The organism is Myxococcales bacterium (assembly GCA_016706225.1).
Taxonomy (GTDB): Bacteria; Myxococcota_A; Polyangia; order Polyangiales; family Polyangiaceae; genus JADJKB01.
The window spans coordinates 1,368,039-1,408,703 of the sequence record JADJKB010000021.1 but is presented as its reverse complement, the minus strand read 5'-3'; the positions used below and the strand labels follow the sequence as shown (position 1 = coordinate 1,408,703).

The 40,665-nt window shown below is 67.6% G+C and carries 39 protein-coding genes and 2 pseudogenes (1 of these 41 cut by a window edge); 14 read left to right on the top strand and 27 right to left on the bottom strand.

Annotation, left to right across the window (positions count from 1 at the left end):
* From IPI67_31130 to IPI67_31120, 3 genes are all read right to left on the bottom strand, one after another.
* Nucleotides 1-838 (bottom strand): GAF domain-containing protein (locus IPI67_31130; protein ID MBK7584627.1); only part of this gene is annotated, 838 nt, incomplete at its 3' end.
* A complete protein-coding gene (locus tag IPI67_31125) occupies nucleotides 792-1,586 on the bottom strand; it encodes an LON peptidase substrate-binding domain-containing protein (GenBank protein ID MBK7584626.1) in 795 nt (264 codons plus the stop codon). The genes IPI67_31125 and IPI67_31130, both read right to left, overlap by 47 nt.
* A 126-nt stretch (nucleotides 1,587-1,712) precedes the next feature.
* Nucleotides 1,713-2,024: a hypothetical protein gene (locus tag IPI67_31120; GenBank protein MBK7584625.1), complete on the bottom strand. Its 312-nt coding sequence runs from the start codon at nucleotides 2,022-2,024 to the stop codon at nucleotides 1,713-1,715.
* A 168-nt stretch (nucleotides 2,025-2,192) separates the two neighbouring features.
* Between IPI67_31120 and IPI67_31115 the strand changes: the two genes are divergently transcribed.
* From IPI67_31115 to IPI67_31105, 3 genes are all read left to right on the top strand, one after another.
* Nucleotides 2,193-3,038: a hypothetical protein gene (locus tag IPI67_31115; GenBank protein MBK7584624.1), complete on the top strand. Its 846-nt coding sequence runs from the start codon at nucleotides 2,193-2,195 to the stop codon at nucleotides 3,036-3,038.
* Nucleotides 3,016-3,174, top strand: coding sequence for a hypothetical protein (locus IPI67_31110; protein ID MBK7584623.1), 159 nt, complete (start codon nucleotides 3,016-3,018; stop codon nucleotides 3,172-3,174). Before IPI67_31115 ends, IPI67_31110 begins: the two co-directional genes overlap by 23 nt.
* A gap of 88 nt (nucleotides 3,175-3,262) precedes the next feature.
* A complete protein-coding gene (locus IPI67_31105; protein ID MBK7584622.1) occupies nucleotides 3,263-4,111 on the top strand; it encodes a hypothetical protein in 849 nt (282 codons plus the stop codon).
* Nucleotides 4,112-4,217: 106 nt separating this feature from the next.
* Here the strand turns inward: IPI67_31105 and IPI67_31100 are convergent, their stop codons facing one another.
* The 7 genes and pseudogenes from IPI67_31100 to IPI67_31070 form a co-directional block, all read right to left on the bottom strand.
* The gene (locus IPI67_31100; protein ID MBK7584621.1) at nucleotides 4,218-4,517 is read right to left on the bottom strand and encodes a transposase; all 300 of its coding nucleotides are present in this window, start codon (nucleotides 4,515-4,517) and stop codon (nucleotides 4,218-4,220) included.
* 142 nt (nucleotides 4,518-4,659) lie between these two features.
* A pseudogene (locus IPI67_31095) lies at nucleotides 4,660-5,304 on the bottom strand (helix-turn-helix domain-containing protein).
* A gap of 163 nt (nucleotides 5,305-5,467) precedes the next feature.
* Nucleotides 5,468-6,676 carry a hypothetical protein gene (locus IPI67_31090; protein ID MBK7584620.1) on the bottom strand — a complete coding sequence of 403 codons (1,209 nt, stop codon included), beginning with the start codon at nucleotides 6,674-6,676 and terminating at the stop codon, nucleotides 5,468-5,470.
* A gap of 398 nt (nucleotides 6,677-7,074) precedes the next feature.
* A pseudogene (locus tag IPI67_31085) lies at nucleotides 7,075-8,058 on the bottom strand (MoxR family ATPase).
* Between the two features lie 119 nt (nucleotides 8,059-8,177).
* The gene (locus tag IPI67_31080) at nucleotides 8,178-8,720 is read right to left on the bottom strand and encodes a hypothetical protein (GenBank protein ID MBK7584619.1); all 543 of its coding nucleotides are present in this window, start codon (nucleotides 8,718-8,720) and stop codon (nucleotides 8,178-8,180) included.
* Nucleotides 8,687-9,124, bottom strand: coding sequence for a hypothetical protein (locus tag IPI67_31075; protein MBK7584618.1), 438 nt, complete (start codon nucleotides 9,122-9,124; stop codon nucleotides 8,687-8,689). The genes IPI67_31080 and IPI67_31075 overlap by 34 nt, the downstream gene beginning before the upstream one ends.
* A 34-nt stretch (nucleotides 9,125-9,158) precedes the next feature.
* Entirely contained in the window at nucleotides 9,159-9,674 is a 516-nt protein-coding gene (locus tag IPI67_31070; protein ID MBK7584617.1) for a hypothetical protein, read from the bottom strand.
* A gap of 204 nt (nucleotides 9,675-9,878) precedes the next feature.
* Here IPI67_31070 and IPI67_31065 point away from each other — a divergent pair, with 204 nt between their 5' ends.
* The gene (locus tag IPI67_31065; protein MBK7584616.1) at nucleotides 9,879-11,060 is read left to right on the top strand and encodes a hypothetical protein; all 1,182 of its coding nucleotides are present in this window, start codon (nucleotides 9,879-9,881) and stop codon (nucleotides 11,058-11,060) included.
* Between the two features lie 29 nt (nucleotides 11,061-11,089).
* Here IPI67_31065 and IPI67_31060 read toward each other — a convergent pair whose 3' ends face one another.
* Entirely contained in the window at nucleotides 11,090-12,154 is a 1,065-nt protein-coding gene (locus IPI67_31060; protein MBK7584615.1) for a diguanylate cyclase, read from the bottom strand.
* A 4-nt stretch (nucleotides 12,155-12,158) separates the two neighbouring features.
* A complete protein-coding gene (locus IPI67_31055; GenBank protein ID MBK7584614.1) occupies nucleotides 12,159-13,379 on the bottom strand; it encodes an EAL domain-containing protein in 1,221 nt (406 codons plus the stop codon).
* Between the two features lie 148 nt (nucleotides 13,380-13,527).
* On the opposite strand from IPI67_31055, the gene IPI67_31050 reads away from it, so the two are divergent.
* Nucleotides 13,528-14,937 (top strand): sigma-54-dependent Fis family transcriptional regulator, encoded by a 1,410-nt coding sequence (locus IPI67_31050; GenBank protein ID MBK7584613.1) that lies wholly within the window; start codon nucleotides 13,528-13,530, stop codon nucleotides 14,935-14,937.
* Between the two features lies 1 nt (nucleotide 14,938).
* Here the strand turns inward: IPI67_31050 and IPI67_31045 are convergent, their stop codons facing one another.
* The 4 genes from IPI67_31045 to IPI67_31030 all read right to left on the bottom strand — a co-directional run bounded on the left by IPI67_31045 (nucleotide 14,939) and on the right by IPI67_31030 (nucleotide 18,579).
* On the bottom strand, nucleotides 14,939-15,667 hold the full coding sequence (locus IPI67_31045; protein MBK7584612.1) for a sigma-70 family RNA polymerase sigma factor: 729 nt from the start codon (nucleotides 15,665-15,667) through the stop codon (nucleotides 14,939-14,941).
* Between the two features lie 95 nt (nucleotides 15,668-15,762).
* A complete protein-coding gene (locus tag IPI67_31040) occupies nucleotides 15,763-16,542 on the bottom strand; it encodes a HAMP domain-containing histidine kinase (GenBank protein ID MBK7584611.1) in 780 nt (259 codons plus the stop codon).
* Nucleotides 16,543-16,676: 134 nt separating this feature from the next.
* Complete coding sequence (locus IPI67_31035; GenBank protein MBK7584610.1) at nucleotides 16,677-16,967, bottom strand: hypothetical protein; 291 nt, start codon at nucleotides 16,965-16,967, stop codon at nucleotides 16,677-16,679.
* A gap of 19 nt (nucleotides 16,968-16,986) precedes the next feature.
* The gene (locus tag IPI67_31030; GenBank protein MBK7584609.1) at nucleotides 16,987-18,579 is read right to left on the bottom strand and encodes a hypothetical protein; all 1,593 of its coding nucleotides are present in this window, start codon (nucleotides 18,577-18,579) and stop codon (nucleotides 16,987-16,989) included.
* Between the two features lie 110 nt (nucleotides 18,580-18,689).
* Here IPI67_31030 and IPI67_31025 point away from each other — a divergent pair, with 110 nt between their 5' ends.
* Nucleotides 18,690-20,327, top strand: coding sequence for a glycoside hydrolase family 1 protein (locus IPI67_31025; protein ID MBK7584608.1), 1,638 nt, complete (start codon nucleotides 18,690-18,692; stop codon nucleotides 20,325-20,327).
* Between the two features lie 36 nt (nucleotides 20,328-20,363).
* Here the strand turns inward: IPI67_31025 and IPI67_31020 are convergent, their stop codons facing one another.
* The 5 genes from IPI67_31020 to IPI67_31000 all read right to left on the bottom strand — a co-directional run bounded on the left by IPI67_31020 (nucleotide 20,364) and on the right by IPI67_31000 (nucleotide 26,412).
* Nucleotides 20,364-20,633: a hypothetical protein gene (locus tag IPI67_31020; GenBank protein ID MBK7584607.1), complete on the bottom strand. Its 270-nt coding sequence runs from the start codon at nucleotides 20,631-20,633 to the stop codon at nucleotides 20,364-20,366.
* A gap of 23 nt (nucleotides 20,634-20,656) precedes the next feature.
* Nucleotides 20,657-21,088, bottom strand: coding sequence for a TIGR02266 family protein (locus IPI67_31015; protein MBK7584606.1), 432 nt, complete (start codon nucleotides 21,086-21,088; stop codon nucleotides 20,657-20,659).
* A 32-nt stretch (nucleotides 21,089-21,120) separates the two neighbouring features.
* Nucleotides 21,121-22,557, bottom strand: coding sequence for a hypothetical protein (locus IPI67_31010; protein MBK7584605.1), 1,437 nt, complete (start codon nucleotides 22,555-22,557; stop codon nucleotides 21,121-21,123).
* Between the two features lie 12 nt (nucleotides 22,558-22,569).
* On the bottom strand, nucleotides 22,570-23,904 hold the full coding sequence (locus tag IPI67_31005) for a protein kinase (GenBank protein ID MBK7584604.1): 1,335 nt from the start codon (nucleotides 23,902-23,904) through the stop codon (nucleotides 22,570-22,572).
* Between the two features lie 150 nt (nucleotides 23,905-24,054).
* Nucleotides 24,055-26,412 (bottom strand): response regulator, encoded by a 2,358-nt coding sequence (locus IPI67_31000; protein MBK7584603.1) that lies wholly within the window; start codon nucleotides 26,410-26,412, stop codon nucleotides 24,055-24,057.
* Nucleotides 26,413-26,911: 499 nt separating this feature from the next.
* Here IPI67_31000 and IPI67_30995 point away from each other — a divergent pair, with 499 nt between their 5' ends.
* A complete protein-coding gene (locus IPI67_30995) occupies nucleotides 26,912-28,189 on the top strand; it encodes a hypothetical protein (protein MBK7584602.1) in 1,278 nt (425 codons plus the stop codon).
* Between the two features lie 11 nt (nucleotides 28,190-28,200).
* Nucleotides 28,201-29,037 carry a DUF72 domain-containing protein gene (locus IPI67_30990; GenBank protein MBK7584601.1) on the top strand — a complete coding sequence of 279 codons (837 nt, stop codon included), beginning with the start codon at nucleotides 28,201-28,203 and terminating at the stop codon, nucleotides 29,035-29,037.
* Between the two features lie 185 nt (nucleotides 29,038-29,222).
* Here the strand turns inward: IPI67_30990 and IPI67_30985 are convergent, their stop codons facing one another.
* Both IPI67_30985 and IPI67_30980 read right to left on the bottom strand, forming a co-directional pair.
* Nucleotides 29,223-30,503, bottom strand: a complete 1,281-nt coding sequence (locus tag IPI67_30985) for a histidine phosphatase family protein (GenBank protein ID MBK7584600.1) — start codon at nucleotides 30,501-30,503, stop codon at nucleotides 29,223-29,225.
* Nucleotides 30,504-30,525: 22 nt separating this feature from the next.
* Nucleotides 30,526-30,804 carry a hypothetical protein gene (locus IPI67_30980; protein MBK7584599.1) on the bottom strand — a complete coding sequence of 93 codons (279 nt, stop codon included), beginning with the start codon at nucleotides 30,802-30,804 and terminating at the stop codon, nucleotides 30,526-30,528.
* A gap of 105 nt (nucleotides 30,805-30,909) precedes the next feature.
* Between IPI67_30980 and IPI67_30975 the strand changes: the two genes are divergently transcribed.
* From IPI67_30975 to IPI67_30965, 3 genes are all read left to right on the top strand, one after another.
* On the top strand, nucleotides 30,910-32,130 hold the full coding sequence (locus IPI67_30975) for a hypothetical protein (GenBank protein ID MBK7584598.1): 1,221 nt from the start codon (nucleotides 30,910-30,912) through the stop codon (nucleotides 32,128-32,130).
* An 82-nt stretch (nucleotides 32,131-32,212) separates the two neighbouring features.
* Nucleotides 32,213-33,118 carry a glycine--tRNA ligase subunit alpha gene (locus IPI67_30970; protein ID MBK7584597.1) on the top strand — a complete coding sequence of 302 codons (906 nt, stop codon included), beginning with the start codon at nucleotides 32,213-32,215 and terminating at the stop codon, nucleotides 33,116-33,118.
* Between the two features lie 77 nt (nucleotides 33,119-33,195).
* Nucleotides 33,196-33,843 carry a hypothetical protein gene (locus IPI67_30965; protein ID MBK7584596.1) on the top strand — a complete coding sequence of 216 codons (648 nt, stop codon included), beginning with the start codon at nucleotides 33,196-33,198 and terminating at the stop codon, nucleotides 33,841-33,843.
* A gap of 47 nt (nucleotides 33,844-33,890) precedes the next feature.
* On the opposite strand, the gene IPI67_30960 is transcribed toward IPI67_30965, so the two are convergent.
* Together IPI67_30960 and IPI67_30955 are read right to left on the bottom strand one after the other, a co-directional pair.
* Nucleotides 33,891-34,817 carry a redoxin domain-containing protein gene (locus tag IPI67_30960; GenBank protein MBK7584595.1) on the bottom strand — a complete coding sequence of 309 codons (927 nt, stop codon included), beginning with the start codon at nucleotides 34,815-34,817 and terminating at the stop codon, nucleotides 33,891-33,893.
* A gap of 43 nt (nucleotides 34,818-34,860) precedes the next feature.
* Nucleotides 34,861-37,314: a Smr/MutS family protein gene (locus tag IPI67_30955; GenBank protein ID MBK7584594.1), complete on the bottom strand. Its 2,454-nt coding sequence runs from the start codon at nucleotides 37,312-37,314 to the stop codon at nucleotides 34,861-34,863.
* Nucleotides 37,315-37,730: 416 nt separating this feature from the next.
* Here IPI67_30955 and IPI67_30950 point away from each other — a divergent pair, with 416 nt between their 5' ends.
* Together IPI67_30950 and IPI67_30945 are read left to right on the top strand one after the other, a co-directional pair.
* Complete coding sequence (locus tag IPI67_30950) at nucleotides 37,731-38,657, top strand: PhnD/SsuA/transferrin family substrate-binding protein (GenBank protein MBK7584593.1); 927 nt, start codon at nucleotides 37,731-37,733, stop codon at nucleotides 38,655-38,657.
* Between the two features lie 21 nt (nucleotides 38,658-38,678).
* On the top strand, nucleotides 38,679-39,200 hold the full coding sequence (locus IPI67_30945) for a hypothetical protein (GenBank protein ID MBK7584592.1): 522 nt from the start codon (nucleotides 38,679-38,681) through the stop codon (nucleotides 39,198-39,200).
* 28 nt (nucleotides 39,201-39,228) lie between these two features.
* Here the strand turns inward: IPI67_30945 and IPI67_30940 are convergent, their stop codons facing one another.
* Nucleotides 39,229-39,810: a DUF4230 domain-containing protein gene (locus tag IPI67_30940; protein ID MBK7584591.1), complete on the bottom strand. Its 582-nt coding sequence runs from the start codon at nucleotides 39,808-39,810 to the stop codon at nucleotides 39,229-39,231.
* A gap of 162 nt (nucleotides 39,811-39,972) precedes the next feature.
* Nucleotides 39,973-40,443, bottom strand: coding sequence for a hypothetical protein (locus tag IPI67_30935; GenBank protein MBK7584590.1), 471 nt, complete (start codon nucleotides 40,441-40,443; stop codon nucleotides 39,973-39,975).
* A 110-nt stretch (nucleotides 40,444-40,553) separates the two neighbouring features.
* On the opposite strand from IPI67_30935, the gene IPI67_30930 reads away from it, so the two are divergent.
* A protein-coding gene (locus IPI67_30930; GenBank protein MBK7584589.1) for an Ig-like domain-containing protein crosses the window boundary here: on the top strand, nucleotides 40,554-40,665 show its start. The gene runs 1,262 nt beyond the window's last position; the window shows 112 of its 1,374 coding nt (coding positions 1-112); it begins with the start codon at nucleotides 40,554-40,556; its stop codon lies beyond the right edge, outside the window.

Here is a 40,665-nt window from a genome sequence, read left to right as displayed (position 1 = left end):
GATCCCAGACGCCGTCCAGAAACAGCTGCAGCTGCCGGACGTCGTCGTCCTGATAGGGTGTGGGTTTGTTGCCCACGCCCGCGACGACGGTCACCTTGTCGCGTTCCACCACGCAGGTGCTCAGGTGCCGGACCAGCGGGAAGTGGCCCTCCGGCAGGCCTTTTTTTCCCTCGGCTGTCGCGTAGTCGTTGTGAATGACGGGGCGCCTCAGCCGCACGCAGTCGGCCCAGATGCCGGCGAGGGAGAGCGGGTAGTGGCGCTCGGTACCGACGCTGCAGTTCTGTAGGGTGCGCTCGGACCAGGTGTACAGGGTGAGGTTCTGCTGATCGTCGTCGACGAAATGCAGATACCCGACCTCGCTGCCGGTGAGCGCGACCGCCGACTCCAGCGCGAAATCGATGAGCTCTTTTTCGTCCGCGGTGCGCAGCCGTGCCAGAGTCGTGCAGCGCTTGCAGCCGGGCCTCGTTGAGCCGGGCGCTTGCCTCCCGAGCCTTGGTCGCGACACCGTGCCAAAGGCGTCGGGTCCGGTCTGGAACGCCGAAATGCGAAAGTGGCGGCGGAGCGGCTCGAAGTACGCCTCGAAGGTCTCGGGTACGCCGGTCTCCGCCACACGCTGGTAGGTGGACAAGAACGGCGGCTCCGAGCTTCCGAAGGCCGCACTCGCGAGGCGACCGACGACCGCGGAGGCGCTCAGCCCGGTGTGGCGAGTGAACGCCGGATTGACCGCGAGCACTCGGTAGTCGTGGACACGCCCGGACGCATCGCGGACCAGCTCGTGGCCAGCGACCCCCTCATTCATCGCGTCGAACAGCGCGCGGAGCTCGTCCTGCCTGGGCACGCGCGGGCAGGGTACCCCTTCTGGGGAGTAGCCGCATGAAAAGCATACGGGTTGCTGCGGTTCCGTTCAGTTGAGCGTATGCGCGGGGGGCGCTCGAGAGCGCGGCGCGCTGCGAGGCCAGCTCGCCTGTCACCAGGCGCACTCGCTCGCGCACATCCAGTGTCTCGAGGGCGCGCTGGCGTAGCTCGGAGTCGATCACGAGATGCTGCGCGCAAGCGTCGGCCAGCTCTCCAGGAGTCGCGTCGGGCGGCAGGTGGAACGAGAAGCCCGCTTCCCGCCTCCTCACCTCGAACGCGAAGGTGGTGGCGGTGTGCACCAGGGCCGAGAGATCCGCCGCGGCGACCGCCGTTGCCACGTCGTGTAGCAGCGTCGCGCGCGCGCGACGGTAGGGGGCCTCGAACGGTAACTCCTCGAGGGACACCTGAGCCTGACCTACCAACAGCAGGTTGGAGCGGCCATCCGGCAGCGACTGGTGCTCCGTGATGAAACCCACGCTCGCGATGCGGGCGATGCCCGGATGGCCGTGGTGATCGACGGGGTGTGGGCTCGGCACCAGAACCACCGCCAGCATCCGGTGGGTCTCCAGGCAGGTGGCGAGCATCTTGCGATAACGCTGCTCGAAGACGTGCAAGGGGGAGCGTGGCCTTGGGGAAGAGCACCACCCGTGGCAGGGGAAGAGCGGCAGCTCGAGCAGCGCGGCGGCGCAGGTCTCTCGCTCGGGCCCGATCACGATGACAGAGCGTGTCATGTTGTTCGCGGCCCCGCCAGGCTTGCCAGCAGGTCGGCCTTGGGTCTGCTCAGGCGCAGGTGCTCGACGTTCGCCGGCCAACCGCTGGGGCGCCCCGACACAAGGGCAGGGCGGGTGCCAGTCCGACTACTTCTTCTTTCGTCGAGGTGTCTGCGCCAGCGCACTCGCAGCGGCACGCCGCCCGCGCGGAGTCGTTTTTTCGCCGGTGAGAGCCCGGCCGGCGGCGCTGGCGGCCTTCGGCCCCGTTCGCGCGGCGCGGCCCGTCTGGGAGAGGGCACTTGCTGCTGCGGTCTTGCCGGCCTTGGTGGCCTTCGGATCCCGAAGGGTCTTCGCCGCCGCTGTGGCCGCGGTCGTTCCGTTCGTCTCGTCTTCCTCTTCGTCTTCTTCGCGCTCACTGCCATGAGATCCTCCGATGAACGGTTCCGCGTCTCTTCCCAATCGTGCTGGCGCGTGAGTCCCTGCACCCGAGCCTAGTCCTCGCTGACGACGCCACCTCTGTGAAAATGAAGCAGCGTCAACCTGCGGTGGCCACCCAGACTCCGTGCGCGCTGCTCGAGCGCCAATGCGCTTCACTCTCGACCCGACGCGGTCCACAATCGGCCGACCATGCTGTCTGCCCAGTGTCCGAGCTGCGGCGCGCCCGCGCCCGTCTCGCTCGTGACACCGGAGCTCGCGGCCTGCAGTAGCTGCCACTACCAGGGTCCACCGAGCCCCGAAATCAGCGCGCAGCTTCGGCTTGCGGTCGCAGCTCTGTGGCAGATGGACGCGGCGGATCGCCAGCTCACAGGCGCGCAACGCTTCAACGTGAAGAGCGCGCGTTCCTACTTCGTGTTCATTGCCGTCGGGCTCGGAGCGGTGCTCTTGCCGCTCGTGTTGCTCGCTGGCGGCGGGGTCCTTTTCGTCGTCTCGGCCGGGTCTTTCGAGCCTGCCCCCGTGCTCCTGGCGGTGACGGGGATGCTGCCGTTGGTGCTCGGGGTCGGCGCCTCGGCCCTGGCGCTGCGCCATGTCTACCGTCGTGGCGTTGCGCTTGCGGAGCGCTGCGCCGCGGCTCCGCCGATCGCCGAGGGGCACCCGGCGAGGTGTCACGTCTGCGGTGGACCGCTCCAGGTCCAGGGCGGGCAGGGCCTCGCGCGCTGCGGGTTTTGTCAGGCGGACAACCTCGTCTCGGCCAAGCTGTTGTCCGGGTACGGAGCGCGGAGACAGGAGGCAGTCGGGCAACTCGTCGAGCAGGTGCGGGGCGAAGCGCGCGCCCTCGATCGCGGCGCGCTGTCGGCAGGTGCCGCTGCGTTTGGCGTCGTGCTCCTGTCACCCATCGTGGGGCTGGCGGTGTTCGTGGCAGCCGCCGTCATGGGGACGGCGATCGAGACGGGCCCGATATCCGACGCCAGGTATGCCTGGGTCCCGGTCGCCAACACCCGCTGCATCGCGCGTGAAGCACGAGAGCGGCGGTGACGTGCTCGAATTCGGGCTCGATCGCCCGGTCGGCACGCCCGAACGCATGCGCGCGCCCGCGCAGCTGAAGGTCGTACGCGGCGCCGATCTGATCGGCCAAGAACCGGTTTTCGCGCCTCGCGCCGGGGAAAGCTGAAACGACTCTACCGCACGGCATTGGCTCCGAGCTTCGACCGCGCCGAGCCCAGATCGGAACGCAGCTCGAGGTCAATCCGCTGCCCGGCATGTGCGAAGTCTCGACCCGGCGCCGCACGGTTGCCCACGATGAGCGATTGGTGGACGTGTCCGTCGTACGCCCGAGCGGCGACCAGCTGTTGATTGCGGCCGGGAAGCTGCTGCTTGGTGTGCCGAAGGCCGGGGGTGCCGTGAGCCTGGCGCTCGAGTCCAAGCAGGGAGCCATCCTGGATTTTCAGTCCAAGGGAGCCGCCCTCTACGTGCTTCGACTGGCGGACGACCCGGGCCACCCCCGCGTGCTCGAGCGCCACGAAGGCGAAAGGACCGAGCGCCTGGCCGAAGACATGTACTGCTTCGCGCTGGATGGGGACGAGGTCCTGATCGGCAAGACGGACGGTCTCTTCCGCAGCGACGGCGCTGTCTTTCGGCAGATCGACGAGACCCGCGAGGTGGCCCACATCCTGGTGGACGGTGACTTCGTGTACTTCACGGCGAGATCGGGCCCGGTGCACGAGCGAGTGCGTGCGACGGGCCAGACGCGTCTCATCAGCAACGTGATGGCGCCCTACGATCTGGCCCGGATCGGTTCATACTTGTACGTGGCCGATGGAAGATTGCGGGCGAGCTTCCTCCCGCTTGCGGGGGGTGACCAGACCAGCATCGAAGGGCGTAACTGGAGCGCGAGGCAGGTGCGAGCCGACGGCAGCGCCGTGTACTTCGAGCTGAGCACCAGCGGCCGCGGCGGGGTGGCGTCGGTGATGCCCGGACGGAAAGACCTGACCGCGGCCAAACACTACGGCATCGACACCAACCAACCGAGTGCGTTCACAGTGGATGGGGGCGAGGTGTTCTGGGTGGACGAGAAGACGATCTCGAGCGAGCCGGTATCGCCGCCCTGAGCTCCCGCGGCGCCGACGGAACGGCGTCATCGGACGGCTCGGCCACCGGCAATGAGCCAGCTAAATGACCGATCGCAATTCGCGTAGCGATTTGCGATCGGCTGCGTCAGGCCGCCCGCCGCAGCGCGAGGCCGCGAGTGTGGCGACGGTTGAAGTCATTGAGGAAGCGTCGGACATGGCGCATCAACTCGGGAAGTGTGACGCAGCGATGGTTCCTGGTGACATTGGCGTGGAGGTCGAGCCAAACGCGCTCGATGCGGTTGGCGTCCGGGCAGTAGGGAGGCAGGAAGTGTAGCTGGATCTTGTCGGCGAAGTGAGCGAGGACCTCGCGTGTGACCTTGCTGCTGTGGATGACGTAGTTGTCGACGATGAGGTGGATGGTGCGGGCTTGCGGGTTCTGCTCCACCAGCGCCAGAGGAGCTTGCAGAAAAGCCAGCTCGCCTTGCTCTCGGCGTCGACCCAGACGAGCTGGCCGGTTCGGGCGTCGAGAGCGCCGGCGATGTAGGCCTTATGGTTCTTGCCCGGCGTGACCACCCGGCGTTGGACCCCGGGAGCATCCAGTCGCGGCCGATTTTCGGGTTGAGGTGGATGTCGACCTCATCGCAGTAGAAGACGGGCTGCCGGGCAGATGCGGTCTCCGCCAGGCGCCGAAGCGCGCGAAGGCGGTGCTCGCGCTTGGCCTTGCGCCAGGGGCAGAGCACGATGGGCTTTGGGGCGCCGAGTCGCGCCCCGATCGCGCGCAGTGCGCGGCCCATGGTGCAAACGGCAATGCGGCCGAAGCCGCGCCGCTCCAACTCGAGACAGAGCAGCTCGCGGGTCCAGCTGGGACGTTCCCAGCCGAAGTCGAGGGGAACGCGCTCGAGCACCCGCCAGAGCTCGTCGCGGAAGTCAGCATCGACCTTGGGCGCCCCGTTTCCTTTGCGCTGGTCGTAGAGGCCGAAGATGCCCTGCTCGGAGAATCGATTCGCGGCCTTGACGACGGTCGAAACGGCAAGGTCGAGCGCACGAGCAACCGCGACGGTGCGCTGACCGCAGAGCAGCTTGTAAACGGCCTGAAATCGCAGGGCTGTGGCGGGGTCGCCACTGCTGCGCCCGATGTGTAGCAATCGTCGTCGTTCGTGTCGCGGCAAACGCGGTAAGATGCCCACGGGAACCTCCGATGTTGGTTGTCTTGCAACTCCGTCATCGTCGATGGTTCCCAACTTTTCCAATCCATCCCACGACGTTTTCCCCCCTGAGGCCGCGCAGCGGCCGATTTGGGGGGGAAGCCCGCGCGCAGGCGCAGCCGAGCACGGGCGTGGGGGGGCAACTTCAACTCCTAACAGCCGTCCGCGATCGACAATCGCGACCGGTCATTTAGAGGCAGCAGATCGTCGTTGCGCCGGCCACGTTGATGCTACCGGTGCTCGTACCCCCGGAGACTCCGCAGGCGCCAGGGTCGATGGAGAGCTTCAGGCTGCGGTTCAACACCGTCGGATCGTAAGCCGAAGTGCAGGTCTCGTAGACAGAGCTGCTCGGGCCGCAAGTCCCGTTCGGGTGATCCTTCACCGTGGGGAAACAGAACGGCGTGCCGCACTTGCACGGCGAGCAGCCCCGGCTGTCGGAGGAGATGCTCTGCCCCGCAAGAGTCTGGTTCGGATAGCTGCTGGGACATCCCAAGTTGCCGGCTCGGCGGATGCACACCTTGGGATGGCTCGTCGTCGGCGTGACGCAGCCCCCTGTAGAACAACCTCCGGCGCCTCCCAGAATCGGGCACAGCGCGAGTCGCTCCGAGAGAGAGGCCGGGGGCACATTTCCCGAGCCCGTGGTCTGCGCCGCGCAGGTTTGCCCGTTGTTGGTCGCGTAAGCGACCGTCACGCCGCCCAACGCGGCCTCAGTCATGGCGTACGGCGTGCAAGACGTGTTCGTGAGGACCATCGTCGAGGCCACTTTCCCCGCGCTGCAGTTTGGGGATCCATAGTGCGTGACCGTGGCGCTCGCGGTGCACGAGCCGGACCCCTTGCAGCTGCACGTCACCGCCGTGCAATCGGCGTTCGGGGCGTCGACCGCGTAGGTCACGACGGGCGTCGTGCCCCCGGGGCATGTGGGGGGGGCGGCCGTGGGGCCTCCCGTCCACATGAGCGCCGGCCCGGTCCAACCAATGGGGACGTTGGGCACGCACTTCGACGTCGCGCACTCCGTGTCCGCGCAGTCGATCTTCTGGTCCCCGTCGTCGTCGATACCGTTGCCACAGATCTCTCCGACGTTGCCCCCGCCCGTCCCGCCAGTGCTTCCGCCGGCGCCGGTTCCGCCCGTCGCACCCGACCCACCCGACGCTCCCGTGCCGCTCACACCGCCCGCGCCGCCGCCCGCGCCGCCGCCAGCGCCGCTCACACCGCCCGCGCCGCCGCCGCTCACACCGCCCGCGCCGGCAGTTCCGCCTTTGCCACCGGTGCCGGCGTTGCCACCGCTGGCAACGCTGCCGGCGTCCGCTCCCGGTGCGTCATCGAACTCGCCGTCGATGCCGAGCACGGTCGAGCACGCGGTGAGCAGCACCGGCAGCGCGAGTCGCAAGCTCCGGCGCATCGCTGAAATCCTTACTCGGGTTCGCGTCGCAGGCAAATCTGGAAGTCTACTCGGCCTTCCGGCTCGGCGACGTCCGCGCCCGCAGCCGACGACCGCCCCGACCGAGCGCCATTGAAGCCGAGGTCGTCGCTCAACACGGGCGTGGGACTTGCCAAATGCCTGCATGGCTCGACACTGCGCAGATGACGGCGCTGAACGCTGCCTTCGTCGCGCTGAACCCCGTACATTGAGCGGGTCCGGGAGCAAGTCCTGTCCAAGAGGGTACGCGGCATTGGGGGAGGGCCTCGTCTCCCGGATGCTTAGCATGACAAGCTTTTCGTGGCTCGAGGATCGGCGCCTTCGGCGTCGTTCGGACAAGGCTCATCGAACACAGCGTTGGTGCGAGCGGCGCTCGCGGGTTAGGGAACCTCGATCACCTCGAACACCCGCTTCACAATCTGCTCCGCGGTCACCTCTTCGGCCTCCGCTTCGTACGACAGCACCATGCGGTGGCGGAGCACGTCGGGGCCGACGGCCTTGACGTCTTCGGGGGTCACGTAGCCGCGGTGGCGCAGGAAGGCGTGGGCGCGGGCCGCGAGGTTCAATGCGATGCTGGCTCGGGGGCTGGCGCCGTATTCGATTAGCGGGGCGAGATCCTTCATGCCCTTCTTCTGCGGCTCGCGGGTCGCGAAGACCACGTCCACGATGTAGTCCTTGACCCGGTCGTCCATGTAGACCTCGCGCACCACTCGGCGCGCGTCCACCAGCTGCTCGGGGCTCGTGCTCTGTTTCACCGTGGCGGGGACGAGTCCGGTCATGCGATCCATGATCGTGCGCTCTTCCTCGCGGGTCGGGTAGCCCACCTTGATCATCAACAGGAAACGATCGATCTGCGCTTCGGGCAGCGGGTACGTGCCCTCTTGCTCGATGGGGTTTTGCGTTGCCATCACCACGAACGGATCGGGCAGCTTGTGGGTCGTGTCGCCGATGGTGACCTGGTGCTCCTGCATCGCCTCGAGCAGCGCGCTCTGCACCTTGGCCGGCGCACGGTTGATCTCGTCGGCCAGCACCAGGTTCGCGAAGATCGGGCCGAGCTTGCTGGAGAACTCACCGCGCTTCTGGTCGTAGATCACCGTGCCGATGAGGTCCGCCGGCAACAAGTCGGGGTGAACTGCACGCGAGAAAAGCTCGCCTGGATTGCGTTGCACACCGTGCGCACGGTCAGCGTCTTGGCCAGGCCGGGCACACCTCGAGCAACACGTGGCCGCCACACGGAGGCCGATCAAGATGCGCTCGATCATGTAGGTCTGGCCGACGATCACCTTGCCGACCTCGGCCATCAAATCGTCGATGAAGGCGCTCTCCTTCGCGACCAGCTCGTTCAGTGCACGGACGTCCTGCATGGGCTCCTCGGGGCTCCGGCTATACCTCGACCAACGAGGCCGAGACAATCTCGGGGCTCAGTCCATTCCGCAGCTCGGCTTTCACTCTGGATCGGCGGCCTTCGGCCCCCCGGAAGCGCTCAGGGACACTCGAGCCCGGAGCCACCGGTCAGGTAGCCGGCCACGACCTTGACCTTCGAGGCCGTGGTCTTGGAGCCGGCCCACGAGGTGCTCAGGCGCTGGCAGGTCTTCGTGAAGTGTCCGAGTGTGACCTCGACGTCGCCCGGGTCGACGTTGGCGAACAGCCCGATGCCCGAGGTGCTGGTCACCGTCAGGCTCTGATCGGGCAGGTTGTTTGCGTTCAGATAAAACGGCCCGCTGCCGGATTTCGGTGTGACGGAGGCGGTCACGTTGTCTTGACCGGAGAAGTTTCCGGGTGTGCCCTGGAACGCCGTTACGAGAATGTGACCCTTCGCGGAGTTGATCGTGATGCCGACCAGACCCGCGAGCGCATCCGCTGCGCTGATGGTCGGCGCCAGGAACTGTCCCACGCTCATCGGGCCCGCAACGGTGTGCACCGTGACGAGGGTCGGCAGGTAGTCCGTCTTGGTGTACTCGAGCAGCACGTCGGTGTTTGCCGGCACGCCGGTCAACAGGTAGTCGCCGGTGCCCGAGGTCTGCACGCAGGGATGGCCGCGTTCTGGTAGACGCACACCTTCAGCCCCGCGACCGGAGTCTTTGCGACCAGGTCGACGATGCTGCCGGCGATGCTCGCTCCGCCTGCGTCGCTCCCGCCACCCGTGCCGCCGCTGCCGCCGGCCGCGTCGTTGCCCGCGTCCATTCCGCCGCTGCCCGACGTGCCGCCGACGCCGCCGGTTCCGCCCGTGGTGCCGCCGGTTCCTCCGCCGCCCGTCGCGCCGGTTCCGCCCGCGCCGCCGCTGGCTCCGGCGCCGCCCGCGCCACCTCCGTCCACGCCACCCGAGGCACCCAGGCCTCCTCCTCCTCCTCCGTCCGATGCAGCACAGGCAATGAACGCCAGGCCAGAGCCGAGGATCGTCAACGGGAGCAGAGTCGAGACGCGCTTCATGATGTTCGTTGTTGGCTTTCTGTGCCGGTCACGTTCAGCGACGGCAGCGCTTTGGGATTTTGACCTCGAGCTTGGTCTGATCGGTCTTCAGGCGACACTCGTCTTTGGTCTTGGTGCAGGCACCGACCTGGGTGTGAAGCTTGACCGCGAACTCGTCCCCTTCGGCGACGAAGAAACGATCCTTCTGGTTGCGAGCGGGCCAGTCGAGCTCCCAGACGCCGACGCCGAGCTCGAGCTTCTCGACCGCGTTCGCGTCTTTGGAGAGCGAGACCTCGCGCGGCTCGCGTTTGTCCTTGGAGGCTACGTCGCCCTGGCTGACGGGGCGCAGCGTGATTGTGGTGGACGAGTCGGTCGTGTCAGCCGTCGGGACACACGTCGTCTTCTGTTGCTCGACCTTGGCGACACACGCGGTGATGCGGAGGGCCTGGTGGCTCAGGTTCACCTTGCCTCGGCGCACCGAGTCGAACGAGTTGGGCGGCGCTTGTCCAGCGGCGGCTGCCAACGGCACGGCGACGATGGCAGCGAGGATCGTGGCTTTCAGAGCACGCATGGTGGACTCCTCGGAGCAGTGGGGCCGGGTCCGGTTCCCGGCCCGAGTGGCGGGACGCCCTTGGAGCTGTCCCAACCCCGTTAGACGCGCCAGACGGGCGGCCTCTTCACGCTGATTTTGCCGGGATGCAAGCCATGGCGGTGATCTCCCCAGAATGACGCTGCTTTCGTGACGCGAGCCAAAGGTGATAGCGGGAAGAGATTGATGCCACGTCGTCGTCTCCGTGCACTTGGCCTGTTGCTCCGCTGGCTCGGTCCCTGGGCGCCCGGTCAAGCGCTGCCGCGGGGTGTTCGGCGCGAGACCTGGCGGCTCCGCTCCGGTGATTTGCCCGGACGACGCGCGCGCGAGCTCGGCACCCGCCCGCGACCCGGAGCGCCGACGCGGCTCGAGGTCCGGGTGTTCGAGCCGCCGGGGGAACCACTCGGTAGTTACCTGGTGGCCCCGGGCCTGCACTTCGACGGCCCCGACGATCCCCGCCTCGAGCGCTTCTGTCGCATCCTCGCGCACGCTGGGTTTCGGGTCGTAGCACCCATCCTGCCCACCTACGCCGAGCTCGTGGCGCATCCGAGCGCCATCGATGATCTGGAGCTCGTGCTCATGGAGCTCGTGCGGCGCTCGCGCCCCGGTGAGAAGGTCACCCTCTTCAGCATCTCGTTTGGCTCGTGGCCGGCGCTCGAGGTCGCGGCGCGCGCTCCAGAGCACGTTGATGCGGTGGTCACCTTCGGGGGCTACGCCGATTTCGCCGCCACGGTGCGGTTCTGTGTCGACGGAGTCATGCGACGTCCGGACGGGGATCGGGTCTTGACCAGGGATCCACTCAACCAGCCGGCGTTGTTCCTCAACCTGCTGCCTTGGCTCGAGGTGCCGGAGGCGGTGCATGGGGTGCTCGCCGAAGCCTGGCGTGAGATGACCTATCGAACCTGGGGCCGCATGGAGCTCAAGGCAGAGGGACGACTCGCGCCGTTCGCGGCGGCCATCGTCGAGCGGGTGCCAGCGGCGCAGCGAGACTTGTTCTTGCTCGGCTGTGGGGTGCGATCCGGCGGTGCGCTGCTCGTGGAGCAAGCCCTCGAGCGGGCCGGGCGCAACATCGACTTCGCCAATCCGAGCACGGCGCTCACGCGCCTGCGCTCGCCTGTCGTCGTGTGCCACGGCCGCGACGACGACGTGATCCCCTGGAACGAAGCCGAGAAACTGCACGCGGCGTTACGCGGGCGCGTCCCGTCTCGGCTGCTGCTCACGGGGCTCTATGGGCACACCGGTGCGGGGCGACCATCACCCGGCGCGCTGGTCGGCGAGGGGCGCACGCTGCTCGAGCTTGCCCGGGTGCTCGCGCACGGTGGAAGCGTGCGTGAGCTGCTGGGGGACGGAGACCTGTCGCGAGGCTGAGACGACCCGGGCACCACGAAGCGTTCGCTTCAGCTCGACTCGGAGCCAACGACGCGATTTCTCCCCCGCTGTTTCGCTTCATAGAGGCGCGTATCGGCGCGGGCCACGAGATCCGCGCCGTCGGCGGCGGCGTTGGGCTCCGAGAGCGCAGCGCAGCCTCCACTGACCGTGACCATCACCGTGGTTCCGTCCACTCGGGCCGGCAGGACCTCGATCGTGGCGCGGATACGCTCTGCAACACGCACCGCGCCTCTCACATCGGTGCCGCGAAGCAGCACGACCAGCTCTTCACCGCCGTAGCGCGCCGCCAGATCTTCTGCGCGCAATTGTCCGCGGGTCAGCGCGGCGACATGGCGAATCACGGCGTCTCCGGTCAAGTGGCCGTGGGTGTCGTTGACACGCTTGAAGTGATCGATGTCGAGCATCACGACCGCGAGATCCGCGTTGTGGCGTCGGGCGTACGACAGCTCCGCCTTCAGCCGGGCGTCGAAGTGGCGCCGGTTGCAGGCGCCCGTGAGCACGTCGATGGTGCTCGACTCGTGCAGCTTGCGCAGCAGCTGCTCGTGCAGGCTGTCGGTCACGGTGTAGCGAAAGCAGGCGTGCGGCCCGAACTGCACGAGGTCGCCGTCCGCGAGCGGTGCCTTGTTGACGCGCCGACCCTTGACGTACGTGCCGTTGCGAGAGGCCAGATCTTCGACCCAGTGGGCGTCGTCTTCCCAGGCAATCCGGGCGTGGTGCCGACTGATTCCGCCCTCGTTGATGCGCAGCGAGTTGTCGAGCTCCCGCCCGATGGTGGCGGTGAAGTGTGTGAGTGCCACCAGCTGTCCTCCATCGACGCCGTCCAGGCGAAGCAGGAGGACCCGGTCGCGTGAGGTGTCCAGCTCCGGCGGGATGCTGATCTGCGTGATACGCCCGCCGTCCAGCTCCTCGTCGGTCTCGCTGGGAAATCGCACCGGCAGCGGCGGACACACCGCCGGCATCTCGGGCCGAGTCTCCGAGTTTGGCGTCACCCGCTCCGGCCGCGGGGGCAGCAGCGGTTTGCGAGCCACCGGGCTCAGGGTGACCGGGTCCAGGGAGTCGGGCCTCGCCACCATGCACCTACCACGCGACCTGGGGGAAGGGGGGCGACGGCTTGGCGAACAAGAACCCTTGCAACAGATCACACCCGAGGTCGATCAGGGTGTCGCGCTCGGCGGGCGTCTCCACACCTTCGGCGACCACCAGCATGCCCATGTCCTTCGACAGCACCGTCATCGAGCGGACGACCTTCTGTTTGGTGGGGTTCTTGTCGACGTCACGAATCAGGGACATGTCGAGCTTGACGACCTCGGGCTCGAGCAGCGCGAAGCTCGTGAGTCCGGCGTAACCGGCACCCAGATCGTCGACGGCGATGCGAAACCCCATGGCGCGCAGGGCCGCGACGCGGGCGCGCACATCACCCACCCGATCGAGCGCTGCGCGCTCGGTGATCTCCAGCACCACCCGGTCGGCGATCTTGGACAGGGCGCTGTCGGGACTCGTGAGCGTCGGGTCCAACAGATCGTTGACGTGGAGGTTCACGAACAAGAGGCCGCTCTCCGGTGCGTCGACCACCGGCAGTGCCGAGCGCTCGCGGACCGTTCGCCCGAGCGAGTCGAGCGCGTCCAGGCGTTCGGCGGCGTCGAGGATCGCGCCGGGGTGCGGTAGCGACGGCTCGCGGCTGCGCATCAGGGCTTCATGTCCGAAGACGACGCGCTTCTTCGGGTCGACGATGGGGTGGAACGCCATCCACAGGGTGTCGAGGGTGCGGGCGAAGCTCGCCTCGAGCCCCGCGCGATCACCAGGCGCGGCCACGTTGCCGAGCAACTCCGCGGCGCGTGCCTTGGCGCGCGCCATGCGGTGGTAGGTCACGCCTTTTTCGACGGCGCCGATCAGCGCGTCCATCTCGACCGGTTTGGAAAGGTAGCGGAACGCGCCGAACTCCATGGCCTCGACGGCCGTCGACACCTTCGGATCGCCGGTGACCAGGATCACCGGAACGACCAGGTCGCGCTCACGCACGCGTCGCAGCAGCTGCACACCGTCCATTCCGGGCATTGCGATGTCACTGACGACGGCGTCGAATCGGGTCTCGGAGATCAGTCGCAGCGCTTCCTCACCATCATAGGCTGGGGTCACGGCGAAACCGTTGGCCCGCAACGCGCGGGAGAAGCTCCGCACGATGGCCTGATCGTCGTCGACCAGGAGAACGGCGCCCCGGACTGACGAGCCGGGAGTCGGGGTGTCACGGCGCTCGCCGGCTTGGCTGATGGGGGGAGGGACGGCGGGCATTGCAGTCATGACTCCCTCAACGGACGCGGCGCGCCGGCCTAAAGCCTGGACCGTCAATTCGCGCTTCCTCCCGGTGACCGCAGCAGAATTCGGGCGAATTCGCGGGCCGCCCGTGGGTGTTGCGCTCCGCGCGGCGGCAGGGTCAAACTGACCCTTCGTGTCAGCCCACTCCCTTGCTCACGGCCGGATCGTGGTCGTGGAAGACGAAGAGCTCCAGCGCAAGGCGGTCGGCCGCGCGCTCGCCGCCGCGGGATTCAGCGTCGAGCTGTGCGCCGACGCCGAGGAGGCCTGGGCCGCCCTGTCTGGCCCCGGGGAGCTTCCGGACGTTTTGCTCACCGACGTCTCGATGCCTGGCAAGACCGGCCTCGAGCTTTTGGCCGAAGCTCATGTGCGCTGGCCCGAGGTCGCCATCGTCCTCCTCACCGGGCAAGCCACGGTGAAAGCGGCCGTCGAGGCCATGCGACTCGGCGCTTACGACTACCTGGTCAAGCCGGCGGATCCCGAGAACACCCTCATCCCGTCGATGCGTCGTGCGGTCGCGCACCGGCGGCTGCTCGAGCGCAACCGCTTCCTCGAGGGACAGCTCCAGGCCAGCGAACGCGTCCAGGGGTTGGTCGGCGAATCGGCCGGCATGCGACAGGTCGCCGGACTCATCTCCGCCGCGGCACCGGTCGACGTCACGGTATTGATCCTGGGGGAGAGCGGCACGGGCAAGGAGCTCGTGGCGCGCGCCATCCATCGCCAGGGGGAGCGCAGCGGTCGCCCCTTCGTGGACGTCAATTGTGCGGCGCTGGCCGAGTCGCTGCTGGACAGCGAGCTGTTCGGGCACGTGAAGGGGGCCTTCACCGGTGCGACGTCGACACGCCGCGGTCTGTTCGAGACCGCCTCGGGTGGAACCCTCTTCCTCGACGAAGTCGGCGAGCTGGCTGCGTCGACTCAGGCGCGCCTGCTGCGCGTGCTTCAGGAAGGAGTGATTCGGCCCATCGGCTCCAGCGAGTCGAAGTCAGTGGACGTTCGCATCATCGCCGCCACCAACCGCGACCTGACTCGAGAGGTCGAGGCCGGCAATTTCCGCCGGGATCTGTTCTATCGGCTCAACGTGCTCAGCGTCGAGCTACCGGCGTTGCGGGAGCGACCCGAGGACATCCCGCCTCTGGTGCAGCATTTCATCCAGAAACACTCGTTGAAGCTCAAGCGCGAGCGCCCCGCGGTGTCCCCGGAGGTGCTCGACCTGTTGATGGGTCACTCCTGGCCCGGCAACGTGCGTGAGCTGGAAAATACCATCGAGCGCGCGCTGGTCCTCTGCACGGGCGAGCTGATCACACCGATCGTGCTGCCGAGAGAGCTGCGGCCGGAGCGGCACTCGAGACCCTCGGCGCCCGGACCCGGCGGTTTACCCAGTCTGAGCGACGCTCGGGATGCGTTCTTTCGCGACTACGTTTCGCGGGCGCTCGACAAGAGCGGTGGCAACGTGGCGGAGGCTGCGCGCCTCGCTGGCGTCGACCCGTCGAATTTCCGACGCATGCTCAAGCGCATCGAAGAGGGCGGCGGCACGAACGGCAGCTGACTCAGGCGGCGCGCGCAGTCTCCATCGGCGGCGGCAGTACGGTGTCCCGGCAGGTCTCGCGGAGCTGAGCCAGCGCCGACTTCCTGAGCTGGCAAATCCGCGCCTCGGTGACCCCCAGGCGACTGCCGATCTCCCGCAGCGTGAGGTCCTCGCCGCAGCTGAGCTTCAGAATGGTCTGCAGGCGCTCCGGCAGCTCGTCGATCGCCGCGAACAACTTCTCCACTCGTTCGGACTCGACGAGCTCTGCCTCCGGGTGCAAGCGCGGGCACTGAACGGGGTAGATCGACTCGGTCTGGGACAGGCTGACCTTGCCGAAGCGAGTCGACCTCACGCGCATGCGCGACAGAGCGTCGTCGCTCACGCCGAGCTCCTGAGCCAGCTCGTCCGGCTCGGGAGGCCGACCGAGCGCCTGGCACAGGGTTGCCTCGGCGCGATTGAGCGCGGCCGCGATCCGGCGCTGCTTGCGCGTCAAGGGATCGGCTGACCGCAGCTCCTCGAGCATCGCGCCGACCGCGCAGCGCATGGCGTACGCCTCGAAGGCCGCCGGCTCTCCGCTCCGCCAGTTCACCAGCGCGCGGGAGATGCCCAGATTCCCCGCACTGATCAGGTCGTCGACCTCGACGTGGGCTGGCAGGCGCCGCTTGAGCCGAAAGGCAGCGCCGCGCGCCTGGGCACACAGGCGTTGAATGGTGAGGTCGGAGGAGTCGGCGTGGGTTTGATTCGAGCTCATGGCAAACCCTGACTTCTGCAGGGCTCGTGCCAGCTACAGTACTCAATGATTACAGGCGGTTATTCCGGCAAGCTGGCCAGCCCCGGAGAGTGCTTTCAACCCTTCGAGGTGTTTTCGACCGCTGGTTCGACGGGCAGCTCGAGCACGAAGCTGACGCCGGGCTGCCCGGGCCGGGCCTCGACCTGCAAGCTGCCGCCGTGCGCCGCCGCAGCGAGCTGCGCGTGGACCAGGCCGACGCTGGTCGTAACCCCTCTGCGCTTGGCCTCGAGCTGTCCGGATTTCTGCAAGACCTTCTGAAGAAACTCCGCCGGGATGTCAGCGCCATCGTCCGAGAACGTGAGCACGACGCGCGGCCCTTTCGGCGACACTCTGACGCAAATGACACCGCGCCCGCGCGTGCGTTTGATGCACGCCGATACCAGATCATCGACGACACGACGGAACAAGACTTCATCACACACCGCGTGCACGGCATCCGGTGAGTCGACCTCGATGGCGCGCGCCTCGGGAGTCTGCAATTCGCGCAGACTCTCCCGCACCAGCCGCACGAGGTCATGCTTCGCCAGTGACAGCGTTGCGGTGCCCGCTTCCAGGCGGCTGATGTCGAGCAGCATGTCGACCATGCCGGCCAACCTGCGCCCGGAAGTTCGCATGTCCTCCAGCGCTTCGATGGCGTCCTGTTCCCCGCGCTCGGCCAGATCGTCCAGCACGAACTGCACGTTGGCCAGGAGTACCGCCAGCGGGCTCCGCATGTCGTGAGCGACCAGGTGGATCAGATCGTTCTGGGTCTCTTCGAGCTGCTGCAACCTCATCAGCGCGTCGGCGAGCCGCGCCTCGAGCTCGGGCCTTCCGCCTTCGGTGGGTTCGGACGTCATGCGAGAGATCTTTCGAGTGCCCACCGTCTGGAGAGCGTTGACGCAGCAACCCTACGGTGTTTCCGGCGGGTTTGCCCGAGAGAACAGCGGCCCCGATCGAGGCGCAGTCAGGCCGGCGCGCGCGAGGCGCCGCGTCACTCGACGCCGAGGAGCAGTCCCGCCGCCGATGCGACGAGGCCGATGCTGAAAAAGGCCGCGACCGTCCAGGCCAAACCGAGCAGCAGTCCCAGCAAGGTGCGGCGGGTCTTCACGAAGTGAAACGGCAGGCTGAGTGGACCAAACAGCACGATGGCGCTCCAGAAGCTGGCCTCGTTCCACGCCCGGCCCAGCCGCACTTCGTCGAGCTTCCGGAGATCGCGCCGGACGATCCACCACGGGACGAGGATGCCGAGGGCGAGGTCGAGGCAGAGGAGGAGGACGTCCACCGTCAAGGCCTCGACGAGGCTACTGGCCCGTGACGCTCTTCAGGAGTTCCTTGAACGCGGCCTCTTCGCTCGGCTGGGGCGGACCTCCGCGGCGAAACAGCGACGCCTTCTTGGCGTCGGTCTCGCAGCGCGCCGCCTTCGCAAACGCTGCCAACGGTTCATCCAGCGACTGCTTCCCGGCCACTGCCTTGCCAATGTCGGTTGCGGCACCGACGAGTGGCTCACAGCCCGCGCTTGGCTCGGGCAGGCTCATGGCGGGAGGCTCCGTGCAGCAGCTGGTCCGGATGACGGCGAACAACGCCATCTCGTACCAACCCACCTTCGCAAACAAGGTCTGCGCGTCGGTGGGTGCCCCGCCGGCGGCGCCTTGAACGACCGCCACGCGCAGCTTCTCGCCACCGGTCAGCGGGCTGACCTCGGTGCACAACCAGCTCAGGTCTGGGGACTTCTTGAAGGTGTCTTTGGGAAAGTGTGCGCTCACGCAGCTGACCGCGAGGTCCGCACCGCCGCCGCTGTCGCCCTCGCTCTCGCCCGTCACGGCGACTTCACCCAGGCTCACGGCGGAAGCCGCGGCCGGGGGCGCTTCGCGCGGCGCGCTGGTGGTGATCACCGTCACCTTCGGCTTGGCTCGCCACGCAGACACTCCCCAAGCTGCGCCGAGCCCGAGCACCGCGGCCACGACCGCGAAGATCAACGGCGCGCTGCGGCGGGGCCGTGGCGCAACCTCGGTAGGGCCGGATCTCGGCCCCGAAGGCGCGGCTGTTGGCGGGAGGCTTTCGGGCTCGGGGACCGAGGCGCGCGCGCCGGGCAGAGGCGGCACGTCCGGCAGCGGCGGTGGCCGGCTCAACATGCTGGAGTTGCTCGAGCCATCACCGGCGTGATCGGCGAACCAACGCGCGAGCTCGCGGCGCAGCGGCTGGAGGCTGTCACTGCGCTTCGTGGCGTCGGCTGCGAGGGAGTGGAACAACGCACTCTTCAAGAGCGGTGTGTCCACGTCAGAAATCTCGGATTCGGCAGAAAATCCAGCGGCCGGGGCGTCCTTGCCGGTGAGCATGCGGTGCAGGAGCGCGCCGGCGGCCCAGCTGTCGTCAGCGATCGAAGGCGGCCCGTTCGTTCCACGCTCGGGGCACCGATACACGGACGGCCCGAGCCGTGAGGGTGCAAATGCCATGACGGGCCGCGGCCGGCCGTCGGGTTCCATGATCAGTGCAGCCGGCTGCACGAAGCCGTGCGCCGCGCCGACGTTGTGGAGCGCCTGCAGCGCATCGAGCGCCCGCAGCGCAAAGCGGGCGACATCGACCTGCGTGAGGCGCGGCGTGCCGTCCGCGAAGGACTCGACGGTGAGCCCGACCACGTGCTCCGTGAGCAACACGTCGCGGGAGCCGTGGGCGACCAGACCGCGGATGGTCGCGAGGTGGGGGTGCTGGGTGCCAACGCCGTGCCGGAGCGCGTCGGCCTCGGCGAGCTCCGCGTCGAAGACCAGCAGCCGGTCACCGGTCTCCTGGTCCGTTGCCAAGAACGCCGGCCCCGCGCCATCAAAGGCTACGGCTTGGTCGACGCGGAAGCGTTCCGCGATGACCACCCCCGGTTCGAGCGGCGTTTTTGGATCCACCTGAGCATCAGGTTTGTCACTTCCCAGGCGAGCCGTAAAGACCCGCAAGCGGGGTGCTTTCCCGGGCGTGGGAGTCCTCTAGGCAAAACTGCGCTAGATCCGTCTGCACCATGGCGGGTGTTCAGGTGTCCTCGGTCCGCGCTCTCGCGCTCGGCTGGATTCTATCGGCGCTTGCCGCCGGTTGTGGTGGGGACGACCCCGCCTCGGACGGCGCCGCTGACGTCGGCTTTCCAAGCATGGGCTCGCTCAGCGCGGAGTCTGGCAAAGGGAGCTTTCGCTTCGGAGTGGCGAGCGCTGCGACGCAGATCGAGGACCAGAATCCGAACACGGATTGGTACCTGTTCAGCCAGCCGAAGAGCGCGGGGGGCCTCGGTGTCGGCAGCTTCGTGGGGGACGCCGCCAAGGGATATTCGAAGGCCATCGAGGACGTCGCGCTGCTCCAGACGCTCGGTGTCGACTCGTATCGCTTCAGCATCGAATGGGCGCGTGTGGAGCCCAAGCGCGACCAGATCGACGAGGCCGCGCTCGCGCACTACAGCGAGCTGATCGACGCGCTGATCGCCGCCGGGATCCGCCCGATGGTGACCTTGCATCATTTCTCGAACCCGGTCTGGGTCGACGATCCGCGAGACCCGGACTGCGCCAGCGGGCCATCCGATCAGAACTTGTGCGGTTTTGGTCACCCCGTCGGCGGCAAGCTGGTCGTCGACGAGTTTGCCGAGCACGTGAAGCTGCTAGCCGAGCGCCTTGGGGACCGCGTCGACGACTGGGGCACCGTCAACGAACCCATCAACTACCTGGTCGCTTCCTACGGTGTTGGTGTGTTCCCGCCCGGCAAGAAATACATCTTCTCGCTCGTGGACAAGCTCGTGCCGGTGATCAAGGACTACCTCCGCCTCCACGTTGCCGCATACGACGCGCTGAAGGCTGCCGACCAGACGGATGCGGACGGCGACGGAGAGGCAGCGAGTGTGGGGTTGACGCTCTCGGTGGCAGACTGGGTGCCATCCCGGCTGAACCAGCTGAGCGACGATCCGGAAGACATCGCGGCGCGTGATCGCCTGGTCTTCTTCTTTCACTACCTCTTCATCGACGCACTGACCCAGGGTGCCTTCGACAACGACGCCGATGGCGTGCTCGAAGAGCTCGTTCCGAGCTTCGCCGGCAAGCTCGATTGGCTGGGTCTGCAGTACTACCTGCGCTCCGGCGTCACCGGCAAAGGGGGCCTGTTGCAGGTGCTGGCGCTGACCCCTTGTTTTGGCAGCTTCGATTTCGGGTCCTGCGTCCCGCCGACGGATCCCAGCTTTTGTGTGCCGAAAATGGGATACGAGTTCTACGCCCCGGGCGTGAGCACGGTGCTCCAGGCCTTCGGCGCTCGGTACCCGAAGCTGCCTCTCTTGATCTCCGAAGGGGGCATCAGCACGGAGGTCGGCGCGCGCCGACAGGAGAACATCGTGCGAGAGCTCGAGCAGGTGGTGAAGGCGCGCAAGGCCGGCGTCGACGTGCGCGGCTACTACCACTGGAGCCTGTACGACAACTTCGAGTGGGCGGAGGGCTTCGAGCCGCGCTTCGGTTTGTTCCACGTCGACTACGATAGCTTCGAGCGCACTCCAACTGCCGGCGCGACCTTGTTCTCCGACATCACCCAAAATCGAAAGCTGACCCGGGCCATGCGTAGCCAGTTCGGCGGGATCGGGCCGATGACGCCCGAAGGCACTCCCCCCGAAGGCCCTTGCAAGAAGTTTTGAAGCGCGCCCGCCTCCTGGGCGTTCAAAACGACGGGCTCAGCCCGTGCTGGGTGTCCGCGCCGCGCCTTCGCGTGCTGCCGCTGTCGCATCGTCCAGCGCACTGAGCAGCGCCTCCGCTTGTCGAACGGCATCGGAAAGGTCCTCGAATACCGGGCCAGCCTCGTCCCCCAATTCGCTGAGGGGCGTCTCCCGCAGGTAGTCCACGTTGGACTTGATGACCGTGAGCGGGCTGCGAAGATCGTGGACAAACCGCCGGATCAACTTGCCCCAACGTTCGAGCTCGGCCGTGCTGTCCGCTGTCTTCACGTTTGTAACCTCGTTTCGAAGCGTCAGTCGTCGTCGAAGAACATGGGCTCACGCTGGCGCAGGAAGCTTTCGATGCGCTCCGGCGAACCCGCCTCGAGCTCGACGAAGCGGATCCCCATGCCCGGCGGCACGTCACCGCCTTCTTGGTAGTTGCGGATCCAGCGGACCTCCCCCTTGCCCCGGATAGCGCCGCTCGCCCCTGGCAAGAAGATGCAGAGCTCGATCAGCGAGCCCGCGGCCTTGAGCGCGTGGGTCGCGACGAAGATGCCACCGGCCGACAGGTTCTCGGTGAAACCGGCGTAGAAGTTGTGGTCGCTCGAGATGCTCACGTCGAGCTCCACGGCGAAGCGCGCGTTGCCGCGGCGATTGTCGACACAGGGGGCTGCCGACAAGGCGCGGATCCTGGCTTCCTCCGCCGGTGTCCGCTCTTCGCTCGATGCTGGTTCTGATGCCATTGGCTGCTCCTTCTGACCTGGCTGCGCGCGCTTCACCGCCGGGCGACCAGTTGGCCTGATGCACCGGGGCTGCTGTGTCGGGAGATGGGTTTCTGTTCTCCCACGACCTCCACGAAATCGCGCCCCAGCGCCATGCCGTGTTGGTCCTCGATCTCGACGCGCAGCACCCAGGGGCCGGCTCCGCGTTGGGGCATCACGCGTCCGGTGTACCAGCCGCCTTGCGCCTTGAACGCCACTTTGAGCGGCTTCACACCGAGCGTGACACGAGCGCGAGGCTGGATGAACGCGGGCCCCGGGTTCCCCGCGCCATCGACGACGCGAAAGCGGATCTCGATCGGATCTCTCGGCCAGGCGGCGGAGCGCGGCGTGATCTTCAGGTCCGCGCGCAGGTCGCGGGGAGCAAGGCGTGCGCTGGCGAGCTGCTTGGAACCCGGGAAGCGGAAGTGAATGGTCGTCGGTTCGTCACGCAGCAAGCCGGCGGTCGGCGCGGCTCGCACGTAGTGACGCGCGTGACCGTAGGTCATCTCGAGCCCGTCCACGCCGATGAAACTGGCGCGCTGGCCTCGACCCAGGAGCAGTGTCCCGCGAGCGTCGGCATACGCACCTTCCGGCAGGCTCACACCCAGGATGCGCAGCGGGCGAATCAGCGGGCTGCTCTCGAATCCGATGGCGTCGAGCGCGCTGATCGACAGCTCGTAGCTGCCGACGGTCAGGGTCTTGTCCAGCCGAGCTGAGGGCGTCTGGGTCGAGAGCTCCAGCAGGTTCCCTGCTGTCTTTTCGCCCTGCACGCGCACGCGATAGCTCACCGCACCGGGCACCGCGTCCCAGGAGATCTTGCCGAGTTTCGCCGAACCACTCGCCGCGATGGCGAGGCGACCACCTCGCAGGCCCTTGGGTTCGAGGGGCAGCTGTCGTTCGCTGACCTTTCCGCCGTCAACCTGCTGGACGCGGCCGGGTGCCACCGGACGGTAGGCACCGTCGTCGGTGCTCACGGTGGTCGCGCCGAAGACACTCGCGATGGCAGTCTGAGTTGCGGTAGCAGCGGCCAGCGCGCGACCACTCTGCACAATGGCGTTCATGCGCCGCGGCGCCGCCAGGACGACTGCGCTCTTGCTGCCCTTGGGGACCTCGACTCGAATGAAACCCGCGCGCAGCACCAGAGTGTATCCGGCGGTCATGGCGCCTGGGCCGAGGGACAGCGGCTGAGCCGTGGGCAACACGCGCAGCTCGGCGCCGGGTTCGGCGTGCACGAACGGTCCTCCGGGGATCTGCCAACCTGCACCGCCCGGACCCGCCACGGTGAAACCCGCGGCGGTCTTTGTTGTCGTTCCGGAGGCCAGGGTCGGACGCGTGACGTCGGCGGGGGCTGCTGTTGCGATGCTCGCGCCGGCCAGGCAGGCCGCGAGCGTCGACAGGCGGAGGAGGTCAGGCGTCTTCACGATGATCACGAACGGTCGGGGCTCGAACAACTGAAGGGCTGCTCATGCGCTGCGTGCGTCGGCGCTGACGAAGCCCGCGTACTGCCGAATTTCGGCGCGCGCGTGCTCCGAGATGACCGAGAACTCGAACCCGGTCGCGTTGGTTCCACGAATGGTGCGGTTCCAGCGCGAGATGGCTCGCACCTCCGCGATGCGACCGCTGGCGGGCAGTGCGAAGCGGATCTGGACGGTCTCGCCCGCCGGAACTGCACGGTCGCCGACGAACTGGAGCCCTCCCTCGCTCACCTCCTCCAGTCGGCCGTCGACCCGGCTGGCATCCGCCAGGGTGAGGCGCGCCAGGGTGATGTACGGGGCGCGCGGGTGCCGGCGTCGACTGGCGCCAGTGGCGGCGCCGAGGGAAATCGGCGCATCGGCCTTGGTGTCCGGAGCGTGTTCCCCGGCCGCGCGGGGCGGGATTTCTGCGAGCAGGTTGGCGGCGTCGGTGCCGGCAGGAGCCGCGGCCCGGATCGCGTCCTTCAGCTCTTGCATGGACTGGAAGCGATCGTCGGGATTGCGGGCGAGGCAGCGCAGGATCACGGCTTCGAAGCTCGCTGGCACGTCCGAACGCAGCTCACTGATTCGGCGCGGGACTCCGGTCGAGACCTTCAGCAGGACCTCGGCGTACTTGCCTTCGAACGGCACCGTGCCCGTGAGGCACTCGTACAGCGTCACTCCGACGCCGTAGACGTCCACGCGCGTGTCTGTTGACGGGCTCGAGAGCAAGGCCTCGGGTGCCATGTATTCGGGCGTGCCGAGCAGCGAGTGTTCGCGAGTCAGCTTCTCCTGCGGCTCGCTCTCGGCCGCCAGCTGCGCGATGCCAAAGTCGAGGAGCACGATCTGGTGATGTGGGTCTCGCCTCACGAAGACGTTGCTGGGCTTGACGTCACGGTGCACGACCCCGCGCGAGTGGGAGTGGGCCAGCGCGGCGGTGATTTCGAGGCCGACCTTCGCCGTGTCCGCCACGCTCAGCTTGGCGCGCGCGGCGAGCAATCCGGCCAGCGTGCGCCCCTCGAGCAGCTCGAACACGATGTAGGGCACGCCGTCGGCGAAGCCGGCGTCGAGCATGTCGACGATGCCGGCGGTCCGGACCCGGCTGAACGCCTCGATCTCGCGTTCGAGGCGTTTGTTCGAGGTCGCTCCGCCGATCGGGATCTTGATCGCGACCGCGCGTTTGGTCACGAGGTGTTCGGCCGCGAAGACCTCCGCCGCTCCGCCTCGGGCCAAGAGGCGCTTCAGCAGGTAGCGCCCGTCGAGCTTCGTCGCTGCATCGAGCGCGATGGAGGCTGGCGGGGTAGAAGAGCTGGTTTTCCGAGCCTGGAGGTCGTCGAGATTCTGCATGGTGTGTCCCTCGTTGAACGCTTTGCAGGATCCAGACCGGGAGGCGGACGCTGGTATTTCCCCGAGTTCTTGCTCGTTCGGAGGGGCTCGGGCGCGGTCATTATGACCGAAGGGGTCGAAGCGACCCTTCGGCCTCGACCTGCGAATTCGTCAACCGCGCTCGGAGGCCAGCTCGTCCACGACCTGTCGCAGCTTGGCGGCCTCGAACGGCTTGGCCAGCAACCGATTGGGTACGCGCTCCAGAAACTCTCGCGCCAGGGGCGTGAACGCACCACCCGTCAGGAACACGATTCGCGGGAGCCGCTCCGGCGCCTCCTGCCGGAGTTTCTCGTACACGTCGATGCCGGTCATCTCCGGCATCATCACGTCGAGCAGCACCGCGTCGAAGTGTTCGGGTCCGCTGAGGAGCGTCAGGGCCTCGCGCCCGCTGCCGACCCACTCGACCAGGCGCCCTTTCCCGAGGCACCGCCCGACCACCCGACCCATCATGGGTTCGTCGTCCACCACCAATACACGCAGTGCCGAGCGGGGAGGGGTGAGGGGCGCCAAGGTCGAGACCGCGCGGGGGCGCTGGTCGGTCGACGGCAGGCGGATCCTGAACGTCGTTCCCTTGCCCGGCGTGCTCTCCACGTCGATGTCGCCGCCCAGGTTTCGCACGATGTCGCGGCAAATCGGCAGGCCGAGGCCGGTCCCTTGCCCCTGCGGTTTGGTGGTGAAAAAGGGCTCGAAGATCTGCGGCAGATCCTGGGCAGCGATCCCGGTTCCGGTATCGGAGATCTCCGTGACCACGGCGTCCGTCGCCGGGTACACCCGGACGCGGATCTCGTTCGAATCGGCGCTCCCGACCGGGATGGCGTGGGCCGCGTTCGTGAGGAGGTTCAGGAACACCTGGCCCAGGCGTGCTTCGTTGCCCAGCGCGTAGGGGACGGTCTCGTAGTTCTTCACCAGTTGAGCGCGGTGACGGATCTCGTTCCACACCATGCTCAAGGCTGCGTCGATCACACCCTCGAGCTTCACCGGCCCGTCTTCCAGGTTCTCCGGGCGGGCAAATGACCGCAGGTCTTGCACCACGCTCTGAACACGGCGCGAGCCTTGACGAGCGTCGGTCAAGGCTTCGCGAATGGACCTGAGGCCTTCCTCGATGCGGAACACGACGTCCAGCAGCGCGGGATCGATGGCCTGCGAGGTCAACCGCGCGATGCTCTGCTCGAGGTCCACGGCCTGGCGTAGGGCAACGTCCACGTTGGCGGTCACGAACGAGAGCGGGTTGTTGATCTCGTGGCCCATGGCGGCGGTGAGCAGCCCGACGCTCTGCATGCGATCGGCCTGCATCATGCGGGCGACGAGCTCCCGCTGTTGAGAGACGTCCTTGGCCAGCACCAGCGTCGCCGGCTCGCCGTCGAAGTGCACGGGCATCGACTGAACGTCGCTGAGCCAGGAGCTGCCATCGGCACGACGCAGTCGTGTGCCCTGCGCAGGCGTGGGCGCGGGATTGTCGGAGTCCGATGTTTGATTCAACCCGCCCTCCTCCGCGTCTTCGCTGTGAAGCAGAGACGCAAGTGTCCGCCCCACGAGCTCGCCGGGTTCGCGGTAGCCGAGGTAGGCGAGGAGCGCCTGATTCACCCACAATACGACCCCCTCGCGGTGCACCGCGATGGAATGCGGGAAGCGCGCCATCACGTTCCACAGCTCGTGTTCGGAGCTCCGCTGGGCGGCCTCGGCGCGCAGCATGTCGGTGATGTCGGTGCAGGTGAGCACCGAGCCGCCCTCGGGCCTCGCCGACACCTCCACCTGCAGCGTGGCCTCCGCGCCTTCGAGCCGCGGGCTGCAGGAGCAGCGAGTTCGAAAGGCCTTGGCCTCTCCCGTGAGCACGGAGCGCACACCACGGATGCTGTCCTCGACGCTCCGATCGCGGATGGCCAACCGTTCCAGCGTGGCCAGTGCGTCGGCGCCCGGTTTCAGCTGCGCGACGAGGCAGTCCAGGTCGAGTGCGAGCTCCCGCCACGCGCGATTGGTCGTGCTCACGAGGCCCCGCCGGTCGACGACGGCCACCGCGAGGGGCACGGCCTCCAGGCTCGACGCCGGGTCGCCGAGCGCGCGGCGGGCGCCTCGCCGTTCCACGGCAACGCGGGCGGAGGCGAGCAGTGCGTCAGCGCCGAGGTTCTGTTTGGATAGGTACTCGTCCGCGCCGCGCTGGATGGCGGTCGCCGTTGGAGCGGCTCCCGCCTCGGCCCCCAGCACCACGATTGCGGTGTCGGGCGCATGGCGGTGGACGGCGTCGAGCACATCGAGCTGCGCGGAGGAGTCGATGTCGATCAAGAACACAGCGTAGGGAGTCGCGGAGAGCAGACGCTCGGCCTCGCTGAGCGCTCCGACCAGATCCCAGGTCAGCCGCGCCGGAGTGAAGCCGCGGGCCAGCTCGATGAGCCCGGCGTCGCGGGTCAGCAGCAGGGCTACGAGGGCGTCTTGCTCCATCACGGCGTCTCCGGTTACGCAGTGCTCGGCCAAGGGAGAGTCCCGTAGCGGCGGGTCGAATGCAAATACTTCAGCGGATGGGCATGGCCAATCCGCTGTGGCACGAGCGCCCGCGATGACATTGTGCTGATTCCGCCCAGTTGACTGCCGAAACGGTAGGTCGGTGCAGATCGTCCGGACGGGTGTCGTGCTGATGACCGCGCGCGCTTCGGCGGGAGCCTCGCGCCAACGCACGCGGACGACTTCGGCCGAGGGCGACGGAGCACTCGCGCTGTTGCGACGCGCGCCGTCGCAGGGTCGAGATCACGGCTCGAGCACCTCGAGCGCCTTCGCCAGCTGGCGCGGGCTCGCACGGTCGCGAGTCGCCCGGCCAGTTCGAGGGTCAACTCAGGCGACGCCGACGAGCACGCAGGCACCTGGTCCGACGATCAGGCCTTTCACTCCGACGAGGCTCGATTGCGCCCCGTGCTTGCTGCCAGATGGCCGAAAAACTCGGCACCGCACCGCCCAGAATGGCAAGATCGCCCCCGTCATGGCGCGCGTGTGGGGAGTCTTCTCGGTGGGGGCGTTGCTCTTTTTCCCGGCGACCGCGCTGGCTCAGTCCGAGCCCGCGCCCGCCGCCCCGGTTCCGGCGCCAGCGCCGAAGGCCGACAAGACGGTCGTGGTGATCTTGGATGCGTTCGACGACGAGACGGAGAACGCGAAGCTCCGCGCGAAGATCTATCAGGTCGCGCGGGAGCGGGGTCTCACGCCGGACGGCAAAGCCGACGTCCGCGGTGCGGCTGAGCAGAAGGACGCGATGCAAGCGGGGCACGTCTCGACGGAGGCCGGGCCGCTCGAGAACGTGAGGCAGGCCCTCGGTGCAGCCGTGTTGATCCGCATCTCGAAGGATCCGGACGGCGTTCGTGTGCTCGTCGTCAGGAACGGGGACGCCAAGAGCAAGGTGATCGCGGGGGCGGACGCCGCGACCGAGGCCGTCGCGGAGCTGCTCGGGGGGGGCGACAAGGCGAAGTCGGCGGGACCTGCGGCCACGGCCACCGCGGATCCAGCGCCGCCGTCCCAGGGGATCTCCGCCGGTTTCATCCTGAAGCGCCCCAAGAAGGATGACGAGCCGGACTACGGCGACTCCAAGGTGTTGTCGGCGGCGTGGCAGAAACGCGGCGGGGCGCGGGTGAGCTACGGTGCCCACGCCCAAGCCACCGGCTTGATCATTCCGAAGACTCAGTACCTCGGGCAGAACCCGGAGACGGGCGAGATCGAGCTGGGAAAAAAGACCACCTACGGCGTCGGCTTGGGGCTCGGCCTCGATCTGTCCGTGATGTACCTGCCGCTCCCCGAGCCTGCGAGCGGCTCCACCTCGTGGGCCGCGTTTCGCGCCGGGCTGCGCTTCGACCTCAGCGGCCTCTACGTGCGACCCCCGCTGAAGTACAGCTACAAGACGGACGCGGGTGCGGTCACGGCGCGCGATACGAAGTACGACAACATCGCGTACCTGTATGGCGTCTTGCCGATGGAGCTCGGCGTCAACTTCGGCTTCGGCGACTTTCGACTGCCGACGTTGTGGCGGGGCGTGGTGCTTGGTATCGCGTACGCGCCGTCCTTCATCTTCTCGCTGAAGGTCGGCGCAAAGGAGGACGCAACGAGCTCCGATTTCAACTACGCAGGTTTCGAGCTCTCCGCGGACATCACCAAGCTCGAGGTGAGCGGTGGTTCGCAGCCGCAGATCAGGCTGTCCGCGCTCGTCCTGCCGCGTGTGAAGAACGACCTGCCGTGGCTCGCGTCCTTCGGTGTGGGCGCCGTCTGGTATTGAGGGGGTGAATGGTGAGGGTCCGGGCTGGCACGAGTGGCTTCTCCTACCCCGAGTGGCGGGGCTCGTTCTACCCAGCGGAGCTTCGCCCGGAGCAGATGCTCGAGCACTATGCCGCGCGCCTGCCGGCGGTGGAGGTGAACAACACCTTCTATCGCATGCCCAAGCCAGCGGTGCTCGAGGGCTGGGGCGCGGTGACACCGCGGGACTTTGGTTTCGCGCTCAAGGCGTCGCGACGCATCACGCACATCGGCAAGCTGCGCAACGTGGCGGACTCCGTCGACTACCTCGCGAAGGTGAGTGCCGCGCTGGGCGAAAAGCGCAAAGTAGTCCTGTTTCAGCTGCCGCCGGTGCTGCGGCGCGACGACGCCTTGCTGGCGGATTTTCTGTCGCTGCTTCCGGCGGGGTTCAGGGCGGCGCTCGAGGTTCGTCACGAGTCGTGGTTCGATGACAGCGTGCTGTCCGCGCTCCGCGCGCACAACGTGGCGCTCGTTGCCGGGGATCCGGACGAAGGGGGGCCCTCGGCTCCACTCGAGGCCACAGCAGATTTTGGCTACCTGCGCCTGCGCGGCGCGGAGTATGCGGCGGCTGACCTCGCCGCCTGGCACACGCGCATCAGAGAGCTGCCCTGGCAGGAAGTGTACGTGTTCTTCAAACACGAGACCCTGGGCCCCGAGTACGCCCTGGCGCTTCAGGCGCTGGCGGACGGCGCAACCAGCCCAGCGAGCGCACCGGCGAAGGCCGCGCCGGGACCTGGGCTCTCGCGCGGCAAGGAAGCGCGCCCCGGGCTCGCTCAGGCCCAAGCCGTGGCGCCGAAGAAACGTCGGCGCGCGCCCGGCGGGAGTAGGTAGAGGGAGACGGCCTCGACCGCGAAACGAGCCACGCCGCACCCATCGCATGTCCGACTCGCGCCATGTACGAGAAGTACCTGCGCCGGCTGGCCCGGGCAAGCCAATCACGATGTCGAGCGGGAGCGCGCCGCTCGAGTGGGCGCGGAGCGCGGCGCGAACATTCGCGCGTGCTCGCTTCGTTCGCCTCACCCCTGCGGCCAGGGCCCCATCGAGAGCGGAGCGTCCGACCGATCCGGCAGGTCCGGCTCCAGCTCGACGCGGTGCTCTTCGTAGCCGTAGGCGGTCGGCGTCAGCTCGATCAGCGTGTGCAGCGGGATCGGGACGTGGGGGCACTCCTCCTGGGGGCGCCCGGTCAGATAGCCGTAGAGCGCTCGGATGATCGCCTGGTGCCCCACCAGCAAGATCGGCTGACGCTGGCGCTCGATGTCCACGATGACCGGCTCCAGCCGCAAGATCACGTCGGCGTAGGACTCACCGCGAGGGTAGCGATAGCGGAACTTGTTGCCGACGCGCGCGCGGTACTCGTCCGGGAGATTCTGCTTGATCTCGTCGTAGGTCATGCCGTCGCAGACCCCGGCGTCAATCTCGTCCAGCGCACGGCGAGCGATGGGCCTTATTCCCAGCTCCGCGGCGGTCTGGATCGCGCGCTTGAGTGTGCTCGTCCAGACCACCAGCCGGTCGGTGCCCGGTTGCTGTCGCATGAACTCCGCGAGGCTCCGGGCGTAGGCAAAACCGCGGGGTGAGAGGTTGCTGTCGCCGCCGATGCGGTCGCTGGTGTTGAACAGGCTCTCGCCGTGGCGCGTGAGCCAGATCTTGCGCCGCCCCGGGTGCACGTTCATCAAGAAGAACATCAGGCGCGCGCTGAAGTAGCCTTCCATGTGGTTGACCACGACCTGGCGCCCGACGTCGATGATCTTGACGTAGCTCCTCTCTGGTTCGTCGACCGGTTCGTAGGTGCGCTCGTAGGCCGCGATCCGAGCGCGGAAGTCCCGGACGGCTTCCTCCGGGTCCACGTCGGCGTAGTCGGGCGAGCGCAGTTTGTTGTCGCGCACGTTGGCCTCGACGACGGCTTCGTCTTCACAAATGCTCTCGACGAACACGACCTGAACACCCACGGCACGACAGCGGTTCCAGATGATGTCGCGGCGTGACTTCTCCGTGTTCGTGGCGTCGTAGATTGCCACTTCGCCCCCGCCCGCCAGCCACTCGAGCACGTCGTCGAGCGCCCGCATGGCGATCCCCTCGCGCAGCTCGGTGTTGCGCTCGTCGGAGTGGTCGAAGAAGCTGGCGGGCTGGCGCGCTCCGACCTGCGAGCGGCGGTATTCACCGACGTTGAAGGTGCGGGTGTCGTACCCGAGCCAGGACAGGTAACGCGCGATCTTGCGAGCGATGTAGGTCTTGCCACGCGCGGGCAGGCCCACCATCACCAGGATGTGTTTTGGCAGCTCCCTGCCCTCGGGGATCATCGGCGCGCTCCTTCGGCTTCACTCACTTGGCCCGCTCGTCGCAGCGCGCGACCTCGCTGGCATTACTGGCAAACTGCACACAGTCGAACTGCGCTCGAGTCCCGTGTTGCATGCAGTGGTCGACGGTATTTCTCTGCTGTTTGCTGTTCACCCTCCCGAGCTCCTTGTCCCTGAGCTCGTTGAGGCGAATCGTCATCTGTACACACTCGCCGCGGCTGAGCTCCCCGGCCGGGGGTTCAGCACCCGAGAGCTTGTCGCAGCCGAGCAGCAGGAAACAGACAGCCAACAGCTCGACGCGCACACGATGAGTCTGGCGGTCTCCACGATCAGCGTCAACTCGAGCGCGGACACACGGGTGCCACGACCCGGACTGGCCCGTGTCGCGATTCTTGCCTATGCTTGCCTGATGTTCGAAAAGCTCAGCCGTCTCGGGTTCGCGGCGGTCTCCTTGGTTGCCTCTCTCGCGCTCACCGCCTGTGGAAACGACAGCGAGAGCTCCCCCTCTGGGACGGGCGGAAGCGGTGGCAGCGCCGGCGCTGGCGGCAGCGCCGGCGCACCGGACATTCCCTCGGTGGGCGAGCTGCGGACCGTCGAGCCCGGTGGCGACACGATTTGTTCGCGCGGCACTCCGTTCCGCTTCTTCGTCGAGGGCGGCGATCCGAAGAAGATCGTGATCGACTTCCGTGGTGGTGGTGCGTGCTGGAATCAGCTCACCTGTTCGATCTCGGACGCCATCTTCGAGCCCGAAGCCCCGACCGAAGTGCAGGTCAAGGCTTTCCTTGCCGGCGGCGCCGGGGGCATCTATCGCTTCGACGACCCGAAGAACCCGGTCGCGGGCTGGACGCTGGTGCACATTCCCTATTGCACGGGTGACGTGCACTGGGGTGACGCCGTCAAGGAATACGCGCCCGGGCTGACCATCAATCACAAGGGCTTCGTCAACTCCCAGACGGTCCTCAAGTGGGTCTATGAGCGTTATCAGCCGGATGAGATCCTGGTCACCGGCTGCAGCGCCGGCGCCTACGGTGCCATCGGGCACGCGCCTTACGTGGCGGATCAGTACCCGAACGCCAAGATCAGCGTCGTCGCGGACTCGGGCTGCGGCATCGTCAGCGACACCTTCTTCAAAGACAGCTTGCCCAACTGGAATGCGCAGATCCCGCAGCAGGTCCCGGATTTGAAGGGCAAGGACATCACGACGTTGACCATCGTCGACCTCTACGTCGCGATCGGAAAACACTACCCAAACATGCGCATTGCCGAGCAGACGACCGCCTTCGACAAGGATCAGACCGGTTACTACACCGCGATGGGTGGTGATGCCGCGGATTGGTCGGGCAAGATGCAAAAGTCGCTGCTCGACATCAGCGCCGCCGCGCCGAACTATCGTTTTTTCCTCTCGCCCGGGCCGCTCCACTGCCTGCACCCGTACGACGCCATGTACGAAAGGAAGAGCGAGGGCTCCCCTTACGTCGATTGGCTCGAGCAGTTCCTGCACGGCGCGACGTCACCTTCCAGCGTCGGCTGCACGGACACGTCCTGCAAGCAGGACCCGGTCTGCGATGCGTGCCTGAAGGGCGGCACGGCGCCGGAGTGCACGTGGTGCAAGGACTGGACGGGGCAGTGAGGGAGAGGTAGCGGGACCCGGGCGCCCGGCATCGCAGATGGAAATTGCGGGCGCCCCGCCGCCGACCTAGGCTCGCGCCGCCGTGTACTTTCAAGACCTGATCCTGACGCTGCAGAAGTTCTGGGCCGAGCGTGGCTGCCTGATCGTGCAGCCGTACAACTCGGAGGTGGGCGCCGGCACGTACAACCCGGCGACGTTCCTGCGCTCACTGGGACCCGAGCCATGGAACGTGGCGTTCGTCGAACCCTCGCGGCGCCCGACCGACGGACGGTACGGCGAGAACCCGAACCGCTTGCAGCAGTTCCACCAGTTTCAGGTGATCCTGAAGCCGAGCCCGCTCGACATTCAGGATCTGTATCTCGAGTCGCTGGTGGCCCTGGGGACGAATCCCCTCGAACACGACGTGCGTTTCATCGAAGACGACTGGGAGAGCCCGACCCTGGGCGCCTGGGGCCTCGGCTGGCAGGTCTGGCTCGACGGGCTCGAGATCAGCCAGTTCACCTACTTTCAGCAGTGCGGCGGCTTCGACATGAAGCCGGTCAGCGGTGAGCTCACCTACGGGCTCGAGCGCATCGCGATGTATCTGCAGGATGTCGACAACGTGTACGACCTCGCCTTCGACAAACAGGTCAAGTACGGCGAGATCTATCAGCGCGCCGAGTGGGAATGGAGCACGTACAACTTCGAAGAGGCCGACGTGAAGGCGCACTTCTTGGCCTTCGATCATGCGGAGGGCGAAGCCAAGCGCCTGCTCGAGCGCGACGAAGATCCGCTGAAGAAGCTGGTGCTACCTGCCTATGACTGTGTCGTGAAGGCCGCCCACGCCTTCAACGTGCTCGACGCACGCGGAGCCATCGGTGTCACCGAACGACAGCGCTACATCTTGCGCGTGCGCACGCTGGCACGGGCCGTCGCGCAGGGCTGGATGGCCCAGCGCGAAGCGCTCGGTTTTCCTCTGCTGCGTGGGGTCGACCGCGCGGCCGAGTGAGCGATCGACGGCGACTTCTCCCGCGAGGCGGGCGTTGGCGAGCGCGAACCCATGATTCGCGCTAGCTTTCTCTGGTGATGGGGCAAAAAATCCGGCTCGTTCTGGCCCTCTCGGGCCTCGCCTTGGCCTTCGCCTGCACCAACTCGTACGACGAATTCGAATTCGGCGGCGGTGCGGGAGGCAGCGGCAGCACCGGCGGCGCAGCCAGCACCGGCGGCGCGGCCAACACCGGCGGCGCGGCCAACACCGGCGGCGCGGCCAACACCGGCGGCGTGGCCAACACGGGTGGCGTGGCCAACACCGGTGGCGCGTCGGGGTGCAATCCGGGTGAAGAGAGCTGCGGAGGGGTTTGTGTCGACCTGCTCACGAGCGTGACTAATTGCGGGTCGTGTGGACAGGTCTGCGCGACCGGGCTGACCTGCGGACAAGGCCGCTGTCGCTGCACCGAAGCGTCGCAGTGCGGTGGTGCCGGCGGCCCCGCGGTCCATTGCAACAAGGAAGGCCGCTGCGAGTGTGACAACAACACCTGTCGCCCCGGTGAGACCTGCGGCAACTCGGGCGGCAATCTGGATTGCTCCTGCAACGGGGGCTCCAACTGTGATTCCGGCGAGACTTGCTGCGCCAGCGGCTGCGCGAACCTCTGGAGTGACGAGAACAACTGCGGTGCTTGCGGGCACGCCTGCGGTGACGGCCAGGAGTGCAAGAACAACAAATGTGTGAACTGAGCCGCGGCCGCGCGTGAAGCGTGAGGCCCCGCCCCGGAGTATTTCGCCTACTTGCAGGCGCCGCTCAGCGAAACTCGGAACGCGCTGAGGCGTGCGCTGAACACTCCGGCTTGCACTGCGGGATCAGCGCCGAGGATCGCCTCGGCGGCTGGGCGATCTGCCGCGCGGAAGACGACGATGCCGGTATGGGGCGGATCGGTGCTGGGGCCCGCCAGGATGAGCACGCCGCGCTCCGTGAGCCCCTTCAGGTACTGGAAGTGTTTTTCGATCATCGCCTCTTCGTCGGCGGTGGGCGTGCTGACCATCTCCGGTCGTCTGGGCTCGATGAAGTACACGAAGGTGGGGGTAGCGGGGGAGGTCATCGCGGTCGGAGTCTGGCAGGACTCGGCGCCGCGGGGCAGGGGCGTGGCGGGCGCGGGTGCCGTGTGCAGGCCGAGTCGTTTCAGTTCCGCCAGGGTCTCGAGCACCTGGTTCACATGTACCGCCGGATCTACCTCCGGGAAGATCCTGCGAATCACACCCTGCGCGTCGATGATGAAGGTCGTGCGCGAAGCGTAACCCTTTGCGTCCTTCGGCACGCCGTACGCCGCGAGCACGCGGCCTTCCGCGTCGCTCAGCAGCGGAAACGGCAACGCGTGCATGCGTTTGAATGCGGCATGGGACTCGACGCTGTCCAGGGAAACACCGACGACGAGCGCGCCGGTGGCACTCAGGCGCTGCCACTCGTCGCGAAACGCGCAGGCTTCGCGCGTGCAGCCCGGCGTGCCGTCTTTCGGGTAGAAATACAGGACCAGGGCGTGTCCGCGAAACTCGCTCAGCGCGCGCAGCTTGCCGGTCTCGTCCGGCAGCGCGAACTCGGGGGCGGCGCTGATGTGAGCCAGGCCCGCGCCGCCCGACGGCGTTCGGCTCCTCGGCGCGCAAGCGACCAGCGAGGTGAACCCGAGCAAGAGCACGAGAGCGCGCAGCGACCACATGCGCGGAGGCGTACGCGCGGGCAGCGCCCAGCGCAAGCGGCGATCAGCGGTCGAACGAGAGCACGGTGAAAGCGTCGCCGCCGTCATCGGACTCGGCCGGGCGGGAACGCTTGACGAGAGAATGCGCCGACAGGTGGGCTCGCACCGCGAGCTTCAGAGCGCCGGTCCCATGGCCGTGCAAAATATACGCGACCCGCTCGCCGACCCTCAGCATCTGATCGACGAAGGCGTCGACCGCGTCCAAGGCCTCGTCTACCCGCTGCCCACGCAGGTCGAGTGTGTTGTCGGTCGTGCGTACGGGGACAAAGCCATCCTGGACCTCGAGCGCGGCCTTGGGCAATACCTTCTTGGTTGCCTGTTTTGCGCCGGGCGGTTTCGCCTTCGCCACTTCGAGCTCGTCGATCCGCACCGTGAGCTTGATCGAACCTACCGCCACCTTGAGCACACCCTTGTTCGGGGGATCGATGACCTCCCCGTGCTGTCCCAGCTGTTTGAGAAAGACGCGGGTTCCGACGCTGAGATCCGCCTCGGCCGCAGGCCGTTGGCCGGTGCGCGCGGGCATTGGAGCTCGGGTGGCCAGCTCGAGCGCTCCGCCCAACGCCACCTGGCGGGCGGCCTCGTTGACGCTCTTCTCGGCTTGTTTCAGCTCGCTGCGACTCGCATCTCCGCGGTCGACACGGTGTTTGGCGGCCTGCAACTCGGCGCGAGCTCTCCGCACCTCGGCCAGGAGCTCGCGGGACTCGGCGGCCAGGAGTGCCCGCTCTTCAGCGCGGGCCTTGGCCCTTTGCTCTTCGATCTCGGCGGTGAGCAAACGTTGCCGTCGCAGTTCCTCTTCAGCATCACGTCGGGCCGCTTCCAAGGTCGAGCGCTCCGCTTCGAGCTTCTGCACCAGCTCTTCTCGATCGAGGGCCCGGTGAGGCAAGAGCTCCTGGGCCCGCTCGATGACCTGGGTTGGAACGCCATAACGCAGCGCCACGGCCAGCGCGCTCGACGCACCAGGAACGCCGATGGTCAGACGGAAGGTCGGTTCCATCTTGCCGAGGTCGAAACCCATGGACGCATTGATCAGCGGGCCACCGCCGGCGCCGAGCTCCTTCAGGCGTTCGTAGTGGGTCGTAACCGCCACGGCGGCGCCCCGTTCCACCAGCGCCTCGAGCAACGCCGCGGCCAGCGCCGAGCCTTCTTCGGGATCCGTTCCGGCCGCAACCTCGTCCAGCAGCACCAGCGCGCGATCACCGGACCGCTCCAAGATCGAAGCCAGGTTCTTGACGTGGGCGCTGAAGGTCGAGAGGGAGAACTGCAGTGATTGTTCGTCACCGACGTCGGTGAGCACGGGCTCGAAAAAACCGAGCTCCGACCCGGGCTCGGTCGGGACGGGGATGCCGGCCCGCACCATCCAGGCTGCGAGGCCCAGCGCCTTCAGTGCGACCGTCTTTCCACCCGCGTTGGGCCCGGAGATCACCAGCGCCGTGCCGCCGGCGAGCGTGATGTCGTTCGGGATGACACGGATGCCCTGCATCACGAGCAGCGGGTGGCGCATGGAGGTCAAGGCTGCGTGCGGCGCGTCCGTCGGCATCAGCGCGATGCTGCGGGTCTCCTCAGCGAAGCGGCAGAGCGCCGCCAGGCGGTCGGCCTCCAGGCAGGCTTCGAGGGCGGCCGCGAGCTCGGGCGCGTGGCGCGTGACCTCCGCGGACAGCACGGCGAGGACCCGCGCCACCTCCCGCTCGACCTCTGCTTCGGCGACCTTCAGGCGGTTGCCGAGTTGGGTCACCTCTTCGGGTTCGACGTAGAGCGTGGCGCCCGAAGCGCTGGACCCGAGCACGATGCCGTTGACGCGCAGGTGAGCGTCGGAGCGCACGGGCAGCACAAAACGACCGTCGTGCTCCGTCCAGTAGTCGTCGCGCAAGACCTCGGAGTAGCGCCGCATCAACTGCGAGAGTCGTGAACCGAGCTCGCGTCGCACCTCGCCGACGCGGCGTCTCGCATCGCGGAGCGCGGGTGAGGCGGAGTCCGCGACGCTGCCGTCTGCTTCGATCGAGCTCGACAGAAGCTCGGCCAGTGGCTCGAGGGATGCAGCGCTGCCGAGCGCCGCCGCGAGCGACGGACGCGGGACCGTCTGCGCCTGTGCGTAGGCTCGCAGCGTGCGGGAGGCCTCGAGCAGGCGGCTGATGTCCCGCAGCTCCTCCCCGCTCGCGACGCTGCCCTTCGCGACCCGCGGGAGGGATTGGTCCAGCTCGGGCAGGCCTCGGGCCGGGATGGGCGCGTCGTCGACGCTTGCCGCCAGCGCCTCCGCCGTGAGGGTCATCCGGGCGCGCGCCGCCGCGACGCTGCGCTCCGGTCGGAGCGCTCGCATGCGGGCCGCTGCTGACGTCGAGACACACGAGCCTGCCAGGTGGTCGAGCAAGTACCCCCACTCGAGGTCGTGGGACGTGCGCTGCTCTGCGGCATCGCCGCCGCCGTTGTCGGGGTGCAGGTCCACGGCGGCGCCGTATGACACGACCCAGGGAGCGGCGCTACCACGGCCCTGATCGGTAGTCGGGCCGGCCAGCAGCAACGAAGCGACGCGTTTTCCCGCCTCGCCCGGCTCTCGGCCGCTGTCGCGGCCTCGTGGCGGTCGTTCCCCCTCAAGCGTCGGTCCTCGGCCGCTCGCGCGGCCTGCGGGTGGACGCGGGGGGAAGGCGTCAGCGAGAACTGGGAGGCCAGCGCCGAGGACCGAGCGGTCGGCGAAGGCAGCGGCGGAGAGAGGAGCGCAAGGAAGCAGAAGTAGTCACTCTGCGGCGCAGGGCGAGTTGATGCCCGCGTGGACGTCGCATCTCGTCGCCTGGGAGCAAGCGCTTCCGCCGCCTCGGCTCGGACCGGCCCGGCGAGCACACCGCGCTTGACGGACGCTCGTCCGGGCGTGAGTGTCCGGGTGTGATCGAGCCGGCGGACCACGAAGCCGGGGGGCCTCCTTCTTCGGGTGCCGCACCTCTCCGCTTCGGTATCACCCTGGCGTCCGGCCTCACGGCAGCGGACGAGCCCGAGGCGGCGGAGCCGGTGCTCCGCGCGCGCCTGTACGCGTTCTGCACCTCCCTGTCCATGGCTTCGGGGCTGAGCATCGAGCCGCGAGATTTCGAGCACTACCCCGCGCTGCTCGACGCCATGGCAGGCGGCGAGCTGGAGTTGGCCTGGCTGCCGCCAATCGTCGCGTTGCGGGCTGCGGCCGGCGGCAGAGCGTTGCCGATCGCGTTGCCAGCGCGACGCGGCGTCTCGACCTTTCACTCGGCGCTGTTCACCGGAGTGGGCTCCCCATTTCAACGACCGTCCGATCTGAAGGCTGCCCGCGTCGCCTGGGTGGATCAGCAGAGTGCGTCCGGGTACTTGGTCATTCGCGCGGCGCTCCGCGCTCAGGGCGTCGATCTGGAGCAAGCCTTCGGCGAGGAACATTTCTTCGGCTCTCACGAGGCGGTCGTGCGGGCAGTGCTCTCCGGGACGGCGGATGTCGGAGCGACGTTCCTGCACCACGACGAGAGCGGCGCTGGCGTGTGGCGCGCCGGTTGGGGAGACGCGAGTGTGCACATCGTGGCGCGGGTCGGCCCGATCCCATCGGACGTGATCGCCGCCGGGATCCACGTGCCGGCCGCGCAGCTTCGCCAGATTCAAAGCGCGTTGACCGGGGGTGAACACCCGGATCTCACGCAGGCAGGTCGGGCCCTGATGGAAGCCGACAAGTTCGTGACAGCCGAAGCCGAACACCTCCAGGGGCTGGAAAATCTGCTGGATTTTCTGGAGGACGCCGCAAAACCCTGGCAGTCCATCTTGCCGCCGCCGAACGCACGTCTCGTCGAGCCTGGAGACTGACAAGAAGACTCGGCCATCCTCATGCCGTATCGCACCGCCCCATCCAGCGTCGTGCCGAGATCTTACGCGGAGTTGTTTGCCCCGGCCGTACCGCTCATTGCGACCGACGATCTCGAGCTCGACTACGAAGTCTTGCCTTGGAAGCGCATCGTCGTCTCGCTCCGGTGGCGACCCCCGGCAGTTTCCCGGCTGATCGAGCGACTGATGCTGCGCTTCGAGCTTGCGTTGAAGGTGGTTCACTCGAGCGAGCTCGATTCCGGACGCTATTCGGTTTCGGTGGGGCAGCGCGCCCTCCGCTTCAGAGAGACCGTCGACGCCGACGGCGCGAGCCGGACGTCGCCGTTCGAGACGCTCGACCGCCCTGGGCTGATCGAGATGCGGGCCGGTCGTTCGGCGTTCGTGGTCGAGGACGGTGTGTGCTCGTTCCGCGCCTCGGGTTACGATCCGGCGGAGCTGCCGCTGCGCTTCGAGAGCGCACACGGACAGGTGCTCGTCGACCTGCCGCCGTTGCTCGGCCGCGAGTGGCAGGCGAAGCGGGTCTGAGCTCGCGGCGCCCTCGCGGACCTCGACCTCAGCTCACGCGCACACTCACCTGGACCTTGGAAAAACCGAGGGCTCGCAGCAGGTCCTCGACTGTACGGCTCGCGTTCTTGGAGGCCTTGTCCAGGATGCCAGCCTCGGTCGCGGCGGCGGTGAGCTCCTTTTCGGCGCGGGCTCGGGCTTCGCTTTCCAGACTCGTGCTGTGTTTGGCGAGCAGATCCGTGCGACGGCTGTGGACGTAGGTCTTCCCGCTGTCGAGCCGCGCCGAGAGCACGCGCGCGGGCGGAAGCTCGACGGTGACCTGCTTGGTTGCCGAGTCGACCTGCACGGCGGCCGCATCCAGCTCCGAGAGATCGACGCCCGCCACCACGTCTCCGGCGACCACCAGGAGCAGCGAGTCCTCCGCGCTCAGGAGGCCAAAGGCGTGGGTCTGGACGTCCTTCACGTCCATGACCCGCTCGAGGTGGTACTCCGCGCTCTCCAACCGCGACAGCTCGCGGATTGCCGTCACGACGTTCGGGCTGGGGCGCACCACGGTCACCGAGCGGGTCAGTCGTGGCAGCAGCAGCGTCGGTGAGACATCGAGCCGCTGGAGGCCGACTCCCGCGGTCATACCAACCGCGACCAGCGCAACTGACAGCATCCACCTCGCGCCGCGCCCACGCGCAATCCTGCTCGGAGTCTCGTTCATCCCCCCAAGGTAGCGCGAGAGCGAGCGCTGTCGATGTGTGACAGCGCTGCCATGCGAACGCGGCTTCGCGTTCGCGCGTGCGGCTCACTCTGCGGCGGGCTGTGCCGGTTCCGATGACGACAGTCCGAGCATGGGCTCCCGGTGTCCGATGCGCAGCGCGACCTTGACACCAACGCGGCCCGCGTCGGTGTCGAGCGCCGCAGCGAGCCCGAGCAGATTCTGGCAAGCACGGCCGCTCGCTGCATCCGACAGGGTCAACACGAGCTCACCGCCGCCGGACTTGGAGAGACGCGCCAGGAGTCCCCGCGCGAGCACACTGCGCGACGCAAAGGCCGACGCGTCGATGCGCTCGTTGGCGACGATCACCGCGGTCCCGACGTGCCAACCGGTGGCCTCCACGCGGGCGATGCGATTCGCAACCTGCGTGACCAGTGAGGTAGGCTCCCCCTCGTAGTGCTGGGCGACCACGACGAGGTCACCCCCTTTGCCGGGTTCCAGCCACCTTGGCCAGCTCGCACCGAACTCGATTACCACCAGGGTTGTTTCGCGCGTCATGGGGGACTTCGTGGTCACCCACGGGGGATAGGGCGAGGGCGGCGAAATGGCCAAGCAAACGCCCGACATCGCCAGTGGCGGCCGCCGACAAAAGGCGTACGCTGGCGGCCATGGCCGTTGGGCGTTTGTCAGGCTTAATAGGGGTTTGTGCGGTCCTCGCCACGGCGTGCGCGGCGGACGACTCCGATGTCGGCGGCGTCGGCGGCACATCGGGCTTCGGCG

Bases quoted from the DNA above. Each gene is read 5' to 3' on its own strand.
- IPI67_31125 (MBK7584626.1), bottom strand. From the start codon at position 1,586: ATGACACGCTCTGTCATCGTGATCGGGCCCGAGCGAGAGACCTGCGCC.
- IPI67_31115 (MBK7584624.1), top strand. From the start codon at position 2,193: ATGCTGTCTGCCCAGTGTCCGAGCTGCGGCGCGCCCGCGCCCGTCTCG.
- IPI67_31105 (MBK7584622.1), top strand. From the start codon at position 3,263: ATGTGCGAAGTCTCGACCCGGCGCCGCACGGTTGCCCACGATGAGCGA.
- IPI67_31090 (MBK7584620.1), bottom strand. From the start codon at position 6,676: ATGCGCCGGAGCTTGCGACTCGCGCTGCCGGTGCTGCTCACCGCGTGC.
- IPI67_31075 (MBK7584618.1), bottom strand. From the start codon at position 9,124: ATGAAGCGCGTCTCGACTCTGCTCCCGTTGACGATCCTCGGCTCTGGC.
- IPI67_31070 (MBK7584617.1), bottom strand. From the start codon at position 9,674: ATGCGTGCTCTGAAAGCCACGATCCTCGCTGCCATCGTCGCCGTGCCG.
- IPI67_31065 (MBK7584616.1), top strand. From the start codon at position 9,879: ATGCCACGTCGTCGTCTCCGTGCACTTGGCCTGTTGCTCCGCTGGCTC.
- IPI67_31060 (MBK7584615.1), bottom strand. From the start codon at position 12,154: ATGGTGGCGAGGCCCGACTCCCTGGACCCGGTCACCCTGAGCCCGGTG.
- IPI67_31055 (MBK7584614.1), bottom strand. From the start codon at position 13,379: ATGACTGCAATGCCCGCCGTCCCTCCCCCCATCAGCCAAGCCGGCGAG.
- IPI67_31045 (MBK7584612.1), bottom strand. From the start codon at position 15,667: ATGAGCTCGAATCAAACCCACGCCGACTCCTCCGACCTCACCATTCAA.
- IPI67_31040 (MBK7584611.1), bottom strand. From the start codon at position 16,542: ATGACGTCCGAACCCACCGAAGGCGGAAGGCCCGAGCTCGAGGCGCGG.
- IPI67_31025 (MBK7584608.1), top strand. From the start codon at position 18,690: ATGGCGGGTGTTCAGGTGTCCTCGGTCCGCGCTCTCGCGCTCGGCTGG.
- IPI67_31015 (MBK7584606.1), bottom strand. From the start codon at position 21,088: ATGGCATCAGAACCAGCATCGAGCGAAGAGCGGACACCGGCGGAGGAA.
- IPI67_31005 (MBK7584604.1), bottom strand. From the start codon at position 23,904: ATGCAGAATCTCGACGACCTCCAGGCTCGGAAAACCAGCTCTTCTACC.
- IPI67_30995 (MBK7584602.1), top strand. From the start codon at position 26,912: ATGGCGCGCGTGTGGGGAGTCTTCTCGGTGGGGGCGTTGCTCTTTTTC.
- IPI67_30985 (MBK7584600.1), bottom strand. From the start codon at position 30,503: ATGATCCCCGAGGGCAGGGAGCTGCCAAAACACATCCTGGTGATGGTG.
- IPI67_30975 (MBK7584598.1), top strand. From the start codon at position 30,910: ATGTTCGAAAAGCTCAGCCGTCTCGGGTTCGCGGCGGTCTCCTTGGTT.
- IPI67_30965 (MBK7584596.1), top strand. From the start codon at position 33,196: ATGGGGCAAAAAATCCGGCTCGTTCTGGCCCTCTCGGGCCTCGCCTTG.
- IPI67_30960 (MBK7584595.1), bottom strand. From the start codon at position 34,817: ATGTGGTCGCTGCGCGCTCTCGTGCTCTTGCTCGGGTTCACCTCGCTG.
- IPI67_30945 (MBK7584592.1), top strand. From the start codon at position 38,679: ATGCCGTATCGCACCGCCCCATCCAGCGTCGTGCCGAGATCTTACGCG.
- IPI67_30940 (MBK7584591.1), bottom strand. From the start codon at position 39,810: ATGACCGCGGGAGTCGGCCTCCAGCGGCTCGATGTCTCACCGACGCTG.
- IPI67_30935 (MBK7584590.1), bottom strand. From the start codon at position 40,443: ATGACGCGCGAAACAACCCTGGTGGTAATCGAGTTCGGTGCGAGCTGG.